The organism is Draconibacterium sediminis, assembly GCF_000949475.1.
GTDB lineage: Bacteria > Bacteroidota > Bacteroidia > Bacteroidales > Prolixibacteraceae > Draconibacterium > Draconibacterium sediminis.
On sequence record NZ_JRHC01000006.1, the window covers coordinates 173015 to 230685 of the forward strand.

Genomic DNA, 57671 nt, shown 5'->3' on the forward strand with positions numbered 1-57671 from the left:
AACAGGTTGGCATTTGCAAAGGCAGCCGGATCAGCTTGTCCTGTTGCTACACCTCTGTTATACATTGACTCCCATGAAAGAGCAATATATTCTTCAGGCGATTGAATTACCTGGTGACGAGCAATACCACTTACGTTTACACCGTATTTAACATCGGCTTCGATAATACTTTCGCCATCCATACCTTTTTTGGTTGTAATTAAGATTACACCGTTTGCTCCGCGCGAACCATAAATAGCAGTTGCAGTTGCATCTTTCAGAATGGTAGTTGACTCAATATCGTTAGGGTTAAGAGCATTTAACGATCCGGAGTAAGGCACACCATCCACAACATATAAAGGATCGCGGTTACCGTTAACAGAACCAAATCCCCTGATACGAATGGTGGCGGTTGAACCAGGTTGACCTGAAGTATTGATAACACTTACACCAGCTACCTCACCAGACAATGACTGAGAAACGTTTGAGATTGACTTACTCTTAATGTTCTCACTTGAAACCGTTTTGGCACTACCAACAAACGACTGACGTGTAGCAGTACCATAACCAACTACCACCACTTCATCTAAACCAACAAGGTCAGCATCCATTACCACGTCAATTGTTGAGCCAGTAATCTCAACTTCCTGCGTTTTCATTCCCACAAACGAGAAAATCAACGCAGTAGCATCAGTTGGAACGTCCAGCTGATATACCCCGTCAAGATTTGTAACTGTACCAATAGTGGTACCTTTAACACTTACTGAAACACCTGGTATCCCCATATCATCATCGACACTGGTTACAGTACCTGTGATACTTTTTACCTGTGCTTCAGCAACAAGCACGCCAAACAAGGCAATGCCCAATAGCATTAGCGCAATTTTTTTCATAGAATAAAAATTTATAAATATTAGTAAATAACTCACTCACCTTTAATACTCAGCAACAAATTAGATAAAAAAAAATGCATTTAACAAATTTTTACAAAAAAATGCACCTGAGTAAAAATGCCTCTATCTTTTACGTTTTTTGAACTAAGTATTTATTAATTAACTATTAACGACTTTTTTGTCTTTTAATAATCTTGTCAAAATTAACTAATAGTTGATAAAATTAAGTGACTTTTGTCAATTATAATAGTTCAAAACACATTTTTTGACAAAAAATATTAATGTTATTTAACAATTATTGAAAGAGAAAATCAAATTCGAAATTCTCCATGTTTTGAATCATTTATTTTTATTGAACTATGTGTTGACAAACTCACTAAGAATCTATATTACTTTTTTGAAGGATTTTCCTTTTTTCCCGTTTAGTCATTTCAATTCCTAAAATTGTCTCCGGATGATAAACTTTGTAAAGTTTTACAGCATTTAGGATTTCGGTTTTACCTTTATCGTTTACCACAAACTGAGGAATAACAAACGATAACTTTTTGGTAAATAACGAATCGTGGTAGATAAGCACTATCAATTCGCCGTTTTTATTGGCCAACTCCCCTATTTTTTGCCCGGCAAATACTTTTTGCCCAACTACAAGTTGTTCAGGATTGTACTTCACCCCATGGTAACAGATTAAAGTTCCGTCGGGTTGCAAAAAAGTAATACTGTTGGTCCATGTATGATACCAATAGCGCGATTCTCCGCTTCTTGATTCACCAACAACTTCGGCAACAACACCGTTTCTGCTGGCAAAAACAGCGTCCCCCGGTGCGGCTTTAAAACCTGTTGCAAACCACGAATCAGGTGTATCATTTCCCCAAAAACCATCTATGCTTTTTACATCGAAAAACGATACACTTTTACCTTCTTCTAAAGGAATTAAATAAGGAAAATCAAGATCTACATCAGCCGTTGGATTTGATCGAAAGGTTTCAATATCATAATTAAACCGCGGGATATCTGCATCCAAATCACGTTGAAGTGTAAAAAGGCTGTTAAATCCCGGTGCGACTTTCTTAATGTAAGGCAAGGGTTCGTTAAATGTGGTATTCTCCAGGTCGGCAAAGTTAATATGCAGGAACATAGGCACTTTAGCATTGTTCGTCGCCGTAAACATACAATCGCCAACCGAATTATAATTTGCCTGAACTTCAACATACTGAGCCTTTGTAATACCGGCAATCAATGTCAACGTTAAAAACAGAAGTAGTTTGCGAATCATAAATAGCGTGTTTTACGAATTATAAAAGTAAAAATTAAATTTAGTTTACCTTTGGCGCATGTATTCAAAAGAGGAATTGCGACAATTAAAAATTGATTTCTGGCAACTGTTTGACAAACGCTGCAGTGTACATCCGGAATTAAAATACAGGAAACGGAAATGGGTGCTGCACAAAACAAAAATCAAGGGGGTGGCACTACGTTTTGATGTCAGTCGCAAGGATGCAATGGTAATTCTCGAACTTGGCAACAAAAGTGAAAACAAAAGATTAAAAGCTTACGAATTTCTGGAAAGATACAAGCCGGTAATTGAAGACGGGTTTGAAGATGGGTTGCAATGGGAATTTTTCCATGAGCGCGAAGACAGTGGCGCCGAAGTGTGCCGGATCTTCGTTCGAATGGAAGGTGTTGATTTCCATCGCCAGAACCAATGGCCCGACATCTACAACTTTTTTATTGAAAACATGCTAAAACTGGAACGTAACTTCCTCGAGATAAGAGACCTTTTACAGGAGGAAGTAAAGTAGAGTAAAGCATGTAACGCCCGAACAGACAATTACTGACTGACTAGATAAACAGTTCGTTTAATGCTCCAAAATAATCTTCATCCCAGCCTTCCGAAATGTTATCAAAAGCTTCGTCAGGAATATTGGTGTGCCGCAATTCAATGCTTGTGCCCTTTTTATGCGGATGTAGTTTTATGGTCACCAGCGACTCCTCTTCTTCTTCACCAAAGAACCACTTCTGAACGATCTTTTTATCCTGCTCAAATTCCACATTCACCCCAGAAATACTACCGCCCCACAACGAAAATTCGGTGTTTGGCTCCAGTGGCATAACAGCTGTCTCACCCGTCCATATTTCAAGCATATTTTGGTTGGTTAAAGCATTGTAAACGTCTTTCGGATCGGCAGTCAATATATAGTAGCGTTTTAAATCTTTCATGAGCTAGTCTTTTTATCAAAAGTAACCTTTCTTTTCTTAACTGATTTATTGTGTCATCAAAAAAAGCAAGAAAAGCGTTTAGCGAATTCGGTGTGTGCGCATCACTTTCTTGTTGATTTTATACGAGAACCCAATGGTAAAGAACTCTTTTATCTGCAGTTTGGCTTCTTTTCGGCCGGTGTCGTTGCCATCAGCATCGAAAACCGGAAACTTCACATCGTCATCGTAAATAAAATGAAACATTAAACGCATATCAATGTACGAATTTAACTGCATTTTAAAGTTGTTTTCCCAGTTCAGGTCAAATTTTTTGAATGGGTCTTTGTAGTTAAAAAACATCTTGTATTTCGTCTCATACGAAATGTCTTCAGTTATTTTCGTTTTGTAGCCCAGATCGGCGTTTAAACCAGGCTCCCAAAACGCTTTTCTCCCCTCGCTAATACCAAAACTAGTCGGATTAACCAAGGCAGTATCCCGCACATAAACGTTTTTCATGGTTAAAGGCGACAAGAATAATGACAGTTTTTTGTTTGGCTTGTAGTCCAAACCTATTTTTAGATAGGTTGTTGATGGGGCAAGAAATGCAGAAAGTACATCAGGGTTTTTAGCTTTCGGGTATTTGTACCCCCTAAATATCTGCGTGTTAAAATTAAGCTCGGCACTGTAGTACCATTTTTTAAATGCACTTAAACCGTAACGCGATGTGATTTCAAACTTATCATCATTCTTTTGCAGCTCCGACTCATCGCCACCGGGCCTGATCCAACCGTTTCGGAATTCCGCAGAGTTTTCCCATTTAACTTTGCCGTCTTTGCGCGAATAATTTGCAAAACCTTTTAAAACCATGAGCGTTGCCAAAGCACTTTTTCCCCCTTTTTTCCAGTTTTCAAGATAGGTTTGAGTAAGTCCTATACTTCCGTCGCCACCAATATTCCAGGGGGTTTCAAGCTCGTAACTTTTCCCTACACCCCTAAATTTATTGTTGTTGGGCTTCAGGCTTTCAAAATCAAAATCTTTGGTTTGTTTTTCTTTAAATCTTGAGAAGGTAACGCCATCGTCGATCAACATCTGCACTGTACGTTTATCAGTATTTTTTACCATCACTGCCAACGAATCATTTTGCTCGTTTTTTAGCCAGATTCGCGAATAACGTTCGGAACCGTTTTGCAACAGTATATCCTCCTTTTCTCCATATAAATTTATTAACGACAAACGTGTGGTATCAATGTGGTCGGCATAATCCATCAACACATTTAAAACAGCTTTTATCGAATCGTTTACCTGTGCCACTACTTCATCGTTGTAAGCTTTTAAAACGAAGTAGTTATTCAGTTTAACCTCGTCTTTATAGCGTTTTATGCGATATTGCAGGTTTTCATTGTATTTTTCTGCCCGGTAAACACTAACTATTCTCGCAATGTAGTCGGCTTTAACCGAGTCGTTGTAAAATACTCGTTTCGCTTCAATATAATCCCTGCGGAGACTATCGCGTCGGATAAGTTCATTAAACATGTCGGGCGAATTTAAAACCGAGTCGGGAATCACTTCCGGAATATAAAGTTCTTCCGGAAAAGTATAAACCGAATCGGTAAAAAGGCGCATGCCTTCTCCTTCAGGTACTTGTCGTACTTCATTTTCGGCTTCGCGAATAATTGCAGGTGGTACGGTAATATCCTCGGGCTTAACGTTTGCTATGTAATCCGTTTCAATATTCTGAATTTCCTTCTGCTGCTCGGTATAAGACACAAAACCCGGAACACTCAGACTGTCCTCCACATTTTCGGGCAAACGCATCACATAATTTTCACCAATACGCTGTGTGTCATTCAGATTTTTAATGATCTCATCCAACGATTCGTCCTCGATAAAATGCAGTAGTGCATCAACATCGCTACCCACTTCTTTTTTAACAACATGCCAGTTGTTATTTTCAATAAAATAGCTTCTTAAAACCTCAATATTTTTGCGCAAAAGTTCCTCTTCAGTTACAGAGTTTTGCGCGAATAAAAGTTTTGAGAAGCCGGTAAATAATAGAATAAATAAAAAAACTTTCCCTTTCCCTGAGAACATATACACTGTTTTTAGCTTTCGGATTAAACGCAAAAATAATACCATTGTTATGTTGTCCTTTATTATAAATACCTAAACAATTAACACCTTTCTTTTAATTTACTCAACATCAAAACCTTAGTATTTTACCATGTTGAATAAGGATGCTCCGACAACCAGGCATTAAAATACCGATGATCGGTACTCACCTCATGAGTTACCCAGTTTGGCAGCTCAATTTCTTCATTCTCATTACTCAGTTCAACCTCTGCCAAAACAAGACCCGCATTCATATCTTCAAATACATCTATTTCCCATGTCATTCCATGTATCTGCTCCACGAAGCGCTTCTTCCGAACAGGATGATCATGGCACAATTGCATTAAAATTTCCGCTTCTTTTACCGGAATTTCATATTCCATTTCAATACGCGAAATTCCCTGTGTTTTGCCTTTAATCGTCAACCAAGCTTTATCTCCTTTTATGCGTACCCGCACCACCCGTTCCTTATCGGTTGACAAGTAGCCCTGAACAATAGGATTTCCCGAATCCTTTGGGCACCATAAATTAGTATCAACAAGAAATTTCCGCTCAATTTCAATCATGATATTAAGTTTAGTTGTTTTAACCCCGAATATACACCACGAAATTTTATTACAAACAAAAACTGCTTCAAAACAAAGCTCTTAATTTACAAGTACTTGTTTTATGGCATTTTTGCTCTCAATACAACCTCCGAACGCATAAGCCGGCTTAAATATATTGCAACGGCGAATTTATCACTATTTTTAATGCGGCGAACATTATTATTCTGAATATGATTACGAGAGACGAAGCGCTTGAAATGCTAAAATCGAATGTGCAGGCAGAAAACATGCTAAAACACAGCCTGGCATCGGAAGCAGTAATGCGTGCAATAGCGAAGCACCTTGAAAGAAATGAAGATGAATGGGGCATCGCAGGCTTGTTGCATGATATTGACGTGGAAATTACAAACGCCGATCCGCATACACATGGCCCCTACGCAGAAAAGCTGTTAAAAGGAAAAGTTACCGATGAAATGCTCGACGCCATTGTTATGCACAACGAGGTGGCAACCGGGAAAGACCGCTGCACCGAATTTCAGCATGCACTGGCAGCCGGCGAAACAATTACCGGTTTAATTACGGCTACAACTTTAGTTTATCCGGATAAAAAACTAGCCAGCGTAAAAACAAAATCGGTAACCAAACGAATGAAACAAAAAGCCTTTGCAGCATCGGTAAAACGCGAGAACATTCTGGAGTGTGAGAAAATTGGTATTCCGTTACCTGAGTTTGCCGATCTGGCAGTTAATGCAATGCGCTCGGTAAGTGATGATTTGGGATTATAGCAATAATACTTTTTAACAATAAATATTTCTACACTATCGTTTTTTTCATTTTCTTGCACATGAAAACAGAATTAAACCATGTATACCCAAAAATTCAATCTATTAACCGGCAGAAAACTGTCAGTTTGTTTAACCTTATTAGTAATTTTTACCCACTTTTTTGCCAACAGTCAGGTGCTCTCCGGACGAATTCTGGATGAACAAAAACAACCTGTGCCCTATGCAACTATTTATATTTCCGAATCGCGGCAAGGCACCACATCAAACACCAACGGAGATTTTAGTTTTAATTTACCAACTGGCACTTTTCACCTTACTGTACGATCGATGGGCTACGAAAAGCTGGAGAAAACAATTAGTCTGCAAACCGACAGTTTGTTTCTCCCAATTACCTTGCAAACTCAGAATTTTGAGCTCGCCGAGATAAAAGTGTTTCCCGGAGATGAAGACCCGGCCTATTTTATTATGCGGAAAGCCATTGCCAAAGCACCTTATTACCGCAAGAATATTAAACATTACGATGCTGACCTTTACATCAAAGCCAATTTTGCCTTTAGCAATATTCCGAACCTGATTAAAAAGCAGGAAGTGGAAGACGGCCGGAAATTCAAGGATTACTTTAAGGAGAATGTAACCTATGTTATGGAGTCGCAAAACCGGATTACCTACGATTATCCCAACCAGTATAACCAGCAGGTGATAAGTAAAAAAAGTTCGATAACGGGTTTTGACGAACCGCCGGTAATGGGCCTGATGACAGCCAGTTTTTACGATGAACGTCCCAACGAAGTGGTTTCTCCGCTTTCGGTTCTGGCGCTAAAACATTATAACTTTGTTTACGAGGGATTTATCACGTCTGGCGATTATGATGTGTTTAAAATACGCGTTACCCCCAAACGAAAAAGCGATGAACTGGTTGAAGGTTTTATTTATATCGTAGACCGGCTTTGGTGCATTTACAACCTCGATTTTAGTTCCAGCTTTGAGTTTTTTAACTACCGCATAAAACAACAATTCGAAAATCTGGACAACGAGAACTGGCTGCCGGTTTCGCACAATATTACAGGCGATTTTGGCATGCTGGGACTGCGGGGCAACTTTTATTATGGTGCATCGGTGAAGTACGATTCCATCGTAAACAACTATTCTAACATTCAGTACGAAAGCACTGAAATAGCTGCACAAACAACTGCAGATCAAGATGTGCGGGAACCCGGTGAAAAAGAAGAACAACTGGTTAGCGAACTAAATAGTTTGAATGCCAAAGAAGAACTAAGCGATGCAGATGTAAAAAAAGTAGCCCGCCTGAACCGTAAAATTTTAAAAGAACAATACAAGGACTCAACTATTGTGGCACCGGATTACGGCAGTTACCGAATTTCGGAAAATAAAGACTCGCTGCAAACAGCTATCGCCTGGGATACCGTTAGGAGCATCCCCCTAACGCAGGCCGAAATTGAAAGCTACCAAATGGCCGACTCGTTAAAACTGATGGAAAAAGCGGCTTCAACCGATTCAGTCTCTGATAATGAAAGTACCAAACGTTTTTTTAGCCGGCTATTGGCCGGAGCATATGATATATCAAAAGATTCGACAATTCGTGTTAGTTACGACGGACTGCTTTCGCCCGTGAATTTTGATTTTAACGCCGTCGACGGGTATAAATACCGCCAGGAATTTCGAATTCGCTTTTTGGTGGATTCCACAAAACGAATTTATCTTACACCTCAGCTGGGGTATGCGTTTAACCGCGAAGCCTTATTTGGCAGTTTGAACGCGCAGTTTGTAAATTTTCTGGCAAAAGGAAACCAGATAAGCCTGTACGCAGGAAAACAAAGCAGCGATTTTAAAAGTGGTCTCCTGGGAATTAGCCCGGTGGTAAACTCCTTAAGTTCGTGGTTTTTTGGCGAAAACTATACGCGATTTTACGAGAGCGAATTTGTGCACCTGAGTTTTTCTCAGCGTTTTAAAAAGAATTTCAGGTATTATGCCATTGTCAACATGGATCATTTTTACCCGCTGGAAAACAACATTTCGTTTCCGCTTTCGGATTATAAAGATTTTGAGCCAAACATCCCCGGAAACTTAACGGCTGATAATCCTACTCTTGCCGAACAAAAAAGTTTTAGTTACGGCCTTGGTTTAAATTTCCTCAAATCGCAACGCAAACCGTGGCTCGAAGAATCACCCTTTCTGTTTGTAAATGATTTTTATGAATTTAACCTGACCTACAAACAGGGCGTGCCTGATCTTTTTGATTCCGATTCAGAATTTCGCCGGGTTGATTTTTCCGTTCATCAGCAGGCCAATATTTCGCCAAGTTCAGGTATTGACTGGCAGATAAATGCCGGCCACTATTTTTCGAATGAGCAAATGCATTTTTCGCAATACAAACATTTTAGCACCGCTGAAATCCCGGTAATGATGCGGCCTTTTACGCACCGCTTTCAACTCATAAACGACTATGCTTTAAGCACTAACAAAAGTTACCTAAACGTAATGACGGAGTACAGGTCGGAATACCTGCTTCTAAGATACCTTTCAATTTTCAATAAAAGAACCTGGAGCGAAAGCCTTCATTTAAATTACCTTACTACGCCCGAATACAATAATTACTGGGAAGTTGGTTACAGTTTGAATAACCTGTTTTTTGCAGGCAACGTAGGCGTGTTTGCAGGTTTTAGCGAAAGTGATTTTGAAAGTGTTCAGGTAAAACTCAGCATCTCTGCTTTTGATTAACAGAAAGAAATAGTAGCTTTTTATTGAATAGAAAAGCTACTATTTCTTTATTCGGTTAATAGTCTGTTGTAAAAAGCTCCGGGAATTTTCCTTTAATTCCTTTTTCACGGTAAAAATCCTTCATGCGTTTGATGTCGTCCTGCGCATTGTCTGAAAGTTCAAAGGGCTCACCAACCGAAATTTCTTTTCGTCCCCAATCAAAATAGCCCAAATACACGGGAATACCAGTTTCTTTAGAAATAATATGAAAGCCGGCTTTCCAGCGTTTATTCAAACTTCGCGTTCCTTCAGGCGTTAATGCCAAATGAATACGTTCTCTTTTATTAATGAGTTGAATGGTTTGACGAATCACGTTAGCTCCTTTTGAGCGATCGATGGGCAAACCTCCCATTTTTCGAATAAAATATCCGATGGGCCAAAAGAAAAATTCCTTTTTTATAAGAATGTTGGCAACTGCACCTTTCGAAGTATAAAACAACCACGAAATAACAAAATCCCATGCGCTGGTATGTGGCACTCCGATAATGATACATTTATTTACCGGTGCCGGCTCTCCAACAACGGTCCAGCCCATCAATTTGAGCAAAAATCTACAAAATCCTTTCATTATATTGCTTGAATAGTTTTTAATTCAAAGTTAGTGGCTCCAACATACTTTTTTAAAAGTTCCTGAGCCTGATTTGTGGCAATTTCAATATCTACTGTGCGTTCGTAGGCTATAATTATCATTAAGAACCGTTTTGTCTGTTCGGTAACACAAGTCCTCACCGAATCACTTGTGGGCGTTCCAAAAGCACCTTTTGCATCTCTGAACACCGGCATAAATTCAATATTCAGTTCCCCCCGCCCAATTCCTTCATACGGTTCGTCTTTTTTGCCAATGCCAAAGTTAACAGCTCCGCCAATCCTGTCGGCATCATAACCACCAATTGAAAATCCGCTCGAAATGGAAACCAAATTCAGCTGATCGACCACATTATTGACCTGGTAAATTTCTCCACGCTTTAAAACCCGCCGAAGCAGTGCTTCAGCCGACAAACGGTAGCGAGCAGGATCTTTCCCACATTTTTTGTAAGCTCTTCGCGATGCAGCAACAGCTGGCATTTTGCTTATTTCTTCCACACGCAGACTTTTGTTTAGCTCTTCGATTTTCGATTGAATCTCGTCCCAAAGTTCGCTGTTTAGATTCTGAAATTGCACATCGCATTCAATGCACGACAAAACCACATCAGGTACTTTTTCGGCCAGTTCCTCGCTAATAGTTATGTTTTGCATGACTTTTATCAGTAATTATATTTTTTATTATTCGGTTTTACTCTTTTTAATTTTTTACAAAAGCCATACTTTTGTATAAAATGAATAAACCGAAATAATTGTACCATTTAAAAAGAATCGTTGCAAAGAAAAGAACTTTTGTTTTCGATGCCAACTGTTTCTAAAAATACAGTGTTCAATTCGCAACGAATAAGCATTAAAGCGAAATTTTTCAGAAATCATATAAAATGATTTTATTTAGTTAAACTGCACGAAAAGGGATATGTATTGTATCCCTTTTTTCTTTCGTATAATAGGTTGACTTTATGGTATACTTTTTGTATTTTGTAAGGAAAATATGATAGTATGAAAAGGATAATTTTGTTAAGTTTTCTGATTTTTTCAATCGTAGCTGTAAATGCACAAGAGAAAAAACTAACAAGAAAAGAGAAAAAAGCACAGCGCGAAGCAATGCTTACCGAACAAACAAAAAAACTTATTGAAGCCAATACCTGGCAATTTAATGCTACACAAATGCTTCCGTCAGGCGGCCGAACCCGTACATTAACTACTCCATATAATGTTGTATTAAAGGATGGTGAGGTAGATTCGTATCTTCCATATTTTGGCCGTGCTTATTCCGTTGACTACGGATCGACAGACTCGCCAATGATTTTTAAGGCACCTGTTGCCGATTATAATGTTGAGGATGCAAAGAAAGGTGGTTACACCGTTAAGTTTAGCGCAAAAAATAAAAACGACAACGTGGAATTTACTTTTTCAATAGGCGCAACCGGATCGGCAAGTTTAAAAGTAAACAGCACCAATCGTCAGTTTATTTCCTATAACGGCGACTTGGTTCCGATTGAAGAAAAAGAGAAAAAATAGTATTGAATTATGACTATTCACAGCCGGGATAATTAAATATTCCGGCTTTTTTATAGCTCAAAAGGTAGTTTCTTGCTCAATGTAATTTCCGAAGGCGATACTTTTGCCTGCATCGGAAAAATCTCAACACCGGCCGAGTGAGCCTGTTTTAACAAGCGGGCATACGCCGGATCGATTTCTTTGGCAGGGGCAAATAGCTGCACATCGCTGCGCTGAATAATATAAAGCATAACAGCGCGCATTCCCTGATTCTTAACATCGATTAGTGTCTTCAAATGTTTTTGCCCACGTGTGGTAACCGCATCCGGAAACAGGGCGTATTCATTCAGTTTCATCGAAACGTTTTTTACTTCCACAAAACATTTCTCTTGGTCATTCTCCGCATAAACATCAAAACGCGAATCGCCAAATTTGACTTCGCGCTTAACAGTCGTGTATCCGTCAAGTCCCGGGATTTCTCCGTTTAAAAGGGCTTCGTACGCCAACTTATTTGGGTTGCCGGTATTAATACCTACCCAGTCGCCGTTTATTTTGATCATTTCCCAGGTAAACTTTGTTTTACGTTTTGGGTCGTCAACCGGAGTTAAGTACACCTCTGCCCCATTTTCAAGGCAACTTTTCATCGACCCGGAATTGGTGCAATGCGCCACAACAATTTCACCTGTATCCAACTCAATATCAGCTAAAAATCGTTTATAACGTTTTATCAGCTTTCCATGAACCAGTTCTTTTTCAAATTTCAAAACGAGTATTTTCTTTAGAAATGGAGTTTACAATTGAGTTCGTGCAAAAGGAACGGCATCCTGCCCCGCAAATTCTTTATTCAGGTATTTGTAATAGCCGGTAATGGCAATCATGGCAGCATTATCCATGGTGTATTCAAACTTTGGAATAATCAGGTTCCAGCGGTGCTTTTTGGCATTGTCCTGCAAAGCATTGCGAAGCCCTGAATTAGCTGATACACCACCGGCAACCGTAATTTCGTTAACTCCTGTTTCACGGGCAGCACGTTTCAATTTGCTCAGCAGAATCTCAATAATGGTATGCTGCAACGACGCACAAAGATCGGCCAGGTTTTCTTCCACAAAGTTTTCATTCACTTTCAGGTTGTCGCGCAAAAAGTAAAGGAAGTTGGTTTTTAAACCACTAAAACTGTAGTCCAGGCCCGGAATCCGCGGACGCGAAAACTCAAAACGGTGCGGATCGCCATCCTTCGCCAAACGATCCACATGCGGACCTCCCGGATAAGGCAAGCCCATAACTTTTGCACATTTATCAAAAGCTTCGCCGGCCGCATCATCTATGGTTTGCCCAATCACTTCCATATCCAGATAATCGCGAACAAGAATAATTTGCGAATTACCACCGGAAACCAACAAACACAGAAACGGAAATTTCGGCGGGTTAAATTCTACTCCATTTTCTTTGATAAACAGAGCCAGCACATGTCCTTGCAGGTGGTTCACCTCTATCAACGGAATTTTCGATGCCAGCGAAAAACCCTTTGCAAACGAAGTACCTACCAGCAACGATCCCAACAAGCCCGGGCCACGGGTAAAAGCCACAGCCGAAATTTCTTCACGGTTAATTTCTGCACGCTTCATGGCCAGGTCAACCACCGGGATGATATTTTGCTGATGTGCACGCGAGGCCAACTCGGGTACTACCCCGCCATACTCTTCATGTACTTTCTGTGAAGCCACCACATTCGACAGTATTTCTCCATCGCGAATGATGGCAGCAGAAGTATCGTCGCACGACGATTCGATACCCATTATTATAATTCCTTTCTCAGCCATAAAAATCTTCCCTTTTTTACCTTATTAAAACACGATAAACGGTGCCGGGTTTATATCTTTGCACTTATTAAAAATAAATAGTTAACAAAACGCGCTATCCTTTTCATTTTTATTGATTGAAATGGATTATGTTCGTTCTAAATTTGCAAAACTATTAAAAAAGGCTGGAAAATACTCATTGTTTTGCTGGCAGCATTTATAATGTTGTTGGGTGGTGCTTTTGTGCTTATTCAAAACAGTTGGGTGCAAACACAGATCACTCGAAAAATAGCCAAAAATCTTTCGAAAGATTTACATACCAACATTACGATTGGCAAAGTTGATATCGGCTTTTTTAAACGCTTAACACTAAAAGATGTTTTAATTGAAGACCAGCATGGTGATACGCTGATTTACAGCGAGCAAATTAAAGCGCGGATTGATACCTTAAAAATTAAACACAAACAGGTTGTTTTAAAAGATCTTGATTTTGAAAATAACCGAATATACGTTGCGAAAGACACTGCCGATGTTTTCAATTTTGGTTTTCTGATAGAAGAATTTGGGGCCAATCCTGAAAAGGACACCCTAAATCCATGGACCTTTGCATGCAGTGCGTTTAATTTTAAGGACATGCAAATTAGGTATGTAGTAAACGAAAACGTAAGCCACCCGATTATAGATACTCGTAATTTAAACCTGAAAGTTTCTAACTTTTACTCATTCCGTGATTCGATTGCATTTCGGATTGAAGATTTAAGCGTTGATGCCGGCCCCAACTTACATTTAAAGCAGGCTGCTGCCAACATTACAAACGTAGGAAAAGTACTCACCGTTGAAAATTTTAACATGGTTAGTAACCATTCGTCGCTTACCAACACCAACATGCGTTTTCAGTTTTACAGCGCCAGAGACTCAATGAACCGTAGCTTCGACATGGACATTCAAATTGCCGACTCAGAAATTGGCATGCAGGAAATCGGAGCTCTTATTCCTTCGCTTAAAGGAATGCGCGAAAGAATAAAACTTTCGGGAATTATTTATGGCAGCCTTAACGACCTGAAGGGGAAGAACCTTTACCTGCAAACGGCTAATGAAACCAATGCCTTGCTCGACTTTTATGTGAACGATCTGCTTGATCCGGCCAATATGTACCTGTTTCTCGATTTAAAAAATTCAAATACAACGTTTGAGGATATCAGCAGTATACGCCTCCCCAATAGTGCGGCAAATAGTTACATTCGTTTTCCTGAAAGTTTTTACGAGGCTGGCCAACTGCGGTTTAAAGGTAACTTTAGTGGGTTCTTATCCGATTTTGTAACCTTCGGTACGCTCGAAAGCGAAATGGGCACATTAACAACCGATATATTGGTTATGCCCGAAAAAGAAGGACAGATTTATTATCGGGGAAATCTTTCAACGGTAAACTTCCATCTCGGAGAACTTTTTAAACTCGAACAGCTGGGAGAAATTACCTTACAAGGATCGGCCGACGGACAATTCAACAAAACCACCGAGGCTGTTTCGGGTATTTTTAAAGGTACTATCGACAGTATTGAATACAACAACTATAACTACCGGCATCTGTCGATTGATGGAATTTTGCGCGAAAAGATGTTTGATGGTTTGCTCGAAATTCAGGATCCGAACCTCGATTTCACCTTTATTGGAGAACTTGATTTAAATAATAAAATTCCGCGTTTCGATTTCAACATGAATCTGCGACACGCATACACCGGTAACCTGAACTTTACACAAAACTTTCCGGCAACAAACATGTCATTTCAGATGGAAGCCAACTTTACAGGTGATAGAATTGACAATATTGACGGGATGATCTCGGTGAAAGAAGGTTATTACAGCAACCGAAACGGCGAGGTAAACCTCCAAGGCATCGAATTTCGCGCCAATCAGGAAGATGGTAAGAATAAACTTCGAATCGAATCTGATTTTATGGATGCTGAAATTCTGGGCAGTTATAACTTCAAAAGCCTAAAAAACAATTTCTTCCAATTGGTAAACCACTATGTACCGGCTGCGCGAATACCGGTAGATTCATCAACAGCCAACTCCAATAATTTCGATTATAACATTAATGCAAAAGACATAAACCCGCTGGTAAAAATATTTGTACCGGGACTGGAATTTGAAGGGCCGTTTTTGTTGTACGGAAAAATAAATGCCCCCAGGAAAATTCTTAGTTTAAACGGCAGTATTCCGGGAATAAAATATAACGATAACTGGGCGCGCGATGTTTACATTGGTAACAACACCTTGAATGGCCTTTATAACTCCAAATTCAGAATTGGAGAATTGTACCAGCGCAATGGACTTATGCTGTATAATTTTACGGTTGACAGCAAGATAGCCAACAATGTGCTCGACAATGTAATATCGTGGAGTAATTTCGATGAACTAACCTACAGCGGTGCGATTCGAACGCAATCAAAATTTTCGTATTCCGACTCCACACAAATGCGCCACATCGATATTTACAGTCAACCATCGCAAATCTATGTCGCCGACACACTGTGGTCGGTAAATCCGTTTTATGCCAGCGTCGATTCAACTTCTATACAAGTAAAAGGGTTTAAAATTCAACATGCCAACCAGGTTTTCGCGATTGATGGCAGTGTTACCAGCAGAAAAGCAGATGTTGTTCGGCTTGAAATGGAAAACATTGACCTGACCTACCTGGATCAGTATTTCAACAAAAAGATTGATTTGGATGGAAAAATAAACGGATATTTTGGATTCTCACGCCTGTTTGACGAACCTGTAATTTTATCAGATTTAAAAATCGACAGTCTTTCGTACAAAAACGAATACATGGGAAATATATCCCTGTCCAGTAAGTGGAACCAGGCCAATTCTGCCATCGATTCGGAGTTAAAAGTAACCCGAAACAACAAAACAAACTTTCACGCTGCCGGCTCCTACACCCCTTCGGCAGGAGATTTGGATTTTGATATAGAAGTTGACAGTGCTTCGTTATTGATTTTGTCGGCTTTTATGCGCGAGAACTTTTCCAATTTCCAGGGCGTAGCATCAGGCAAAGTAAATCTTGGCGGAAATGTAAAAGGTATCCTTCTAAATGGTGCGCTTTATGGCTCTAATGCCGGTGTTACCATCGATGCGACAAAGGTTCCGTATCATTTTTCCGATTCGGTTTATTTTAAGGATAGAAGCATAATTTTCGATAATATCACGGTTTTCGACGACCAGAACAATTTTGCCATTTTTGATGGGGAAATTACGCAGCAGAACTTTCAGAACATGACTTACAATCTGAATTTTCAGTCGAATAAAATAAAAGCACTAAATACCACTCAAAAAGACAATGAACAGTTTTATGGTGTGGTAATGGCCAACGGAGGTATCGAAATTGAAGGACAGGCAACCCGTGTTAATCTAACTTGTTTCGGAACCACTTTACCCGGCACTGATATTAAAATATCGATGGAAAGCCAGAGTGAGCTTAAACAATACGATTTCTTGGAATTTGTAAAACCGGATGAAGAAAAGGAAGAATCGGGATTTTTCACCAACAGATCGAACCGAGATGCCGGAGGTTTTAACTTAAGTATTACCGTTGAAGCCACTCCCGATGCTCAGGTTCAGCTCATCTACAATTCGCAGATCGGAGATGTTATTCATGCCAAAGGCGAAGGAATTTTGCTTTTTGAAATGGACAATGAAGGCAACATGAGTCTTTCAGGAAATTATAATCCAACCGAAGGCGACTACCTGTTCACCCTGCAAAATGTAATGAACAAACGCTTTTCAATTGAACCGGGAGGCTCAATACTTTGGTCGGGCGATCCATACAATGCTGTTGTCGATCTGCAGGCTATATACAAACTAAAAGCTTCGTTGTACGACCTGCTAAGTGCCTACCAAAACACTTCGCAAACCAATCGTGTACAGGTTGAATGTGTTATTAATCTTCAGGACGAACTGATTAATCCAACCATTGGATTCGACATCAATTTCCCGAATATTGAAGAACCACTGCGAGAAGAGTTGCAACAATTCTTTAAAACCGAGGAGGAAATGAACAAACAAATCCTTTCGTTAATCGTTCTCGGAAAATTTTACACGCCCGAATATCTGCGTGGTACTTTCGAAGCGCAAAATCCAAATATGATCGGTACCACCGCCAGCGAGGTATTCTCGAACCAACTAAGTAACTGGCTTTCGCAAATCGATGAAGACTGGGATATTGGTATTAATTACCGCCCCGGCAACCAGGTTACCAACGATGAAATTGAGCTGGCACTAAGTACCCAGATTTTTAACGACCGGGTTACATTGAACGGAAATATTGGAAATAATACGAACCAATACGGAAGCAATAACAATAGTAGCCAAATTGTTGGCGACTTTGAAATGAGTGTAAAACTTGTGCGTAGCGGAAAAATCCTGTTCAAAGTGTACAACCGCTCGAATAACAACCTGATTTACGACACCGCTCCTTATACGCAGGGAATTGGTTTGTCGTTTAAAGAGGAATACAATTCAATTGATGAGTTGATTGTAAAATTTGGCAAACTCTTTAAAAAGAAAGAGAACTAGTGTTCACTTTTTCCGGCAAATAAAAAGACTTGTTTTATAATATAAATCATAAAAAAAACTGACCAATTTTCTTTGCAGATATATTACTTAAGATAATTTTGCAGTTCTTAAAAGCTAAAACTTATACCTAAAATAATTTACTATGTTTATATTAATGGTTGTTGTATTTGTTCTGGGCTATGTTGCCATAGCGCTTGAGCATCCTCTTAAAGTCGATAAAGCAGCATCGGCTTTAATTATTGGCACATTATGCTGGGTTGTTTATGTTCTCGGTGCCGAAGGCATTTTGCACCTTGGCTTCAGTCCCACCTGGGAGGCATTCCTCGCAGCTCATCCCGATTCGCACGGATTACATGCTGCGCATGAGTTTATTGTTGAATCGGAAATCATCCATCATTTAGGCGAAATCAGTGAAATTTTGTTCTTCCTGCTTGGTGCAATGACCATTGTTGAAGTGGTTGATCAGCACGAAGGATTTAAGATTATTACCGACAAAATAAAAACCACCAATAAAGTAAAACTACTTTGGATTTTAAGTTTACTTACGTTCTTTATGTCGGCATTGCTCGATAACCTTACTACAACAATCGTTCTTGTAGCATTGCTTCGTAAACTGATCGACGACAAACAAACCCGATGGTTTTTTGCCAGTATGGTAGTTTTGGCTGCCAATGCCGGTGGTGCATGGTCGCCAATTGGCGATGTTACCACAATTATGTTGTGGATTGGCGGACAGGTAACAGCCGGTAACATCATTGTAAATGTTATTCTGCCAAGTTTGGTGTGCATGGTAGTTCCGTTGGCCATTCTTTCGGTTACCATGAAGGGAAATGTTCAACGTCCGGCAATCGACGAAGATGAAGTAGAATACAGTACCGAAAAAGAACGAATTCTGTTCCTGGTTTTGGGCGTATGCGGCTTGTTATTCGTTCCGGTATTTAAAACCCTTACCCACTTGCCTCCATATATGGGAATGTTACTTTCGTTAGGTATTTTGTGGGTTGTGGGCGAAGTTGTGCACAAAGACAAACCAAAAGAAATTAAAGATAAACTAAAAGTTACTGCCGTAATTCAGCGTGTTGATGTTCCAACCGTGTTGTTTTTCCTCGGAATCCTTTCAGCAGTTGCGGCTTTGCAATCAGCAGGTCACTTAAATATCCTGGCCACATACCTTGACGATAAACTGGGGAACATTTACCTGATCGACCTTGCCATTGGTGTGCTGTCGTCGGTGGTTGACAACGTTCCGTTGGTTGCTGGTGCCATGGGTATGTACCCGATTGCCGATGCAGGGGCCGCTGGTTACCAGGCTGCCTTTGTTCAGGACGGAGCCTTTTGGGAATTCCTGGCCTACACAGCCGGTACCGGTGGCAGTATGTTAATTATTGGCTCGGCTGCAGGTGTTGCCGCAATGGGATTGGAAAAGATCGATTTTATCTGGTACCTGAAAAAAATCAGCTGGCTGGCGTTAATTGGCTACCTGTCAGGTGCTGCAGTATACTTTGTGATGTTTGGTCTGTAAACTATCAAAAAACAGTTGTTCATAACTCTGTAAGATACAACTGACAGAGCAAACAAAACGGTTAAAATATTACTTATTTTAGCGAGGTATAATATTTAAGGTTATACCTCGTTTTTTTATTTTAAGAATTGTAAATAATAATTGGATAAACATGTTTAACATATTAATGATTCAGACTGATCTTCCACAAGAGTTGGAAGCTATAGCGACCGAGCCGGAAGGCATTTCAACAAAATTTATAGATCTTGCTATGAAGGGTGGATGGATTATGATTCCGATTTTATTTTTGTCGGTAGTAGCCGTTTACATCTTTTTCGACCGCTATTTTGCCATAAAAAAAGCCGGTAGATTTGATTCAAGTTTGCTTGAAAAAGTAAAAGTTTATATCACTTCAGGAAAAATAGATTCTGCGGTGGCACTGTGCCGCAGCAACCCAAATCCGGCATCGCGTATGTTGGAAAAAGGAATCAGCCGAATTGGCCGGCCGTTAACCGACGTAAATGCAGCCATCGAAAACGTGGGTAACCTCGAGATTTCGAAACTGGAAAAAGGACTTCCGGTGCTGGCATCGGTAGCCGGTGGAGCTCCGATGATCGGATTTCTTGGCACGGTTATGGGAATGATTCAGGCATTTTACGATATGTCGAACGCCGGAAACAATATTGACGTTACACTGCTTTCAACCGGTATTTACCAGGCAATGGTAACTACAGTTGCCGGATTGATTGTAGGTATCATTGCCTACTTCGCCTACAATATTCTTGTATCGAATGTGGAGAAAGTGGTTTTTAAAATGGAAGCTACCACTTCTGAATTTATGGATCTGTTAAACGAACCGGCATAACCTGTAGTAAATGGCACTAAAAAAGAGAAATAAAGTAAACGCTTCATTTAGCATGTCGTCGATGACCGACATCGTATTTCTGTTGCTTATTTTCTTTATGGTTACCTCTACCCTGATTGCGCCAAATGCTTTAAAATTGTTGCTTCCGCAAAGTAACAATCAAACAGCTGCCAAGCCGATCACAACCATATCGATTACATCCGATTTGAAATACTATATCAACGACGATAACAAGCTGCAAAGTGTAAAATTTGGCGAGATAGAGCCGTTTCTTACCAATAAGTTTGGTTCGGGTAACGACGATATTTTTATTTCGTTACATGCCGATCAATCTGTTCCGGTTAACGAAGTGGTAAAAATAATGAACATTGCACGCCGAAATAAGTATAAAATGATACTGGCAACATCGGCTGAATAGACGAAAGAATGATAGAAAGAGAGGAATATAGCGAAAAGAAAAAGGGGCTTGTCGGAACGATTGTATTTCATACAATTGTACTGATATTATTGCTTGTACTTGGCTTTTTCACGCCACTTCCTCTGCCTGGAGAAGAAGGAATTCTGGTTAATTTCGGAAATTCAGAAAATGGATTGGGCGACCGCGAACCAAGTCCGGCACGCCGACAACAACAAACCCCTCCTCCACCTCCACAAACGGCGCAAAAACAATCAACGCCCCCACCGGCCAAACAAACACCTCCGCCTCCGGTGAAAACTTCAGAACCGGAACCCGCCGAGGAAGTTGCAATGACGCAGGACTACGAAAAAACAGTAGCCATTGAAGCGGCCGAGAAAAAGAAAAAAGAGGAAGAGCGCAAACGTCAGCAAGAGCTGGATGAAAAACGACGTAAAGAACAGGAAGAAATAGACCGCAAAAACGCTGAAGAAACAGAACGAAAGCGTTTGGCTGAAATTGAGCGCAAAAAACAGGAAGAAATAGAACGCCAACAACGCGAAGAGGCAGAAAGAATTGCCCGCGAGGAAGCCGAACGCAAAGCACATGAAGAAGCTGAGCGCCAACGTAAGCTGGAAGAACAACGAAAAATTTCAGAGATAAACTCCAGAACTCAGGGAGCTTTTGCCAACAGTGGCTCCGGAAGCGGCGGCACCGGCAACAGCGACGGAAAAAGCCAGGGAGCAACATGGCCCGGTGGAAATCAGGGCAAAACAACCGGCGATCCGAATGCAACAAATTATGGCGACGGTGGCAGTGGCGCCGGAAACCAGGGATCGGGAGCTGGTATTTCATTCGATCTTGGCGGACGTTCAGCAATTTCCTTACCTAAACCTGAATATCCGGGCAACGATGCCGGAATTGTGGTGGTAAAAGTTATCGTTGACAAAAACGGAAGAGTTACTTCGGCCGAGCCGGGAGCACGTGGTACAACCATTGCCAATAAAGCATTTTGGGACGAAGCCAAACAGGCAGCATTAAAAGCCAAATTTAATGTCGATCAAAATGCAGCTGCATTCCAGCAGGGAACTATTTCGTACCGTTTCAGACTTGATTAGGACTAAGTCTCGAGCTAAGAGTGCCTAGTTACCAGCATCGAGAATCCAATATCCAGTATCAAGGATCAAGCATCCGGAATCCAGTAACCATCATCAATCTTTGCTGACAATTATCTGTTTTTTAATCCATTAAAATTGTGTTCTTTTGCGAAAAATTTCAGTACAATGGCATTTCTGACAAAAGACAAAATTTTCAGTAAAAAGTGGATCCAGGACAATCTGCTTTTAGTTTCGGGCTCCTTTATTTTAGCCGCCGCTTTTGTATTTTTTGTTACACCACATAAAATCGTTCCGGGTGGCGTTTATGGTATCGCCATTGTTGTGCACTACCTAACCGAAGGCGTTTTCTCCTTTTGGCCCGACGGAATTCCGGTGGGTACCTTTGCGCTGATGATTGATATTCCACTGATTATTGCCGGAATTAAAATTCTTGGTCCCCGCTTTGGCATAAAAACGATTACGGGATCGGTGTTAACCGCTGTTTTTACCGACCTGTTAACCATGTTGCGCCCGGATGCCAAGTTACCTCTAGTGGATGATATACTTTTATCGTGCCTTTTTGGCGGCGTATTAATGGGATTTGGACTTGGCTTGATTTTTAAGTCGCGTGCTACCTCCGGCGGATCGGATATTATTGCCATGATCATCGCTAAATACACCCACCTACAGATTGGCCGATTGATGATCTATGTTGATTCGGTGATCGTATTTTTTGGTTTGCTCGCATTCCGCGACTGGGCTATCCCACTCTATTCGCTAATTGTAATTTACATTTGCGGAAAACTGATCGATACCGCACTTGAAGGCGCCAATTACAACAAAGCACTTCTGATTGTTTCGCGGAAACATGCAGAAATAAAAGAAAAGTTATTGGTTGATTTAGAGCGTGGAGGAACGTATCTGAATGGCGAAGGTATGTTTACCGGCGAGCAAAAAAAGATTATTTATACCGTTGTGAGTCGCCGCGAAGTTGCCATCCTTCAGGAATTTATCAGTAAAATCGATCCTGATGCATTTATTACGGTTATGGATACCAAAGAGATACTCGGTGAAGGGTTCCAGAGCTTAAATCAAAAAGTTAACAATTAGAGTATTTTCAACACTAATCTCCCACTCCTTTTTCAAAATCATAATCAAAAAGGTTTTGACGCATTAAGTTTTGCGAACAATTGCTACAGTTCATTTTCTTTTTATCTTTGGTGGCTTCATAACAATTCTACAAAAAATGATTATAGTTTTTGTTGCCTACCTGGTTATTTTAATTGGTATTGTAGCGTATTCGGCACGTCGTTCAAAAACGAACAACGACTTTGTTCTTGGTGGTAAAAAAATCTCCGGTTTTTCACTGGCTTTATCAGAACGTGCAACGGGCGAATCGGCCTGGTTACTTTTAGGTTTAACAGGTCATGCCTACGCAGAAGGAATGGCATCGTTGTGGGTGGCCTTAGGATGTGTAAGCGGTATTCTGTTTTTATGGATATTTCTGGCCGAACCACTGCAAAAACTTACTGATAAAACAGGTGCTTTAACGGTTCCAAGTTTGTTCTCAGCCAAATTTAAAGGTACCCAACGTAGTTTCGGAATTCTCTCATCCCTAATTATTATATTCTTTTTTGTACTGTACATTGCAGCCCAATTCAGTGGTGCTGGTAAAATATTCAACGATACCTTTAAAATCGATCCTTTCTGGGGGATGGTTATTGGCTCAGCTCTGGTAACTTTATATACCATGTTGGGTGGATTTATAACCGTTGTTGCCACCGATGCTTTTCAGGCAGTTCTGATGGTGGTTACCTGTGTTGTGCTGCCCATTATCGCACTCGGTATTGCAGCAGCGAACAATATTCACGTGGCCGAAGCCATTTCGCAGGCGAATTATCTTGTACCTCGAAACATTGATTCGGTAAAACAAGCCACCGGCGGTTTGCTTGTTTTAAACGGATTAAGCTGGGCATTTGGTTATACAGGCCAGCCACAATTGCTTACACGTATGATGGCCATGCGTAGCCAGAAAGAAACCCAGCAAAGCCGGGTGCTGGCAATTATCTGGACACTTTTAGCTTATGTTGGCGCTTTTATGATCGGGATTATTGGTTACCAGTTGGTACAAAATGGCATTTTAGGAGATGCAGCGGCTTCGGTAGCCGCCGATTCGGAAAAAATTATGCCCATAATGGTGATGACACTTCTGAATCCGATTCTGGCCGGAATATTGTTGTCGGGAGCCGTTTCAGCAATGATGTCAACAGCATCTTCGCAACTAATGGTCGTATCATCGTCGATGACCGAGGATTTCTATCTGCACATTACCAAAAAGCAGATTGAAGAAAGGCGAATGCTGTTTCTGAATAAAATACTTACGCTTGCCGTGGGACTGGTAGGTTTTGTTTTGGCCATCACTATGGAAGATACGGTTTACGGACTGGTTTCATACGCATGGAGCGGAATTGGAGCTTCATTTGGGCCCGCGATTGTTTTACTCATTTTCTGGAAGAAACTTTCGAGAGCCGGCGTTTTTGCCAGTTTAATTACCGGTACGCTATCGGCGGTAATATGGAAAACCTGGCTGGTTGATGCTACTGGAATATCAGAACGTCTGGCCAGTTATCTGCTGGCATTTTCAATGGCTGTTTTGTTTAGTTTTATTTTCCCTGAAAAAGAAAAATGGTCGGAGCCAAAAGGAATTTAACAATCTTAACGATTTTTAATTTTGACGCAGTAAAAATAGACCTTATTCATTTTGTCTGGCTGAATATTCTGTTATCTTCGTGGCACGCTGAAAGTATGTAGTAAATGGATTTTTGGGGAAAGACAATTTGGATTACAGGAGCATCGTCGGGTATTGGCAAAGCGGTGGCAATTGAGTTATCGTCGAACAACGTAACGCTAATTCTTTCAGGCAGAAAAGAAGAGGCTTTAAAAGACACCGAAAAACTCTGCATAAAAAACGGTTGCCAAACCGTTATTCTTCCTTTCGATTTAGGTAACGAAGAATCGATTGAAGAAGCTGCTCAGTTCATCAAAGAAAACAATATCAAAATTGATGCGCTATACCAGTTTGGCGGAATAAGCCAACGTTCGTTTGTTGCCGAAACTCCGATTAGTGTTGATCGTAAAATTTTCGAAGTAAATTATTTTGGAACAATTGCCCTAACCAAAAAGGTTTTACCGCAAATGATTAAAAATGGAGGCGGACAAATTGCGGTTACCTCCAGTATAGTTGGTAAATTTGGATTTCCATACCGGTCGTCGTATTCGGCATCGAAACAAGCCTTACACGGTTTTTTCGAAAGTTTAAGAGCCGAGAATGCAAAAAACAACATTGCCGTTTCGGTTATCATTCCCGGACGAATAAAAACAAATATTTCGGTGAATGCGATCAATAAAGACGGTAAAACACACGCACAAATGGATGCCGGCCAGGACAAAGGCATGTCGGCTGAAAAATGCGCAAAAGTGATTTGCAAAAAACTGAAAAAAGAGAAAAAAGAAATATTGGTAGGTGGTTCAGAAGTTATTATGGTACACATCAGGCGTTTTTTGCCGCGTTTGTATTATTACATGGCTTCACGCGTAAAACCATTGTAAACATATAAGTATACAGTAGAAATGAAAGCACAAATAAACGGAATCCAGCAGTTAGGAGTTGGTGTTGAAGATCTTCAGGAAGCATGGAAATGGTATCGCGAACATTTCTCGATGGATATTCGAATGTTTGAAGATGAAGCCACAGCAGAGTTGATGCTGGCACATACAGCAGGAAAAACACGCGACAGAAGAGCTGTTTTGGCGCTTAATATGCAAGGTGGCGGAGGTTTTGAGATATGGCAACATACCGGGAAAAAACCTGAACCGATAAATTTTGAAATTCAACTGGGCGACTTGGGCATTAACATCGGAAAAATTAAAACCGAAAATGTACAAGCCGTTTACGATAAATTCAGTGCTTCGGAACTGAACCTGCTCACTCCTATTTCAAAAGATCCGGCCGGAAACGACCACTTCTTTATGAAAGACATTTACGGAAACATGTGGGAAATAAAAAACCAGGAAGGTGTTTTCCGTAAAAAAGAAAAGTCGTTGAGTGGCGGTGTGCTGGGAACAATTATTGGTGTGAAAGACATGGACACCAGCCTGAAAGTGTACCAGGAAATTCTGCAATACGACGAAATTGTATACGATGAAACCGGCGTTTTTGAAGATTACAAAGGTATTCCGGGGGGCGATAAGAAATTCCGTCGAGTTTTACTTCGGCATTCCGATGTAAAACAAGGCGCTTTTAGTCCGTTTTTCGGGCAATCGGTTATTGAGTTGGTGCAGGCTTTTGATTACGAACCAAAAGACATTTACGAAGGAAGAATTTGGGGTGATCCGGGTTTTATCCACCTTTGTTTTGATATAAACGGAATGGACCAATTCCGCGAAAAAGCAAAAGCTATTGGTTATCCGTTTACCGTTGACAGTGCAAAGGCGATGGAATCATTCGATATGGGCGAAGCGGCCGGAAATTTTGCTTATATACAAGCACCGGAAGGAACGTTGATCGAGTTTGTGGAAACCCATAAAATACCAATCGTTAAAAAAATTGGCTGGTATATCGACCTGAGAAAAAGAGGTTACCACCCGCTCCCGAAATGGATTATGAATATGTTCCGTTTTATGCGGGTTAAAGACAAGAAGTAAAAAATAATCCTATAAAAAAGAGGAGATGCATACTGTATCTCCTCTTTTTTTATGCACATTATTCCTTATTCAACTGAGAACTTGTAGATAGTAGCAGACTTTAAAGTCTCACCTGGTTTTAACAATGTGGTTGGGAAATTAGGTTGATTTGGACTGTCAGGAAAATGTTGGGTTTCCAAACAAAAACCGGTTCTTTTTGTATAAGCTTTTCCAGCTTTTCCTGTTTCAGTGCCTTTTAAATGGTTGCCTGTATACAACTGCACACCGGGTTCAGTTGTTCTCACTTCCATATATCGGCCACTTTCAGGCTCGTAAGCACTTGCAGCAAAAGCAAGTTCACCTTCGGCTTTATTAATTATATAGTTAAAATCGTAACCACTTCCATACTTCAACATAGGATGGTCATTGTCAATTCTTTCACCAATTTTATGCGGAGTAGTAAAGTCCAGAGCTGTTCCTTTGATGTCAGCAATTTCACCAGTAGGAATCATTGCCGAACTAGCTACCGGAGTTGATTTGTCAGCATTAATTACAAGAATATGGTCAAGAATATCACCGTTTCCTTCACCCCGCAAATTAAAATAACTGTGGTTTGTTAAATTAAAATGACATGCTTTATCTGTTGTAACTTCATAGTCAATCTTCAACTCGTTTTCATCGGTTAAAGTATAGGTAACCTGCACTTCTTTATTTCCCGGAAAGCCAAATTCTCCATCAGCACTTTCCAGGCTAAAAACAACTGAGTTATCATTTTCCTTGTAAACCCAAACTTTTCGGTACCAACTATCCGGCCCGGAATGTAAACAAGCTTCTCCATTGTTTACCGGAAAATTATACGTTTCGCCGTCGATTGTAAAACTGGCATTGGCAATTCTATTTGCAAAAGGCCCAACTACAGCCCCATGACTTGCACCATATTCCTGGTACTCTTCAATCGATTTAAATCCTAAAAGCACATCAGCGAACATCCCGGTTCTGTCCTGTACATAAATCGAAACAATTTTGGCTCCGTAGTTGGTCAGTGCAACCGTCATTCCGCTTTTATTTTTTAAAATAAAAAGTTGGGTTGTTTTCCCGTCTATCACGCTCTCAAAATCTGATTTTGAAAAAGGCATTTCTATTTCTTTTTCCTGTTTACCTGAACAAGATATAAATAATAGAATCAGTATAAAAAGGCTTAGGTTTTTCATTCTTTTATAGATTATTAAATTAGGCTTATAAAAATAATAAATATACATTTCAATTATAAACTATTAGAAGTTAAATTATAAGTAAAAGCCCAGAAACAGGTTTAAAAAATCAGGTATGATTCATTCACGAAAACTCGCAAAAGTCATTGTGGATATCGAATTTGTAGCTTTCATTTGCACAAGATAATTTAGCTAATGGAATCGATAAAAGAAATCTATAAAATAGGCCACGGCCCTTCAAGCAGTCATACAATGGGGCCGAAAAAAGCTGCTGAAAGGTTTTTGGCAGAAAACAAAAATGCAGATCATTTTGAGGTAACCTTGTTCGGTAGTTTGGCCGCCACCGGAAAAGGACACCTCACCGATTTTGCCATCGAACAAAGTTTTGGCAGCCGTCGGTTACAAATTAACTGGGAGCCGAAAACCTTTATAAAAAGGCATCCAAATGCGATGTGCTTCAAAGCTTTCGACAAAGCAAATAACCTTTTGAAAGAATGGACTTGCTACAGCATAGGTGGAGGTGCAATTATCGATGATTATACGGAAACAGAAACCGTTGATGTGTACGAACACACCACGATGGCAGAAATACTGAACTGGTGTAACCGCAACGGAAAAAGCTTTTGGGAATACGTGGCCGAGTTTGAAGAACCCGATATTTGGGATTACCTGGAAGAAGTGTGGCACGTAATGTTCGACAGTATTAAACGTGGATTAAAAACAGATGGCGTTTTGCCCGGAGGATTAAAACTTCCGCGAAAAGCACAGAGTTTTAACACCAAGGGACGCAATTTTGCTACACCATTTAAACGACGTTCGCAATTGTTTTCTTACGCACTGGCAGTAATGGAAGAAAATGCTTCGGGAGGTAAGATAGTTGCAGCTCCAACCTGTGGAGCAAGTGGCGTTATGCCTGCAATTCTAAAGTATTTCCAAAAAATTCATAATACCGATAAAAAAGGCATTATCAGGGCATTAGCTACTGCGGGGCTCATCGGGAACCTGGTAAAAACAAATGCATCGATTTCAGGAGCAGAAGTAGGTTGTCAGGGAGAAGTGGGAACGGCCTGTGCAATGGCATCGGGAGCTGCTACACAAATGATGGGTGGTACCATCTATCAGATCGAATATTCAGCTGAAATGGGCCTCGAGCATCATTTGGGATTAACCTGCGACCCGGTAGCCGGGCTGGTACAAATTCCTTGTATCGAGCGAAATGCATTTGCTGCCGAACGGGCTGTTTCACACAATAATTATGCATTACTAACGGATGGCCGTCACCGCATCAGTTTTGATGAAGTGGTGGAAACCATGTATAAAACAGGGATAGATTTGCAAAGTAAATACCGTGAAACATCGGAAGGCGGACTGGCCATTTTTGATGCTTTGCCAAACTGCTGATTTATCGGTTGGGATAGTTTTCAATGGGGAGTTCAATCTCAACCACATCGCCTTGTTTCCATTTTTTTGCAATTACACAGTAACTGCCCGGCTGCGTGAAATATTTTACATTTTTTACGATTACACTCGTTCCTTCGGCCCACTCCGGTATGCGAATGTACAACTCGATGTATTGCCGTTCCGTCATCCCGAAATGTAAACGTACACTTCCTGATTCAGGATATGTTGTTTCCTGCCGTATAGTAACATCACCACCTAGCGAGTGCTGATAATTAATTTCTGCCGGTTTAAACAGGTTTACGTAAATATGATCAACACTTCGGGTAAACACAAAAGGCTGTATATAGTCCTCCGTTGTTTTATTTCGGGCAATCTCCTCCAGTTCCTTAGCATATTTTGCATCAGCAGTTAGTTCAAGCAACAATCCATTTATTTCAATCCAGGCGGGTAATTCCGTGCTATCACAAATGGTTTCGTTTTTATTGGTATAAAACTGATCGTATTTTGCTTTAAAAACCTGTAAATCAAAGGCTGAATCTTGCGCATCAAACTGTGTTACAAAAGTAAAAAGTCCTTCGAAAGGCCCGTAATTCCAACTATCTTTCTGTGTTACAGATGTATTATCGACAGAAATACGCTCCGATTTTTTTTCTGGAAACTGATCTTTATACGTGCACGAAAAAAGCACAATAAACAGGAGAAGAGAATAAAGCTTAGGATTCATTTGTAGTAACTTTTGAGCTTATTAACAGTACTAAATTGGAAGTGTTCAATTTAATAGCGAATAAAAGTTTATTAAAAATTAATTTGTTTTATAAGAATTAATTTCCATAACTTTGTCAAATTCAAATAAAAGAGAACTAAAAATGAATATCTCAATAAATATTACCGTCACCGATTGCCGACCGTTCTAAGGTTGGCCACATGAGATTATTCAATTAGTTTATTCATTTATTTCCATATTTTTATCATGTTACGCAAAAGAGTAAGTGTTTTGTCTTTACAAAAACTAAAAGACATTGATTTAAAAGAGCTCTGGATCGATGTAAAAGAAGCAATTGGCGGTACAGAGCGCGATTTCACTAAAAGCAGCCTGGGTAAAGCCATTTTTATTTTGGCTGTTCCTATGGTGCTGGAGATGATCATGGAATCGGTTTTTGCCGTAGTCGACATCTTTTTTGTTTCGAAACTTGGCGCTGATGCAGTGGCAACGGTAGGACTCACCGAATCGGTAATGACCATTGTTTACGCTGTTGGAATGGGACTTAGTGTGGCAACGACGGCTCTTGTTTCGCGAAGAATTGGCGAGAAAAACAACAAACAAGCCGGGGTTGTGGCTTTTCAGGCGATGATGGTTGGTCTGATATTTTCAGTTTGTATTGCCATTCCCGGTGTTCTGTTTGCCGGTGAATTTTTAAAGCTAATGGGTGCAACTGACTCCATGGCTGCCGAAGGCTACCTCTTCCCTGCCATTATGTTTGGCGGAAATGTGGTAATTATGCTGTTGTTTATTATTAACGCAGTATTTCGCAGTTCGGGCGATGCAGCCATTTCAATGCGTGTAATGTGGCTGGCCAATATTATAAATATTATTCTCGATCCATTATTGATTTTTGGAATTGGTCCTTTTCCTGAACTTGGACTTGCAGGTGCTGCAATTGCCACTACAACAGGGCGCGGTTTGGCAGTATTATACCAGTTTTACCTTTTGTTTGGCGGGCGTCACCGAATCCGACTGTACTGGCACAGTTTAAAAATACAGTTTAACGTTATGCTGAAACTGGTGAAAATATCCGGTGGTGGCATTTTGCAAAACCTGATTGCAACTTCAAGCTGGATTTTGCTTGTTCGTATTATTGCCGTTTCGGGTCCTGAAGCGCTGGCAGGTTATACCATCGCCATTCGTATAATCATTTTTGCGCTGCTTCCTGCATGGGGACTTAGCAATGCTGCATCAACGCTGGTTGGGCAAAACCTTGGAGCCAATCAGCCCGAACGTGCAGAACGATCGGTGTGGATTACCGGCTATGTAAATATGATCTTCATGGGAGTTATGGGTATAATACTGGCTGTTTTCCCCGAGTTCTGGATAAAACTGTTTATCGGCGAAACCGCAGTTGTTGACAATGGAACACAGGCGCTGCGTGTTATCAGTTTTGGGTTCTTGTTTTACGCGCTGGGAATGGTGCTGATGCAAGGTTTTAACGGAAGTGGCGACACGATTACACCTTCAAAGATCAATTTTATGAGCTTTTGGTTGTTCGAGATACCATTGGCCTATTTTCTGGCAATTGTGCTGAATATGGGCTTGTTTGGAGCTAGTATGTCGATTGTAATCGCCGAAACGTTTCTGGCAATCACAGCGCTGTATTTGTTCCGAAAAGGCAAATGGAAACAACGAAAAGTGTAAATTTATCTCTTAAGACTTTTTATCATGAAACAACAACTTCCTGTTTCGATTGAAAATTATTCAAAAGAGAATAATATCTCAACCGCTGAATTGGCGCGGGTTATAACAGTACACAAAGAACGTTACATTATTCAAAGCGGCACATCGGTTTTAAAAGCTGAGATAACCGGAAATATCCGGTTTGCAGCCCAATCTGCTGCCGACTTCCCCACTGTTGGCGATTGGGTGCGTTTTATGCCAATGGACGATGAGAATGCCATCATTCTTGAAGTACTTCCCCGTTTTTCGAAACTCGAACGCCAGGCGGTTGGCAAATACGGCGATATACAGCTTATTGCTGCAAATGTTGATGTAGCATTTATTGTACAAGCCGTTGGGCACGATTTTAATCCGAACCGTTTGGAAAGATACCTGGCTGTTTGTTATGCCGGGAATATCCAACCGGTTTTGGTACTCTCAAAAACTGATTTGGTAGAAGAAAGTGAATGTGAACAGCTAATTGAAGAGGTAAAAAAGCGGATTAAGAATAGTAAAATAATTGCCCTGAGCAACGCAACAAAAGAGGGTTTGGATATTCTGAGAAATGAACTGGAAGCTTTTAAAACCTATTGTTTTCTTGGCTCTTCAGGTGTTGGGAAATCAACAATCATAAATAATCTGCTCAACAAAGAAGTACTCGAAACCCGATCGATAAGCGAAAGCACCAGCAAAGGCCGGCATACAACCAGTCATCGCGAGTTGTTTGTGCTGGAGAACGACAGTATTGTGATCGACACACCGGGAATGCGCGAACTGGGAGTAACTGACTCAGCCGACGCTCTGGAAATGACCTTTGATGCGATTTCTGACTTGACTTCCGATTGTAAATTCAGCGATTGCAGCCACATTAACGAAACCGGCTGCGCAGTTTTAGCTGCAGTTGAAAGCGGTGAGTTAAGCGAAGATGCCTACGAAAACTATTTAAAACTAAAGCGCGAACAAGAACATTTTAGCAGCACGGTTTACGAAAAACGACAGCGCGACAAAGAGTTTGGAAAAATGATTAAATCGGTGCTGAAAGAGAAAAAGCGTTCAAAACCACAGTAGCTAATGAACAATAAGTCCATCTTATTCATTGTTAAACTGAAACCAAAACTTATTTATCGATGAAAAAATTTGCAATTGAAATTAAATGGGCCATTTTATTTGCCGTCGTTTTGCTGGTATGGATGTATGGGGAAAGACTAGCAGGACTTCATGATGAGAACATTGAAAAACACGCCATTGTCACCAACTTCTTCGCGCTTGTGGCTATTGCTGTCTATGTGGTTGCATTACTGGATAAACGCAAGAATGATTTCAATGGCAAAATGAACTGGATACAGGGGTTCATTAGTGGATTGATCATCACTTTGGGAGTTACAATTCTCACTCCCCTCACCCAATACCTTACCGTTGAAGTGATCACTCCTCATTATTTTGAAAATATGATTCGTTATGCGGTTGAAAACGGCTTGCAAACACAGGAAGAGGCGGAAGGCTATTTCAACCTGCAAAGTTATATGATACAAAGTATTATTGCTACCCCGCTGATGGGATTGGTTACCTCGGCAATTGTTGCCATTTTCACCCGGAAAAAATAATGGATAATGCCACAAGCAAAAACAGTTGACGAATATATTCTGAATGCACGGTCACGACAGGGTATTTTAATGGTCCTGCATGATTTGCTAATAGCTACAGAACTTTCGGGAACCATAAAATGGGGAGCTCCGTGTTATACGATTAACGGTAAAAATGTTGTCGGTCTCGGAGTTTTTAAAGAACACGTGGCGATTTGGTTCTTTCAGGGTGCGCTGTTAAAAGACGAAGCAAAAGTGCTTATTAATGCACAAAACGATAAAACCAAAGCATTAAGGCAGTGGCGTTTTGTAACTGCCGATGACATTGATGCAGAAATGCTAATTGCTTACGTACAAGAAGCTATTTTCAACGAAAAGCAAAATAAAAGAGTTAAAATCAACCGAAATAAGAAGTTAATTATTCCACCCGAATTGGAAGAGGCCTTTAATCAGGATAATCATTTAAAGCTTTCATTTCAGGAATTTACGCCGGGCAAACAACGCGAATTTGCTGATTATATCGCACATGCCAAACAGGAGAAAACCAGAAAATCGAGATTGCAAAAAATTATCCCGATGATTAATAATAACATCGGGTTAAACGATAAATACCGCAATTGTTAATGGTTAATGAGAATTGTTTTTAATTTCATACTATCTAAATTTGATTAAATGAAATTACAGTTTTCCCTAATATTTTTATTTATGGCCAGTCTGCTTTCGGCGCAATCGTCAAAACTCAATTTCGATGAAAAGAAAGCCGAATACCTTTATCATTTTGCGTACGAGTGTATCGACCAGGAATACCCGAATAAAACCGGGCATGTTTTGGGCGACGACAGTTACCTTCAGCCTCCGCGTGTAATGCACCCGGCATTTTATGGCTGTTTCGACTGGCATTCATCAGTGCATGGCCACTGGACTTTGGTGAAAATTCTAACTGAATTCCCGGATTTTAAGTACCGCGATGAGATCATTAAAAAGCTAAAGAAAAACATTACTGAAGAAAACATATTGCAGGAAGTTGCCTATTTCGACGATGAACACAACGCCACCTATGAACGGACTTATGGTTGGGCCTGGTTGTTAAAACTCGACGAAGCTTTGCGCGAATGGGATGATCCGGTAGCACTGGAATTGCAGGCGAACCTGTCGCCATTGGTTGATCTGCTGTCGGATAAATTTGGCGAATTTCTCGATAAACTGATTTACCCCATACGAATTGGCGAACACAGCAACATTGCCTTTGGGATGTCGTTTGCTTACGATTGGGCAAAAAAATACGATACGACACTGGCCGTTCAAATTGAACGGAAAGCAAAGGAATATTACGCTGCCGATTGTGATTGTCCGCTTACCTGGGAACCGGGTGGTTTCGATTTTCTATCGCCTTGCCTGCAGGAAGCATCGATAATGTTAAAAGTATTACCTGAAAAAGAATTTAAAATATGGCTAAAAACGTTCCTTCCAAAATTTGAAAAACATCCTGAAAAGTACCTCGAAATTGCTGTAGTTACCGACCGAAGCGACGGTAAACTCGCCCACCTCGATGGACTAAATTTCAGTCGTGCCTGGTGCTTGTACGAAATGGGATACGCCTTAAATAACCAGCAATTGATTGATTTTGCCGATGCCCATTTTAATTACAGTTACGAAAAAATGGATTCGGGCGAGTATGCCGGGGCACATTGGCTGGCATCGTTTGCTACCTATGCATTAATAAAAAGTCATATTAAGTAAATATGAAGCTCAATCATCGTAGAATGAATCGTAAAAAGTTTTGCTGCCTGTTGCTATTTCTATGCAGCGTAGTTTTATCATCCGCCCAAAAACATCAGTTGCGTTTTGAAAAAATTGATGTACAACACTACAAGTTTGAAATCCATTTAAACGATACCACAAACCAAATTGAAGGTATAGCTACCATTTCAATTAAATTTTTGCAAACCAGTAACGATATCACACTCGATTTGGTGGATAACTCCGGCGAGAGTGGTATGCTTGTCCATTCAGTAAAAAAGAATGGCAATGAACTTGACTTTAAGCAAGCACACAACAAGCTTGTAATTCTTTTGCCGAAACAAGCACAGGCGGGCGACGTAATCGATTTCACCATTAACTATTCCGGCGTTCCTGCCGATGGTTTGATTATATCCGAGAATCGCTACGGAGATCGTACATTTTTTGGCGATAACTGGCCCGATCGCGCCCAAAACTGGCTTCCGTGTGTCGATCATCCTTCTGATAAAGCTACTTTAGAATTCCTGGTTTATGCTCCGGCACATTACGAGGTGATCTCAAACGGAAAGCTTGTGGAGAAAAAACAATTGGAAAATTCAGTGGAATTCACCCATTGGAAGGAAGATGTGCCGTTGGCGAGCAAACTGATGGTAATTGGAGCGGCCGATTTTGCTGTTGGAAACGAGCAGGAATTTCAGGGAATTCCGGTCAGTTCGTGGGTATTTGAAGAAAACAAAACAAAAGGATTTGAGAATTACCAGTACGGAACAAAAGCCCTGGAGTACTTTTCGGAACTGATTGGCCCCTACCCGTATGAAAAACTGGCGCACGTACAATCAAAAACACGTTACGGCGGAATGGAAAATGCCAGTTGTATTTTTTACCACGAAAATTCAGCCATAAGCGACCGCATTCCGGAACAACTGTTTGCCCACGAAGTGGCTCACCAGTGGTTTGGAAATTCGGTTACCGAGCAAAACTGGCACCATGTGTGGCTAAGCGAAGGATTTGCCACCTATCTCACTCATCTTTATGTGCAGCACTTTTATGGCGACGAACAATTTAAAGATGGACTGAAATACGATCGTGAGCGCGTTATTGCTTTCTCAAAACAAAAATATGTTCCGGTAATCGATACAACAGTACAGGAATATATTCGTCTACTAAATGCCAATTCGTACGAAAAAGCCGCCTGGTTTTTACACATGCTGCGAAATAAATTAGGCGATGACACTTTCTTCGCAGGATTACAGAAATATTATAATGATTTCAGAAATAAAACTGCGCTTACTAAAGATTTTCAATCGGTGATGGAATCTGTTTCAGATAAAAATCTGGATCGCTTTTTTAACCAATGGCTCCGTAGTGCCGGGCATCCTGTTATTAAAGTTTCATGGGGAGCTGAAACCTCCGGGAAAGAAATTGACAGGCAACTAATTTGGGTTCAACAAAAGGGAAAGCAACTTTTCAGTTTCCCGCTGGAAATAAATATTGTGTATGAAGATGGTTCTGTGGATCTGCTAACCGTAATGATTGACACAACAAAACAGCGGCAACAATTTGAAGCAAAAACAACTTCCGGGGTTAAAGATATTTACATTGACCCGAATGTGAAGCTGTTATTTGAACTGGCCCAATAAAGGGGATCTATTTAATTCTTAAACCAAAAAGCGGGGCATAAAAAAAGTCCTGACGAAACCGTCAGGACTTACAATGTATTTCACCTAAATAATAAAGTCTTTATTTTACTTTTTCTACGATTGCTTTGAACGCCTCAGGTTGGTTCATAGCCAAATCGGCTAAAACTTTCCTGTTAATTTCAATGTCGTTCTTTTTCAACAATCCCATGAATTGTGAATACGACATTCCTTCCAATCGCGCTGCAGCGTTAATACGCTGAATCCACAATGCACGGAATGTTCTTTTTTTCGCTTTTCTATCGCGGTATGCAAACTGTTGACCTTTTTCCCAGGTATTTTTTGCAACCGTCCAAACGTTACTACGCGAACCGAAATAACCTCTAGTTTTTTTCAGTAATTTTTTTCTTCGGGCGCGTGATGCTACATGATTTACACTTCTTGGCATACTTTTTACTTTTTTGATAATCGGCGCTCTCCGTCAACCAACGGAAATACTTAAAAGCACAATTATCTGGTTTTTAACTTTTTTTACCTCTCTCAATCAAAAGGTTTAATAAAGATAAGTCCGTCAACCGACGGATTACTTCATGCACAATAAAAGTTTAACGTTGCTTTCGTTTGTCTTATCGATTGTTGTCCAATAAGTCAAATTACGCTTACGTTTTGTACTTTTTTTAGTCAAAATATGACTTTTGTAGGCGTGCTTCCTTTTAATTTTACCACTTCCGGTTAATCTAAAACGTTTTTTAGCACCGGAGTTCGTTTTCATTTTTGGCATAATTCCTACTAATTAAAATGTTATCAAAGAACTTTATTATATATGGTTTAACACCAAAAAACAAGCTTCGTTAACCGAAACCTATTTCTTTTTAGGTGAAATAAACATTGTCATTCGCTTTCCTTCCAATTTTGGCAATTGCTCAACGGTTCCCCATTCTTCCAGTTCTGTTGCCAATCTCAGCAATAGAATCTCGCCCTGATCTTTAAATAAGATCGAACGTCCTTTAAAGAATACAAACGCTTTAACTTTTGCTCCGTCCTGAAGGAATTTTTCAGCATGTTTCAGTTTAAACTGGAAGTCATGCTCATCAGTTTGCGGACCAAAACGTATTTCTTTTACCACAACTTTTGTGGTTTTTGCTTTCATCTCCTTTTGTTTCTTTTTCTGCTGATAAAGAAACTTCGAATAATCAATAATTTTACAAACCGGTGGATCGGCTTTTGGCGAAATTTCTACCAAATCCAATTCCATCTCGTCTGCTAATTTTAGTGCATCACGTAAGGGGTAAACACCTTGTTCTTCGATGTTATCTCCCACTAAACGTACTTGTGGCACCCTGATCTTGTGATTTATCCGGTGTTGCGGTTCCTGCTCTTTACGTGGCTGGAATTTTCTTCTCGGACCTCTTCTTTTAATAGCTATAATGCGTTCCTCCTTAAGTTAGTTATACAATCCTGATAATTGATCTCTTACTTCTTTATTTATAAATTCAGCGAATTCCTGTATGGCCATCGTTCCTTTGTCGCCTTCGCCTTGTCGGCGCACAGCAATGGAATCCGACTCTGCTTCTTTTTCTCCAACTATCAGCAGGTAAGGAATTCGTTTTAATTCGTTGTCGCGTATCTTCCTACCAATCTTTTCGTTACGATCGTCAACGACGGTGCGAATATCGGAAATATTTAGAAGATTTGAAACTTTTTTAGCATAATCGTTATACTTTTCACTGATAGGTAATACTACCACTTGCTCGGGTGTAAGCCACAATGGGAACTTACCGGCGGTGTGCTCAATCAACACAGCCACAAATCGTTCCATCGACCCGAACGGTGCGCGGTGAATCATTACCGGGCGGTGACGGTTATCATCAGAGCCAATGTATTCCAGTTCAAAACGTTCGGGCAGGTTGTAATCCACCTGAACAGTTCCCAGCTGCCAGCTTCGTCCTAATGCATCCTTGATCATAAAATCAAGTTTTGGACCATAAAATGCAGCCTCGCCAAGCTCAGTTACGGTATTTAAGCCTTTTTCTTCACAAGCTTCTATAATGGCCTGCTCTGCTTTGTCCCAGTTTTCAGGCGATCCGATATACTTCTCCGGTTTATTCGGGTCGCGCAACGAAATCTGTGCAGTATAATTTTCAAAACTCAAAGCTTTGAAAATGATAAAGATAATATCGATTACCTTCTTGAATTCTTCTTTTACCTGGTCGGGGCGGCAGAAAAGGTGAGCGTCGTCCTGGGTAAAACCACGAACACGTGTCAACCCGTGCAACTCACCACTCATTTCGTAGCGGTAAACTGTTCCGAATTCTGCCATTCGAACCGGCAGATCTTTGTACGAACGCGGCCAGGCTTTGTAAATCTCGCAGTGGTGCGGACAGTTCATCGGTTTCAACAGGTACTCCTCTCCTTCTGCAGGAGTGGTGATCGGCTGAAACGAATCTTTTCCGTACTTTTCATAGTGACCGGAAGTTTTATACAACTTCACATCGCCAATATGTGGTGTCATCACCTGCTCGTAACCGTATTTCTTTTGTACTTTTTTCAGGAAATTCTCCAGCTGCTCGCGCAACTGTGCTCCTTTTGGCAACCACAACGGCAAACCTTGTCCTACCGATTCAGAAAAGGTAAACAATTGCATTTCTTTACCGATTTTCCGGTGGTCGCGTTTTTTTGCTTCCTCCACCATTACAAGGTATTCCTCAAGCATTTTTGCTTTTGGGAAAGTAACACCGTAAACACGGGTAAGCATTTTATTCTTTTCGTCGCCACGCCAGTAAGCACCTGCAATTGCAGTTAATTTTATGGCTTTAATATAGCCGGTGTTTGGCAAGTGTGGGCCACGGCATAAATCAGTAAAATTTCCCTGGTTGTACAAGGTAATCGTTCCGTCTTCCAATTCGCTAATCAACTCCTGCTTTAGCTCATCGTTCTTTTCAGTGAACTTGGCCAATGCATCTTCTTTCGAAATATCAGAACGAACTATATCGTTTTTCTGACGTGCCAGTTCAAGCATTTTTTGCTCGATTTTTTGCAGGTCTTTTTCCGAAAGCACTTTTCCTTCAGGAAGATCGATATCGTAATAAAATCCTGTGTCAACAGTTGGACCAATACCAAATTTGGTACCCGGATAATAAGCTTCAATAGCTTCAGCCATTAAGTGAGCTGATGAGTGCCAGAATGTCTCTTTTCCTTCTCTGTCGTTCCACGTGTGCAGTTTAATGTTGGCATCGTGGTCAATTTTCCGCGATAAATCCCAAACTTCGCCGTCAACCGAAATCGACAGCACATCCTTTGCCAGACGGTTCGAGATCGATTTGGCAATCTCTAAACCACTAACAGGCTCCGCAAACTCGCGCACACTGTTGTCAGGAAGTGTAATTTTTATCATTTTACTGTTACTATTTTTTTGCTTCAATATTGCTATTGAAATCTATCTGTTATTCTAAATGTTGTAATTCAAATACAGTCAGAAGTTTTCGGTTTTAAAATCTTCTGCTGCAAAGCTAAATTACTTTCGAGCGGCAAAGATAATCAATACATTGATACTAGAAAGCATCGGGTGCCTGCATATTAGGCAATTGTAACGTTTTTTCAACACTGGGCTGTTAAATGCCAGATTCACTAAAAGTTGCCAAGCAATTCCGAGTGCATTTCACAATTGGAAGCAACTTTCAATTTAAAGCTTTTCTATTCAGATTGTATTTAAATTAATACTAAATACGCATTTGCAATTATATTTTAATGCATTTCTTGGCATTTTATTGATTTCTTTGTAGGAGACAGCAATAAAAATCAATAGATATTAATTTTTTGAAGTATGGGGTTTAAAGATCCGAAAGATTGTCATTCTCTGGAAGAACTTAGAAATGAGATTGACAAAATTGATGAACATATCATTTTACTCTTTGCCGAGCGACATAAATATGTGGAAGCCGTTGTTCGATTTAAAAACGATAAAGATGCAATTATAGCGCAGGAAAGAAAAGATGCGGTAATTCAGCAGCGCAGAGATTGGGCAGAATCGAAAGGATTAAACGCCGACGTTTTTGAGCAGATATATACCCTTTTGGTAGAGAGCAACATTAAGCACGAAATGAACTTATTAAAAAACAAAAATAACAGTAATGTATAAAGCAGACATAAAAGTAATGGACTGTACAGTTCGCGATGGCGGGCTGATGAACAAATGGCAATTTAGCGACGATTTTGTACGTGGCGTATACAAAGGCTGTGTTGAAGCCGGTGTTGATTACATGGAAATTGGCTACAAAAGCAGCGAATCGGCTTTTTCGAGAGATGAAGTTGGTCCATGGAAATTTTGCGACGACAAAGATCTGCGTCGTGTTGTTGGCGATAACGATACCAAGCTAAAACTTTCGGCAATGGCCGATATTGGCCGTATTGCTCCGGAAGATATTCCGCCGGCAAACGAAAGCCTGATTGATATGATGCGTGTTGCCTGCTACTGTCACCAGGTTGATAAAGCCATTTGGCTGGCCGAACATTGTATGGACAAAGGTTACGAAGTTACCATTAACCTGATGGCCGTTTCGAAAGTAAACGAATCGGATTTGGATGAAGCCCTGGCCACCCTTGCAAAATCGCGGGTACCCATTATTTATGTGGTAGACAGCTTTGGCAGTTTGTATTGCGAAAGCATTGAGAAGCTGGTAAAAAAATACGCTGCTGCCCTGCCCGGAAAAGAATTGGGAATTCATGCGCACAACAACATGCAACTGGCCATGTCGAACACCGTAACATCGTTGATTAACGGCGTTACCATGCTTGATGCCACTTTGCTGGGAATGGGACGCGGAGCCGGAAACTGCCCCATTGAAATTCTTATCGCATTTCTGAAAAACCCAAAATACCGGCTTCTTCCGTTGCTGGAAGCCATTCAAACGCAGGTAAAACCTTGGCAGGAAAAAATCGACTGGGGTTACCACATCCCATATTTAATTACCGGAGCCTTAAACGAACATCCACGAAGCGCTATGCAATGGATGGATTCGGAAAAGAAAGATGACTTTGTTGCTTTTATGAAAGAAATGCACGACTACGAGCTTTTAGAATAGAAATAGATTTGGATTAAAGCGAAAAAGGATGCATCCGTAACTGACAGCTACGAGGATCGCATCCTTTTTTTATGCTCCAGGTCTCAATTATTGCAACATTCTGCATGTTTTTTTATTGCGGGGCGCCACCCTAAGAAAATTTCCTATCGTTTAAATTCTGATATTCTTTAAATGTCATTCATCATTCGATGAACATTTTTCTATTTTTGTTCACCATACAAAAGAAATGACATGAAGAAACTGTTTATTTTATTGGTCACATTTTTAACCGTTTTTACGGTACAGGCGCAACAGCCACAAAAAATTACGTTAGAAGATATTTTAGTAAAAGGAACTTTTCGGGCACAGTCGGTTTACGGCTTGCGTTCGATGAACGACGGAATCCATTACACCACATTGGAGCAACAAACCCAGATTGTAAAGTACAGCTACCAAACCGGTGAAGAAGTTGAAGTTCTTTTTGATATTACCAAAGTTAAGGATGCCCCTATTTCTTCGTTTTCGGCCTACGAATTTAGTGATGACGAAACAAAAATATTGCTGACAACCGAGCGTAAATCGATTTACCGACATTCGTATACAGCTGAGTTCTATGTATGGAATTCAGTGACCGAAGAACTAACACAACTTTCAGACAAAGGAGCACAGCAACTGGCAACTTTTTCGCCCGATGGTAACTACGTGGCCTATGTGCGCGACAACAATATTTTCATTAAAAACTTACGTTTTGGCAGCACACATCAGGCCACTACTGATGGAAAATTTAACGAGATTATAAACGGTGCTCCCGACTGGGTTTACGAAGAGGAATTTGGTTTTAATAAAGCATTTTGGTGGTCGCCCGACAGCAAATTTCTGGCTTACATTCGTTTTGACGAAACGGAAGTGCCTGAATTTTCAATGCCCATGTACGCCGGAGCCTCTCCAACGATAAGCGACAATAAAGTATATCCGGGAGAATACACTTTTAAATACCCAAAAGCCGGTGAAGCCAACTCGAAGGTAGAAGTTTATTCGTACGAAGTGAAAACAAAAATTGCTATTAAAGTTGATATTGGCGAAAAGACAGACATTTATGTTCCGCGTTTAAAATGGACTCCGGATGATAATGAACTGGTTGTAATGCGTTTAAATCGCCATCAAAACCAAATGGATATTTTATACGCTAATCCATATACCGGCGACTCACGCAATTTCCTGACAGAGAAAAACGACCGCTACATCGCTGAAAATTTTCTTGATGCATTCACTTATCTTGAGGATGGAAGTTTTGCAGTACAAAGCGAACGCGATGGCTGGTCGCACTTGTACCTGTACGACAAACAAGGTTTTGAAATTGCCCAGCTCACCGAAGGCGAATTTGACGTAACCGACTTTTATGGCTACGATGCCGACAAAGAACTTTATTATTATCAGGCCGCTGCCGAATCGCCTTTGCGCCGCGAGGTTTATTACGTTAGCCAGGATAAAGAGGAAAAAGGAAAACTGTCGACACTGGAAGGAACAAACAGTGCGGTATTCAGTACCAACTTCAAATACTACATCAATTATTACAGCAGTGCAAAAGTGCCAAATTACATTACTTTGCACGACAATAAAAAGGGCGAACAAATCCGCTTTCTGCAAGACAATACCGTATTAAAAAATACTGTTAAGAGTTTGCAAATTCCGCAAAAGGAGTTTTTCACGTTTACCACATCTGAGGGAATTGAACTGAATGGCTGGATGCTAAAACCCAACGATTTTGATGCTTCGAAAAGATACCCGGTTTTTATGACACAGTACAGCGGCCCGAATTCTCAAAGCGTTAGAGACTCGTGGGGAGGTATTAGCTGGAATGAATACCTGGCACAGGAAGGTTTTCTGGTGGTTTGCGTTGATGGACGCGGTACTGGTGCCCGTGGCGAAGATTTCAGGAAAGTGACTTATATGCAATTGGGAAAATACGAATCGGACGACCAGGTGGAAGCAGCAAAATACCTCACCACCCTGCCTTATGTTGATGCTGAAAACATTTCTATTTTCGGGTGGAGTTACGGTGGTTTTATGACTCTGTTAACGCTTGAAAAAGGTGGCGATCTGTTTAAAGCCGGTATTGCGGTTGCTCCGGTAACCAGCTGGCGATTTTACGACACGGTTTACACCGAACGTTTTATGCGCACGCCTGAAGAAAACCCGGAAGGTTACGACGATAATTCGCCGCTTTCTCATGCAGGAGATATAAAAGGGAATTTATTGATTGTTCACGGAACGGCCGACGATAACGTGCATGCACAAAATACTTATGAAATGACCGAAAAAATGGTACAGGCGGGCGTGCAGTTCGAAATGGCGATGTACACCAACCGCAACCACGGAATACGGGGCGGAAATACAAGTATGCATTTATACACCAAAATGGTGAATTTCCTGAAGGCTAATTTGATGGAGAAATAAAAAGAGAATGCTATAAAAAAGAAATGGCTGCTAATTGATTAGCAGCCATTTTTTTTACTTCATATAGTTTTTATAGTATTCAGTCTTGTCTTCGTCTCCAAACCGGGCGTATATATTGGCCAGGTAACCCGCGTATTCTTTTCCGGGATTCAGCTTCCACAGTTTGTTTAAATAAGGTAAAGCTTTCTTAAAATCGGCAGTTACCAAATCCAGTTCTTTTAAAAGCGTGTTATAGTTTTTGCGGGTTTTGTTCGCGTTGTATTTCGCCATTTCGCGTTCGTAGCGTTTTTGCCCGGCCCAGTAGTATTTTTTGGCGTTCCATTCCAAAGCATCCAGATGGTCGGGATTTTTATCCAGCAATACTTCAGCCAAACTATCGCAAACAGCTTCGTTTTCCAGTGCTTTATTCACCTCAAAGTAATTATCAAGGTTCTCCTCTTTATTTTTCGAAGTACCATCCAATGTTTCCCACACTGCCAAAGCTTTGTCGTTTGCATCAATTTCGGTATAAATAGCCAGTAAACGTGTATTAACTTCGCTATTATCGCTCCCGAAATTTTCGGTGATGTACTCCAGTGCCGATAATTCTTTCGATAAATTATCCTGTTGTTTGTATATAGCGGCCAGTGTTTGGTACATTCCTACATCAGCATAATTTTTATAACGCGCCTGATCGAACCAACTTATCGCCTGTGCAGAGTTGCCGGCTTTAAATGCCGTTTTTGCCGCCTGAGCGAAATCTGCCCCAGCTACCTCCTCAATTTCTGTTGTTTCGAAATAACTCGTCCAGGCAGTCAGTGCCTGCGAATAATTTCCTGTTGCTTCAAAATTTGTTGCTTCAGTTTTTGGGGTGATCAATACTTTTGGTGCTCCGCACGATGCCAGAAAAAGCGCCATCACGGCTACCCATAATAATTTCTTTTTAGCCATAGTCTTATAATTTCGAAGGCCAAAACTAAATAAATTATCGGGAAACACCTTTTATGAGCAGGCCTGGCTAAGAATCGTTAACCAGATTTAATTAAAAGCTGTCTGACTGACAGGAAAATCTGCTTAATCATCTTCCTTTGCCTCAATATTTTTGTTGATGTTTTGAAGGATTTCATCCTGCAGCACCGGATTGGTCAGCAGGTAATCGTGCCCCAGTCCCGACATATCGTGAATGGTGATGATATCCTTTATATCCATTACATTTATGTAATCGGGTAATTTTTCAGGCGATTTCGGCCCCTTATTCCCCATCCTGTTTTTTAAATGTGCCACACTCGACAATTTTAACAGAATATCTTTTGAGTTGACATAAACATCAACGGTATCAGCCAATTGATTCAGTTCGTAAAATGCATTTCCTTCTTCAAAAGCATCACGCGGCGCCACACTTCCCACAAACGAAATGCGCGTATAAGTTTTAACAAACGGAATATCCTGCTTTTTCCTGTTCAGTACATATTGTCTGAAAAGTTCGTTACCAATCGACGAGAAAAGAATCGAGATCGTTAAATCTTTCGGATGAGTTTTAAAGTATTCATCATCACTAATAAACTCATCCAGCATGTGTTGAAAAATGGCAAAATCGCTGGCTCCGTTTTTCGATTTTCTTACAGCGCGGTAATAGCGGTAAGCTTTATCCTCAGTACCCCACGCAAAAACCGTAATTGATGCTTTATGAAACAATGAATCGCCATAATTAGCCTTTAGCCGACGCATATAACTATGAACCTGTTTATTGAACGACTTTCCGTATCCTCCAACAATAAAATAAAAGTTTTTGATGCCCCGCTCCAGACGTTGATATTCATAAAGCTGATAGAAGAAATTATGATCAACTTTTCCCTGCGGATACTTATCAGACATATTAATCACCCTGAAATTTACACCAATGGAATCGGTATCGAAATTATAATGGCAGAAATAAAGTGTGTTGGTTTTGTCGGTAAAACTATTCTTAAAATTGAAACTACCATCTTTGTTATATGCAATAGGCCGGTTGGTAAAAAACGGTACTTTTTGAGGTTGCCAGTCAGGGTGTTCATTAAAGTAGGTAATTTCAAGCTGTGCTTTTGCCGAATGGTGCAAAAAAACGATAGCAATAAGAAATAAAAAGTGTTTAAAATTGATGTGCATAATCGAAGATTTCTATTTGTATTGGTAAGTTAAGAAAAACCAAAGAATAATCCGAGTAGCATACACAATTTACTCATTCATAATACCATATATAAGTTCGCTGATGAGTTTGCCACGTGTAAGCACCATCATGTGCGAACCATCTTCCACCAGATAATCGTACTGAACAAAGCGCGGAGGTAGCGTTTTATCAATATCGCCGTGAATATGCACGATTTTATTGCTGTAGCTTTCGCGTTTCCATGTAAGGATCATCGTTGTGGTTCGCTTCAAAAACAGGGGATCCTTATTTCGCAACATACTTTTAAAAGTTGCTTTGTCTTTGTTCCTGTCGGGTTCAACAAGAGGTTGCAGAATACGGGCACCTGTTTTAATTGCGATTCCCGGAACCACCCAATATACTGGCACTATCTTTTGAAAACGATAGCGTCCCGGAAATTCCTTCCTGCTTTTTGCACTCGAAATAACGATTACTTTTTCGGGATGCAGAAAATCGGCCATTTCTGTTGCCAGCATACCTCCCAGCGACACTCCTATTATTGAAAAAGTTTGGGTGGTATCAATTTGTTTGGCCAGTTCTCTTGCAAACCGCTCCATATCCCAATCTTTTTCAGGCGTGAAATATTCGATATTTTTTACTTGAAATGCCGTGTCGATATCTAAATTTTTGAACAGACGAGCATCTGCTCCCTGACCGGGGATTAGATAAACGGTATGTTTTTGTGCCAGGACTGCAGAGCATACAACTGCAAGTAAAAAATATAAAATCACACTCCTTTTTATGTGCCCGTTTAACGTCATTCGAATTTAAATTCTACCGTCCAAAAGTATTGAAAAACTCATCGGTATCTTTTATTTCCTGCAATCCCAAAATCCAGCAAACTTCCGACAAGTCGGAAAAATCAAGCCCACCAGCTGCAACTGCTTCATTGTTGTATCGCCCGTCTTTACCGTTGTACCTCAAACCAATTTCAACAGCCAGTTGCCACAACTTTAAAAGCTCGGCATCTTTTACTTTAATTTTCCAATCGCTGTAGCCCGGAGTTCTAAAACCCGGAGTTCCGTTACCTACTGCATTTCCATCAGGAATTTTATGGTAATTACTGTTCGCTTTCGCATAAGCCAGGCTTTCTGGTGATGTAACCTCTTCATTCCAATTACTGTGTTGCACAATATGAATTCGTTCGGTAGTATTAATTTCAGGCGTATGTTTTTGAATGGCTTTTATAAGCACTGCCGAAAAATCAGATTGTCCGGCCTCTGCAATCCAAACATTTCCTCCTTCTTGCAGACATTGAAGTAATACCTCTTTCATTTGCTCAATCGCTTTTGTCCGGTTGGCATGTGCATCGGCCCACTTATCTTTAAATGCCTGCTGAAAAAGCTCGTTTGGAGGCAGATACAACCCCTTCTGAATCCCATATGTTCCGGCAACTGCAAAGTAGTTGACTTTTTTAAACTCAGGGCTGGAAAGCAAGGTTTTAAAAGCAGCAGCCGAGTGAATATCGTCTACATCGGTTTTGCAGTCGAACTGCATTACCAGCAAGTCTTTTTCGGCATTAAACCGTTTTTCTTTTTTCGTTTCATTAGCGCATGAAAAACAATAAGTTGAAAGGAGTAGCAAAATAAAAATACAAGACTGTTTCATAATTTGGATTTCTCGTTGGTTATTTGGATTTTTGATAAAGCTACTCAATTAATAAAAATCAATAGTGCTTTTTGAACAAAAAAAGCAGCAGTCCATTATTGTTAAAACATATTATGCTGTTTAAACACCTCAATAAACTGGATGGAAGAAATAAACACGATATACCTTTTTGGAGTAAAAATTGACGAGCCGGTTGTAACCCTCACCGACTTGCTTGTTTCGGTATTGTGTTTCATATTCGCCTACAAAATCCACAATAACAACCGGTCTGAAAAAGTATTTACCTATTTCAAACTTTATTTTCTGATTATGGGAATAGCTACAGCTTTGGGTGGTCTGATCGGTCATGCTTTTTTGTATCATTTTAACTTCTACTGGAAGTTACCGGGCTGGATAACCAGTATGTTTTCAATAATGTTTGTTGAACGGGCAGCAATTGAACACACCCGGATTCAATTATCAAAACAGATCGTTAAGATTCTGAGTATACTTAATATCGTTGAGTTTCTAACCTTTCTAACCTTAACCATTGTTACGCTCAACTTCTTTTATGTTGAATTTCATTCGGGCTACGGATTAATGTTTGTTGTGCTTTCGCTGGAAGGATTTTTATACGTAAAAACACGCAATAAAGCCAGTAAATTCATGCTTATCGGAGTTGCTTTTGCGGCTGTTGCGGCTTTATTTTTTATGAACAACATTTCCATACACCAGTGGTTTAATTACATTTCGGCAAGCCATGTTCTAATGGCTGTTGCTGCCTGGTTTTTCTATATCGGAGCCAGCAAAATCAACATGAAAACAAGCCCAAAATAACTTACACCTCTTAAAAAATCAATTTTAGTTGTAACACTTTTTAATTACTGCAGTCTTATTGAAAAATTGTTTCTATGAAAATTGCTGCCATCCTATGCTTATTGTTGTTTTTTTATGCAACATCGGCACAGGAAAAAAGAACCTATAAAGCCAGTACCGCTGATGAGATGGACATTTCTGTCAACGGCGTTTTTGACGAACCGGAATGGCAAAATGCCAATTGGGAAAACGACTTTATTCAACATGAACCCAACGAAGGAGAAGAGCCGACCCGGCAAACAGAATATGCCATTTTATACGATGCCAACAACCTTTATGTGGCTATACGATCGTTCGATGATCCGGACAGTATTTCCATGCGCATGACCCGACGAGATGAGACAGATGGCGATCTTGCCGGCGTTTATATCGACTCGTATTTTGACAAACGAACCTCATTTGCATTTATAGTATCGGCAGCAGGAGTACGTTCGGATATGGTAAGTACCAATGATGGCGATAACGAAGACGATACCTGGGACCCGATTTGGTATGCAAAAACATCAATAACTAAAAACGGATGGAACGCAGAAATGAGGATTCCCCTCACCCAATTGCGGTTTGATGAAAACGACGAACAGATTTGGGGACTGAATGTATTGCGCTATATTTTCAGGGAAGACGAACTTTCGTCGTGGCAACCCATGAAACGCGAAACGGCTGGTTTTACCTCGCAGTTTGGTATTTTACGGGGAATTGAAAATATAAAACCACAAAACTCGCTGAATGTAACTCCGTATATGGTTGCCCGTACTGAACGTTTTGAAAAGGAGCCTGAAAATCCATTTCTGAAATCGGGAAAATCAAATGGTTTTGATGCCGGTTTAGATGCCAAAATCGGTCTCACCAACTACCTGACGATGGATTTAACGATCAACCCCGACTTTGGGCAGGTTGAAGCCGACCCGTCGCAGGTAAACCTAAGTACTTACGAAACCTTCTTCAGAGAGAAGCGACCGTTTTTTATCGAGGGTAACAATATCCTGTCGTACAAACTTGCTTTTGGCGATGGCGATCAATCGGCCAATAACCTGTTTTACTCGCGCCGTATCGGACGACGCCCCAATCATTCTCCCGATCTGGCAAATGATGAATATGCCGACACACCTGATTTTACACGTATACTGGGTGCAGCCAAAATAACCGGAAAAACAAAAAGCGGTTGGTCGATCGGGGTAATTGAAAGTGTAACTGCTGAAGAAGAAGCTGAAATAAAAGGCATTTCGGGCAACAAAACCGAGGTGGTTGAGCCCTTAACCAATTATTTTGTAGGCAGAGTTCAAAAGGATTTTGACGAGGGCAATACTTATATAGGCGGAATGCTTACCGCCGTTAACAGAAATATAAATGATGAGCATCTCGATTTTCTGCATAAAAGCGCCTACACGGGCGGTGTTGATTTTGTACACAAATGGCACAACAAAGATTGGTTTGTAGACGGTGGAGTATATTTTAGCCGTGTTGAAGGTAGCGAAGAAGCGATTCTTAACACGCAAACTTCCTATTCGCGAACTTATCAACGCCCTGATGCCGATTATGTAACACTCGATTCATCAAGAACTTCACTTTCGGGCACCGGTGGAAAATTCAATATCGGTAAAACCGGTGGGAAGTTGAAGTTTGTCGGAATATTTAGCTGGAAATCGCCGGGACTGGAAATTAATGATATTGGTTACACACCCGAGGTTGACGAGATTATGCAAGCCTTTTGGGTAGGATATCGATGGTACGAGCCCTTCTCTATTTTCAGAAGTATGGGCCTTAACTTTAACCAGTGGACTGGTTATGATTTTGGCGGCAATTTATTGGGTGCCGGCGGTAATATTAACGGGCACACCCAGTTTAATAATTTTTGGCGGGCCTTTTCAAGTATAAATTTTAACGGCGAGCAGCTTTCGCATTCGGCACTACGTGGCGGCCCGGCGATGAAAACTCCCGGAAATCACAGTTTTTATGCCGGTTTATTTTCCAACCCACAGAAGAAATTCACATACGGAGCCGATGGAGGAATGAACTGGAGTAACGAAAAAGGTTACTACTCGAGAAAAAGCTTTGAGGTAGAATTTGGATACCGCCCCGTTAAGGCCATGCAAATTGAAATTAGTCCGGAATTCGGCGTAAGCGACAATCAGCTTCAGTATATTACGCAGCAAGACCACATGAACGACAAACGTTACATAATGGGAACCATTCAGCAAAAAACGTTCAGTACATCGATTCGGATAAATTATAATGTAACGCCTGATTTGACCGTGCAATTTTGGGGACAGCCTTTTATTGCAACGGGAGACTACGATGCGTTTAAATACATAACTGATAGTAAAGCAGATGATATAAACGACCGGTTTGCATTGTACTCGGGTGAGCAGATTACTTACGACACCGAGAACAGTGTATACCACATTGATGAAACCTTAAATGGCCAAACCGATTATAGTTTTGACAATCCCGATTTTAATGTAAAAGAGTTCTTATCAAACCTGGTAGTTCGCTGGGAGTATCGTCCCGGCTCGATGATTTACCTGGTATGGTCTCAAAACCGTGGCTGTTATGACAACAGGGGGAACTTTGATTTTGGTAACGACTTATCTGATCTCTTTGATGAGAAACCTCATAATGTCTTCCTGGTAAAATTTTCGTACCGAATTGGAAGATAGCTTACTATGCGAAGGGTAATTAACCTGAGTTCGTTTCTAAAATATTTTCACAGAAAGTCATAATTACGTCAGATTTGTATTTAGAATTAAGAAGTAATAACGGGTTATTTCGAGAAATTCTAAATGTAAAGATGGCGTGAGAAGGACTTTCCTTCGGGCTTTGCTCTTTTTGCAATAAACTCCCTCCATTTTTCTTGTATTATCCCAATAGTTCTGCGAAAACTGGAGGGAGTTTCTAATCAAAAATAGCTAAAGCTGTGTATTATTTTAGAATCGAATTCAGGTTAAAAAAGGCGCAGCTAATAACTGCGCCTTTTATTTTACCAATCGGGGTTTATATTTGATTATTTTAACTACATATGCGCAATTGGATCTGCGTCGCCATCAGGATCGCCGGATACATATCCATCGGTTGACAGATGTCCGTCGGTTGCCAGCAACAATCCACAAACATGTGGTGCAGCCATTGATGTTCCGCTCATGGTTGCAAAACCACCACTTTTGTAACAAGAAAGAATGCTTACTCCGGGAGCGCAGTAATCAACATGTTCACCATAATTTGAAAAATAAGCCCAGTAGTCATTGCTATCCATTGCCGAAATGGTATAGATATTAACTCCTTCAGTTCTTGCCGGCGAATGGTTTTCGGCATCATCTGATTCATTTCCGGCAGCAAGTGCCACGTATATACCTTGTGCGCCAAGATTGGCAACAGCCAGGTCGATGGGTTCATAAACACCACCGCCTAAACTCATATTTGCTGCATCACCGGGATCGGCATTTGCAGCAACATAATCAACTCCGGCAATAATTACCGAATAAGCTCCGGAACCTTTTCTATCCAGAACTTTAACCGGAACAACGGTTGCGCCTGCTGCTACACCAACAACTCCAATTTCGTTGTCGATTGCTGCAACTATACCTGCACAATGAGATCCGTGTCCATTATCATCTTCCGGCGTTGTAGTTCTGGTGATAAATGTAGCACCCAGCGTTTGATCAACATTCAGGTCAGGGTGATCCATATCGATACCGGTATCAATTATCCATGCTTTATTAGACCCGGTGTATGTTGTTCCACCACCAACTCTTGTAATTCCATAAGGAACTGTTTCGGCAGGAGGATCGGAAGGAAGAGTTCCCGGTTTAGCCAAGGTTACCATTTTATCAGCGTAAACACCGGCAACACCATCAGCAGATTTTAAGGCCTTGGCTTCCTTTTCAGAAATATTTACAACTAAACCCTCAATAGCCTGGCTGTACACCATTTTGGGCTCACCCAAATTGATGTGAGCAGCGTTGCTTATTTTTAGCGCTTTTGTTGCTACTGCACGATCTGCTTCAGCTTTACTTTTATAAGCAGATTTTAAATTAGAGGATTCGAGCAATACAATATATTGCCCGGGGATCACCACTTCAGAATGAGTTATAAACTCCACCTGGTCGGGGTTTGTTACAGAAATCTCATCCGTTTTTTCACAAGAAACAATTACAATGGCCAGTGCCATTACAATTAAAACTAAATACTTTTTCATGATTAATAAAGGTTTTAACAATTAAACAGCGATTGGTTTTATTGTAATTTATAACATAATTTCATTATTTCCTATAGTAGCCTCTTCTCTAATTCAACTATATGTTCATTATTTAAACAAATCGCCAGCAAAATCAACACTTTTATTGCAGATCATATTTCTCTATTAAAAATCGTTTTTTAATAGAAGAGCAAAAAAAAAGGTCTGCTAATCAGATGTTAGCAGACCTTTTTCGATGTTGGATAATTTTTACCCTATTCAATAAAAGTGTTCTTTCCTTTCAATTCAATTGTTTTTGAAATACCATTTTTCCCTTTTCCTTCGGGCTGACTTCCCCCAACAAAAAGTGTAAAATCTCCGGGTTCGATTACCCGCTTATCATTGGAGCCAATAATGGAAAACTGACGAGGTTCAAGTACAAACTTCACCGTTTTTGTTTCACCCGGTTTTAACGCAATTCGCTGAAAACCCTCTAACTGATATTTCGGTCGTGGTGTTGATGCGACCATGTCTTTTAGGTAGATCTGAACAACCTCTTCGCCTGCTGCATCTCCGATATTGGTTACTTTGGCACTAATTTCAATGGTATCGCCAATTTTGGCCTGCTTTGCCAGTTTTACATCTGAATAAGTAAAAGAAGTATAACTCAATCCGTAGCCAAAAGGATATAACGGTTCACCATTGAAGTACTTGTAAGTGCGGTTCTTCATATCATATTCTTCAAACGGTGGTAGTTGATCAACCGATTTATAGTAGGTAACCGGCAAACGTCCGGCCGGATTATAATCGCCCATCAACACATCGGCAACAGCGTTTCCGCCCTCCTGCCCCGGATAACCTGCTGTAATAATTGCTTCCAGGTTTTCGTCGGCCCAGTTAACAGCCAATGCACTTCCGTTTAGTAAAACAAGAATTACCGGTTTACCGGTTGCTTCAATGGCTTTCATCAATTCGCGTTGTGTTGCCGGAAGTTTTAAATGTGTACGATCGCCGCCTTCAAAACCATCTACTTTCAATTCCATTTCTTCGCCTTCGAGGCGTTGCGAAAGGCCAAGTACCAAAACAACAGCATCAGCTTTTTGAGCTACTTCAACGGCTTCCTGTTTTAAGTTTTGGTTTGGCATGGCCCACAACAGTTTGGCATCTCCTTCGCCATGAAAGTTGGCGTATTCATAAACAAATTTATACTTTTTACCAGCCTCCATTTTTACAGCCTTTTCGTGATGAAAGGCATGGTGCTCGGATTTATGACTTAGTAACTTTTCTCCTTCAAGCCAAATATCGAGTTTTGGCATTCCCCAACATCCAATCCGGTACTCACCACTCACCGGAGGAACAATGTAGCCTGTCCAACGCACACTAAAATTATCGTCATTCATCTCAGGTGTCGGCGCATCAGCTTCCCAGTAAAAATTTATATTTCCATCAATTCGGGTAAACATTGGTTCGCCTTCCAGTTCTGCATTATTAAAATACTCTCCTATTACACCTTGTGTACCATCTTCGGTTTGCAAAAACTCTGCAGGAATCGCATTAAGGTTACTAACTCCTTTGGCCAAATGACTTCCTTCGGCATAAAGTATTTTGGTGTTCGGCAATTTATTTTGTAATCCTTTTAACACGGTTACCGGATTTTTGGCAATACCATTGTAGTTTCCAACCAGCGACTCCCAGTTATCAGCATTTGGGCCAATAACAGCAAGTGTTTTAATGTCTTTTGAAAGCGGTAATGTTTTATCCTGGTTTTTCAGTAAAACAATACTTTTTCGTGCTGCTTCCAGTGCCAGCTCATTATTCTCTTTCGATGTATTCACCGAAAATGGAATTTGTGCGTAAGGCACGTCTTCATTCGGATCGAACATTCCCAGCTTAAAACGGGCCGTAAACAAGCGCTTTACGGCAATATCAATTTCATCTTCCGTGATCAAACCGCGCTCAACAGCCTCGATAAGATGACGGTATGAATTTCCACAATTCAAATCGGTACCGGCTTTAACAGCCACAGCCGCTGCTTCTGCGGCATCTTCCGAGAAATCCTGAAAAGTAAAAAAATCGGAAATAGCCCAACAGTCAGACACAATGTAACCATCAAATCCCCAGTCGTTGCGTAAAATGCCAATTAGTTCATCGCTGGCACAACACGGAACTCCGCGGAACTGGTTGTACGCGCCCATTACCGAATACGCTCCTCCGTCTTTCACCAACATGCGAAATGCCGGCAAATAAGTCTCGCGTAAATCGCGTTCGCTTACCAGCGCATTAAATTCGTGACGCAAAGGTTCCGGCCCTGAGTGTACTGCATAATGTTTTGCGGTAGCCACTACTTTCAGGTATTTCGGATCATCGCCCTGAAGCCCTTTTACAAACCGGGTTCCCAAAATTCCGGTGAGATACGGATCTTCACCATAAGTTTCGTGTCCACGTCCCCAACGCGGATCGCGGAAGATGTTGATATTAGGTGACCAAAAAGTAAGTCCCTGGTAAATGCCCCTTTTGTCGCGACGAACAAACTCATGATGTTTTGCACGTGCTTCGTCTGAAATAGCCACTGCTACCCGGTTTAACAAATCGGCGTCCCACGAGGCAGCAATACTTATCGACTGCGGATAAACCGTTGCGTAACCGGCCCTTGCCACTCCGTGTAAACACTCGTTCCACCAGTTGTATTCCGGTACTTGCAAGCGGTCAACCGCTTTTGAAGTGTACTCCAACTGATCAACTTTTTCCTGCAGGGTCATTTGCGACACCAGTAATTCAACACGCTCCTCCATTGGAAGCGCCGGATCTAAAAAGTCGAGATTTTCATTTTGTGCAAATACTGCAAAAGCACAAAAAATTAGAATTAGGTTTAAAATTGATTTTTTCATCTGTTTATAATTGTTCTATTTTTTAGTTGGCAACAGACATAACACGCATGCACTTTTTTATTCCTTGTGGTTTAAATTTTATTGCGTGCTCGTTTTATTTCATAAATTACTATTCTGTTCTATTCTGCAAAAGATTACAAATATACGACTAATTGAGGGATTTGCTTTCCAAAAAAAGACACTTCTGTTTTAATGACGGGTAAATTTTCCATTTCTTTCACTTTCATTTGATTGCTTACCTTTGCTATTTCAAAAACAATAGAAAAATATGGATTTTACAGCATACAAAACGTTACGAAAGATTATTGACGAATTATCGGAAAAACTGGAAACGCAACACAAAAAACATATGAAATGTAAAGCAGGCTGCGATCTGTGTTGTATGGATTACAGCATTTTTCCGGTAGAATTTTATAGCATTGTTAAAGCGCTAAAAGATCGTAAGGATAAACCTATCTTTAATACCGAGAAAGATGAATCAAGTTGTATTTTTCTAAATAACCACCAATGCGAAATTTATGACAACCGACCGATTATTTGCAGAACACACGGTCTTCCGTTGTTATATATGAATGAAGAAAATGGATGGGAATTATCGGCTTGCGAACTTAACTTTACGGAATTTGACATGGAAGAATTTTCGGAAGAGAACACCTTTCCGCAAGATAAATTTAACAGCAAACTCTATTTGTTGAATAAAGAGTTTATTGCTAAAAATCAATTATCCAACTACTCGGAGCTTGATTTAATTCCAATAAAAGAATTGGCAAAACACATTTAAAATCTTAGACTATGAAACGTAATTTAGTACTCGTATTTTTAATCCTGCTTTGCAGTGTAGCAATGGCAACAAACAACAAACCAATGGAGGAAAATAAAAACAAACTGGCGGTGCTGTGGACCAGCGGCGATCCGGACGTGGCCGAAAAAATGGCTTTTATGTACACCTACAATGCCAAAAAACAAGGTTGGTTCGACGAGGTGGTTCTGATTATTTGGGGACCATCGGCAAAACTGGCTGCCGAAAATAAAATGATACAGGATTACATTAAAAAGATGCAGGAAGCAGGCGTAAAAATCGAAGCGTGTTTATACTGCGCCAAGATGTACGAAGTTGACGAAAAATTAGCCGAAATGGGTGTTGATGTTAAAGGAATGGGCGTTCCGTTATCCGACTACTTAAAAGAAGGCTGGAAAACTTTAAGCCTCTAAAAAGAAATAAAAAAAGCATCCGCCATCAGACGGATGCTTTATATACTATCATTTTATTGCTAGTATTCATCTTCGTTAAAAAAGAAATCATCCTTACTTGGATAATCCGGCCAAATATCCTCAATACTTTCGTACATCTCACCTTCATCCTCAATCTCCTGCAAGTTTTCAATTACTTCAAGCGGAGCACCCGAACGTATTGCATAATCAATTAACTCGTCTTTTGTTGCCGGCCAAGGTGCATCTTCTAACTTCGATGCTAATTCCAGAGTCCAATACATGTGTCTACAGTTTTTATGTGGTTAAACTCGATTTTTTACTTTGGCGCGAATATAACAAAAAATAAATACGAAAAAACTTTCCTGAAAAAAAAATATCAATACTGCCAGGTTGTTTCGTCAATTCCTTTATCATGAGCGAGTTTTCGGGCCAATACAAACAGATAATCCGAAAGCCGGTTAATATACTTTATTAGTTCGGACTGAACAGGTGTTTGTTCTGAGAATTCAACGATTCGGCGCTCTGCCCTTCGGCATATAGTTCGTGCCATATGGCACTGAGCTGCTGACAGTTCCCCTCCCGGTAGGATAAAATTCCGCAGTTCGGGCAACGTTTCGTGGTACGAATCAATTGCTTTCTCCAACACCTCAATATCTTCATTTTTAACAATGAGTTGCGCGGTGTACTCCTGCCCTTTTTCATCCGAAGCCAGGCGCGAACCAATGTTGAAAAGTTTATGTTGAATTTTTAGCAGTAAATCTTTCACTGCCGGATCAATATCGAATGATCGGATGACACCGATACACGCATTTAATTCATCAACCGTTCCGTAACTCTCTAAACGCAGATCGTATTTTTTAACACGGCTGCCACCAACAAGTCCGGTTGTACCGTCGTCGCCGGTTTTTGTATATATTTTAAAATCTCCTGACATGTTAATTCTTTTGTAATTGAAGAACATAAAAAATCCCG

The 57671-nt window shown here is 40.5% G+C and carries 50 protein-coding genes (1 of these 50 cut by a window edge); 27 read left to right on the forward strand and 23 right to left on the reverse strand.

The features are described from left to right. Positions 1-872: the beginning of a SusC/RagA family TonB-linked outer membrane protein gene (locus LH29_RS19655; RefSeq protein WP_045032989.1), read on the reverse strand. The gene continues 2332 nt to the left of window position 1, outside the view; the window shows 872 of its 3204 coding nt (coding positions 1-872); the start codon lies at positions 870-872; the stop codon falls past the left edge of the window. 376 nt (positions 873-1248) lie between these two features. Continuing rightward, positions 1249-2145, reverse strand: coding sequence for a M23 family metallopeptidase (locus LH29_RS19660; RefSeq protein WP_045032990.1), 897 nt, complete (start codon positions 2143-2145; stop codon positions 1249-1251). A gap of 58 nt (positions 2146-2203) precedes the next feature. Between LH29_RS19660 and LH29_RS19665 the strand changes: the two genes are divergently transcribed. Next, positions 2204-2671 carry a DUF4268 domain-containing protein gene (locus LH29_RS19665; RefSeq protein WP_045032991.1) on the forward strand — a complete coding sequence of 156 codons (468 nt, stop codon included), beginning with the start codon at positions 2204-2206 and terminating at the stop codon, positions 2669-2671. Positions 2672-2711: 40 nt separating this feature from the next. On the opposite strand, the gene LH29_RS19670 is transcribed toward LH29_RS19665, so the two are convergent. From LH29_RS19670 to LH29_RS19680, 3 genes are all read right to left on the reverse strand, one after another. Then, positions 2712-3089 carry an SRPBCC domain-containing protein gene (locus LH29_RS19670; RefSeq protein WP_045032992.1) on the reverse strand — a complete coding sequence of 126 codons (378 nt, stop codon included), beginning with the start codon at positions 3087-3089 and terminating at the stop codon, positions 2712-2714. A 78-nt stretch (positions 3090-3167) separates the two neighbouring features. Continuing rightward, positions 3168-5159, reverse strand: coding sequence for a DUF3078 domain-containing protein (locus tag LH29_RS19675; RefSeq protein ID WP_198152521.1), 1992 nt, complete (start codon positions 5157-5159; stop codon positions 3168-3170). A gap of 125 nt (positions 5160-5284) precedes the next feature. Continuing rightward, positions 5285-5743 carry a CYTH domain-containing protein gene (locus LH29_RS19680; RefSeq protein ID WP_045032995.1) on the reverse strand — a complete coding sequence of 153 codons (459 nt, stop codon included), beginning with the start codon at positions 5741-5743 and terminating at the stop codon, positions 5285-5287. A gap of 206 nt (positions 5744-5949) precedes the next feature. Here LH29_RS19680 and LH29_RS19685 point away from each other — a divergent pair, with 206 nt between their 5' ends. Then, positions 5950-6510 carry an HD domain-containing protein gene (locus LH29_RS19685; RefSeq protein ID WP_262485571.1) on the forward strand — a complete coding sequence of 187 codons (561 nt, stop codon included), beginning with the start codon at positions 5950-5952 and terminating at the stop codon, positions 6508-6510. A gap of 78 nt (positions 6511-6588) precedes the next feature. Continuing rightward, positions 6589-9249, forward strand: coding sequence for a DUF5686 and carboxypeptidase regulatory-like domain-containing protein (locus LH29_RS19690; protein ID WP_045032998.1), 2661 nt, complete (start codon positions 6589-6591; stop codon positions 9247-9249). 55 nt (positions 9250-9304) lie between these two features. Here the strand turns inward: LH29_RS19690 and LH29_RS19695 are convergent, their stop codons facing one another. After that, positions 9305-9823 carry a 1-acyl-sn-glycerol-3-phosphate acyltransferase gene (locus LH29_RS19695; protein ID WP_232302867.1) on the reverse strand — a complete coding sequence of 173 codons (519 nt, stop codon included), beginning with the start codon at positions 9821-9823 and terminating at the stop codon, positions 9305-9307. A gap of 32 nt (positions 9824-9855) precedes the next feature. Further along, positions 9856-10524, reverse strand: coding sequence for a B3/B4 domain-containing protein (locus tag LH29_RS19700; protein WP_045033002.1), 669 nt, complete (start codon positions 10522-10524; stop codon positions 9856-9858). A 345-nt stretch (positions 10525-10869) separates the two neighbouring features. Between LH29_RS19700 and LH29_RS19705 the strand changes: the two genes are divergently transcribed. Then, positions 10870-11391 (forward strand): DUF4251 domain-containing protein, encoded by a 522-nt coding sequence (locus tag LH29_RS19705; protein ID WP_045033004.1) that lies wholly within the window; start codon positions 10870-10872, stop codon positions 11389-11391. Positions 11392-11441: 50 nt separating this feature from the next. Here the strand turns inward: LH29_RS19705 and sfsA are convergent, their stop codons facing one another. Next, positions 11442-12134, reverse strand: coding sequence for a DNA/RNA nuclease SfsA (gene sfsA / locus LH29_RS19710; protein ID WP_045033005.1), 693 nt, complete (start codon positions 12132-12134; stop codon positions 11442-11444). A 27-nt stretch (positions 12135-12161) separates the two neighbouring features. After that, on the reverse strand, positions 12162-13190 hold the full coding sequence (gene tsaD, locus LH29_RS19715; protein WP_045033006.1) for a tRNA (adenosine(37)-N6)-threonylcarbamoyltransferase complex transferase subunit TsaD: 1029 nt from the start codon (positions 13188-13190) through the stop codon (positions 12162-12164). Between the two features lie 183 nt (positions 13191-13373). Between tsaD and LH29_RS19720 the strand changes: the two genes are divergently transcribed. The 9 genes from LH29_RS19720 to LH29_RS19760 all read left to right on the forward strand — a co-directional run bounded on the left by LH29_RS19720 (position 13374) and on the right by LH29_RS19760 (position 26305). Further along, complete coding sequence (locus LH29_RS19720) at positions 13374-17744, forward strand: translocation/assembly module TamB domain-containing protein (RefSeq protein ID WP_157493770.1); 4371 nt, start codon at positions 13374-13376, stop codon at positions 17742-17744. Between the two features lie 142 nt (positions 17745-17886). Next, a complete protein-coding gene (gene nhaD, locus LH29_RS19725; protein WP_045033008.1) occupies positions 17887-19266 on the forward strand; it encodes a sodium:proton antiporter NhaD in 1380 nt (459 codons plus the stop codon). 151 nt (positions 19267-19417) lie between these two features. Then, positions 19418-20110: a MotA/TolQ/ExbB proton channel family protein gene (locus LH29_RS19730; protein ID WP_082063869.1), complete on the forward strand. Its 693-nt coding sequence runs from the start codon at positions 19418-19420 to the stop codon at positions 20108-20110. 10 nt (positions 20111-20120) lie between these two features. Further along, a complete protein-coding gene (locus LH29_RS19735; protein ID WP_045033010.1) occupies positions 20121-20528 on the forward strand; it encodes an ExbD/TolR family protein in 408 nt (135 codons plus the stop codon). A gap of 8 nt (positions 20529-20536) precedes the next feature. Next, positions 20537-21622 (forward strand): cell envelope integrity protein TolA, encoded by a 1086-nt coding sequence (tolA, locus tag LH29_RS19740; RefSeq protein ID WP_045033011.1) that lies wholly within the window; start codon positions 20537-20539, stop codon positions 21620-21622. 165 nt (positions 21623-21787) lie between these two features. Beyond that, on the forward strand, positions 21788-22711 hold the full coding sequence (locus tag LH29_RS19745; RefSeq protein WP_045033012.1) for a YitT family protein: 924 nt from the start codon (positions 21788-21790) through the stop codon (positions 22709-22711). A gap of 136 nt (positions 22712-22847) precedes the next feature. Continuing rightward, positions 22848-24311: a sodium/proline symporter gene (locus tag LH29_RS19750; RefSeq protein WP_045033013.1), complete on the forward strand. Its 1464-nt coding sequence runs from the start codon at positions 22848-22850 to the stop codon at positions 24309-24311. Between the two features lie 104 nt (positions 24312-24415). Further along, positions 24416-25210 (forward strand): SDR family NAD(P)-dependent oxidoreductase, encoded by a 795-nt coding sequence (locus tag LH29_RS19755; RefSeq protein WP_045033015.1) that lies wholly within the window; start codon positions 24416-24418, stop codon positions 25208-25210. A 21-nt stretch (positions 25211-25231) separates the two neighbouring features. Further along, positions 25232-26305 (forward strand): VOC family protein, encoded by a 1074-nt coding sequence (locus tag LH29_RS19760; protein WP_045033016.1) that lies wholly within the window; start codon positions 25232-25234, stop codon positions 26303-26305. A gap of 65 nt (positions 26306-26370) precedes the next feature. On the opposite strand, the gene LH29_RS19765 is transcribed toward LH29_RS19760, so the two are convergent. Beyond that, positions 26371-27495, reverse strand: a complete 1125-nt coding sequence (locus tag LH29_RS19765) for an aldose epimerase family protein (RefSeq protein WP_045033017.1) — start codon at positions 27493-27495, stop codon at positions 26371-26373. A gap of 195 nt (positions 27496-27690) precedes the next feature. On the opposite strand from LH29_RS19765, the gene LH29_RS19770 reads away from it, so the two are divergent. Next, positions 27691-28896, forward strand: a complete 1206-nt coding sequence (locus LH29_RS19770) for an L-serine ammonia-lyase (RefSeq protein WP_045033018.1) — start codon at positions 27691-27693, stop codon at positions 28894-28896. 1 nt (position 28897) lies between these two features. Here LH29_RS19770 and LH29_RS19775 read toward each other — a convergent pair whose 3' ends face one another. Further along, positions 28898-29620 carry a beta-L-arabinofuranosidase domain-containing protein gene (locus tag LH29_RS19775; protein WP_045033019.1) on the reverse strand — a complete coding sequence of 241 codons (723 nt, stop codon included), beginning with the start codon at positions 29618-29620 and terminating at the stop codon, positions 28898-28900. 246 nt (positions 29621-29866) lie between these two features. Here LH29_RS19775 and LH29_RS19780 point away from each other — a divergent pair, with 246 nt between their 5' ends. The 6 genes from LH29_RS19780 to LH29_RS19805 are packed head-to-tail and all read left to right on the forward strand — an operon-like array spanning position 29867 to position 36287. Next, positions 29867-31306, forward strand: coding sequence for an MATE family efflux transporter (locus LH29_RS19780; protein ID WP_052671112.1), 1440 nt, complete (start codon positions 29867-29869; stop codon positions 31304-31306). Between the two features lie 24 nt (positions 31307-31330). After that, a complete protein-coding gene (rsgA, locus tag LH29_RS19785) occupies positions 31331-32392 on the forward strand; it encodes a ribosome small subunit-dependent GTPase A (RefSeq protein ID WP_045033021.1) in 1062 nt (353 codons plus the stop codon). A 59-nt stretch (positions 32393-32451) separates the two neighbouring features. Then, the gene (locus LH29_RS19790; protein WP_045033022.1) at positions 32452-32928 is read left to right on the forward strand and encodes a DUF4199 domain-containing protein; all 477 of its coding nucleotides are present in this window, start codon (positions 32452-32454) and stop codon (positions 32926-32928) included. Positions 32929-32934: 6 nt separating this feature from the next. Then, on the forward strand, positions 32935-33531 hold the full coding sequence (locus LH29_RS19795) for a YdeI/OmpD-associated family protein (protein WP_045033023.1): 597 nt from the start codon (positions 32935-32937) through the stop codon (positions 33529-33531). A gap of 48 nt (positions 33532-33579) precedes the next feature. Then, complete coding sequence (locus tag LH29_RS19800; protein WP_045033025.1) at positions 33580-34647, forward strand: DUF2891 domain-containing protein; 1068 nt, start codon at positions 33580-33582, stop codon at positions 34645-34647. Positions 34648-34670: 23 nt separating this feature from the next. Further along, a complete protein-coding gene (locus tag LH29_RS19805; protein ID WP_045033026.1) occupies positions 34671-36287 on the forward strand; it encodes a M1 family metallopeptidase in 1617 nt (538 codons plus the stop codon). Positions 36288-36387: 100 nt separating this feature from the next. Here LH29_RS19805 and rplT read toward each other — a convergent pair whose 3' ends face one another. The 4 genes from rplT to thrS form a co-directional block, all read right to left on the reverse strand. Next, positions 36388-36732, reverse strand: coding sequence for a 50S ribosomal protein L20 (gene rplT, locus LH29_RS19810; protein WP_045033027.1), 345 nt, complete (start codon positions 36730-36732; stop codon positions 36388-36390). 135 nt (positions 36733-36867) lie between these two features. Continuing rightward, entirely contained in the window at positions 36868-37065 is a 198-nt protein-coding gene (rpmI, locus tag LH29_RS19815; RefSeq protein ID WP_038562273.1) for a 50S ribosomal protein L35, read from the reverse strand. Between the two features lie 81 nt (positions 37066-37146). Next, positions 37147-37713 (reverse strand): translation initiation factor IF-3, encoded by a 567-nt coding sequence (gene infC, locus LH29_RS19820; RefSeq protein WP_316932499.1) that lies wholly within the window; start codon positions 37711-37713, stop codon positions 37147-37149. Between the two features lie 15 nt (positions 37714-37728). Continuing rightward, on the reverse strand, positions 37729-39678 hold the full coding sequence (gene thrS, locus LH29_RS19825; RefSeq protein ID WP_045033030.1) for a threonine--tRNA ligase: 1950 nt from the start codon (positions 39676-39678) through the stop codon (positions 37729-37731). Positions 39679-40107: 429 nt separating this feature from the next. Between thrS and LH29_RS19830 the strand changes: the two genes are divergently transcribed. From LH29_RS19830 to LH29_RS19840, 3 genes are all read left to right on the forward strand, one after another. Then, positions 40108-40422: a chorismate mutase gene (locus tag LH29_RS19830; protein WP_045033031.1), complete on the forward strand. Its 315-nt coding sequence runs from the start codon at positions 40108-40110 to the stop codon at positions 40420-40422. Continuing rightward, the gene (locus tag LH29_RS19835; protein WP_045033032.1) at positions 40415-41365 is read left to right on the forward strand and encodes an aldolase catalytic domain-containing protein; all 951 of its coding nucleotides are present in this window, start codon (positions 40415-40417) and stop codon (positions 41363-41365) included. The genes LH29_RS19830 and LH29_RS19835 overlap by 8 nt, the downstream gene beginning before the upstream one ends. 231 nt (positions 41366-41596) lie before the next feature. Then, on the forward strand, positions 41597-43801 hold the full coding sequence (locus tag LH29_RS19840; protein WP_045033033.1) for a S9 family peptidase: 2205 nt from the start codon (positions 41597-41599) through the stop codon (positions 43799-43801). Between the two features lie 54 nt (positions 43802-43855). On the opposite strand, the gene LH29_RS19845 is transcribed toward LH29_RS19840, so the two are convergent. From LH29_RS19845 to LH29_RS19860, 4 genes are all read right to left on the reverse strand, one after another. Next, positions 43856-44731 (reverse strand): tetratricopeptide repeat protein, encoded by an 876-nt coding sequence (locus tag LH29_RS19845; protein WP_045033035.1) that lies wholly within the window; start codon positions 44729-44731, stop codon positions 43856-43858. Positions 44732-44854: 123 nt separating this feature from the next. After that, positions 44855-45925 (reverse strand): alpha/beta hydrolase, encoded by a 1071-nt coding sequence (locus LH29_RS19850; protein WP_045033036.1) that lies wholly within the window; start codon positions 45923-45925, stop codon positions 44855-44857. Positions 45926-45994: 69 nt separating this feature from the next. Then, the gene (locus LH29_RS19855; protein WP_198152522.1) at positions 45995-46696 is read right to left on the reverse strand and encodes an alpha/beta fold hydrolase; all 702 of its coding nucleotides are present in this window, start codon (positions 46694-46696) and stop codon (positions 45995-45997) included. 43 nt (positions 46697-46739) lie between these two features. Beyond that, positions 46740-47573 (reverse strand): hypothetical protein, encoded by an 834-nt coding sequence (locus LH29_RS19860; RefSeq protein WP_045033218.1) that lies wholly within the window; start codon positions 47571-47573, stop codon positions 46740-46742. 141 nt (positions 47574-47714) lie between these two features. On the opposite strand from LH29_RS19860, the gene LH29_RS19865 reads away from it, so the two are divergent. Together LH29_RS19865 and LH29_RS19870 are read left to right on the forward strand one after the other, a co-directional pair. Beyond that, positions 47715-48389 (forward strand): DUF6962 family protein, encoded by a 675-nt coding sequence (locus LH29_RS19865; protein WP_045033038.1) that lies wholly within the window; start codon positions 47715-47717, stop codon positions 48387-48389. 74 nt (positions 48390-48463) lie between these two features. Further along, entirely contained in the window at positions 48464-51085 is a 2622-nt protein-coding gene (locus LH29_RS19870; protein ID WP_045033039.1) for a DUF5916 domain-containing protein, read from the forward strand. A gap of 353 nt (positions 51086-51438) precedes the next feature. Here LH29_RS19870 and LH29_RS19875 read toward each other — a convergent pair whose 3' ends face one another. Together LH29_RS19875 and LH29_RS19880 are read right to left on the reverse strand one after the other, a co-directional pair. Further along, positions 51439-52620, reverse strand: a complete 1182-nt coding sequence (locus tag LH29_RS19875; protein WP_045033040.1) for a S8 family serine peptidase — start codon at positions 52618-52620, stop codon at positions 51439-51441. A 254-nt stretch (positions 52621-52874) separates the two neighbouring features. Further along, the gene (locus LH29_RS19880) at positions 52875-55487 is read right to left on the reverse strand and encodes a glycoside hydrolase family 3 C-terminal domain-containing protein (RefSeq protein WP_045033041.1); all 2613 of its coding nucleotides are present in this window, start codon (positions 55485-55487) and stop codon (positions 52875-52877) included. 268 nt (positions 55488-55755) lie between these two features. Here LH29_RS19880 and LH29_RS24100 point away from each other — a divergent pair, with 268 nt between their 5' ends. Both LH29_RS24100 and LH29_RS19890 read left to right on the forward strand, forming a co-directional pair. Further along, positions 55756-56268 (forward strand): YkgJ family cysteine cluster protein, encoded by a 513-nt coding sequence (locus LH29_RS24100; RefSeq protein WP_052671115.1) that lies wholly within the window; start codon positions 55756-55758, stop codon positions 56266-56268. A gap of 11 nt (positions 56269-56279) precedes the next feature. Beyond that, complete coding sequence (locus tag LH29_RS19890) at positions 56280-56699, forward strand: DsrE family protein (protein WP_232302869.1); 420 nt, start codon at positions 56280-56282, stop codon at positions 56697-56699. A 59-nt stretch (positions 56700-56758) separates the two neighbouring features. Here LH29_RS19890 and LH29_RS19895 read toward each other — a convergent pair whose 3' ends face one another. Both LH29_RS19895 and LH29_RS19900 read right to left on the reverse strand, forming a co-directional pair. Beyond that, positions 56759-56980 carry a DUF2795 domain-containing protein gene (locus tag LH29_RS19895; protein ID WP_038562297.1) on the reverse strand — a complete coding sequence of 74 codons (222 nt, stop codon included), beginning with the start codon at positions 56978-56980 and terminating at the stop codon, positions 56759-56761. A 95-nt stretch (positions 56981-57075) separates the two neighbouring features. Continuing rightward, positions 57076-57633, reverse strand: a complete 558-nt coding sequence (locus tag LH29_RS19900) for a cob(I)yrinic acid a,c-diamide adenosyltransferase (RefSeq protein ID WP_045033221.1) — start codon at positions 57631-57633, stop codon at positions 57076-57078. Positions 57634-57671 lie beyond the last annotated feature (38 nt).

Bases quoted from the DNA above. Each gene is read 5' to 3' on its own strand.
- LH29_RS19660 (WP_045032990.1), bottom strand. From the start codon at position 2,145: ATGATTCGCAAACTACTTCTGTTTTTAACGTTGACATTGATTGCCGGT.
- LH29_RS19665 (WP_045032991.1), top strand. From the start codon at position 2,204: ATGTATTCAAAAGAGGAATTGCGACAATTAAAAATTGATTTCTGGCAA.
- LH29_RS19670 (WP_045032992.1), bottom strand. From the start codon at position 3,089: ATGAAAGATTTAAAACGCTACTATATATTGACTGCCGATCCGAAAGAC.
- LH29_RS19675 (WP_198152521.1), bottom strand. From the start codon at position 5,159: ATGTTCTCAGGGAAAGGGAAAGTTTTTTTATTTATTCTATTATTTACC.
- LH29_RS19680 (WP_045032995.1), bottom strand. From the start codon at position 5,743: ATGATTGAAATTGAGCGGAAATTTCTTGTTGATACTAATTTATGGTGC.
- LH29_RS19690 (WP_045032998.1), top strand. From the start codon at position 6,589: ATGTATACCCAAAAATTCAATCTATTAACCGGCAGAAAACTGTCAGTT.
- LH29_RS19695 (WP_232302867.1), bottom strand. From the start codon at position 9,823: ATGGGCTGGACCGTTGTTGGAGAGCCGGCACCGGTAAATAAATGTATC.
- LH29_RS19700 (WP_045033002.1), bottom strand. From the start codon at position 10,524: ATGCAAAACATAACTATTAGCGAGGAACTGGCCGAAAAAGTACCTGAT.
- LH29_RS19705 (WP_045033004.1), top strand. From the start codon at position 10,870: ATGAAAAGGATAATTTTGTTAAGTTTTCTGATTTTTTCAATCGTAGCT.
- tsaD (WP_045033006.1), bottom strand. From the start codon at position 13,190: ATGGCTGAGAAAGGAATTATAATAATGGGTATCGAATCGTCGTGCGAC.
- nhaD (WP_045033008.1), top strand. From the start codon at position 17,887: ATGTTTATATTAATGGTTGTTGTATTTGTTCTGGGCTATGTTGCCATA.
- LH29_RS19730 (WP_082063869.1), top strand. From the start codon at position 19,418: ATGTTTAACATATTAATGATTCAGACTGATCTTCCACAAGAGTTGGAA.
- LH29_RS19735 (WP_045033010.1), top strand. From the start codon at position 20,121: ATGGCACTAAAAAAGAGAAATAAAGTAAACGCTTCATTTAGCATGTCG.
- tolA (WP_045033011.1), top strand. From the start codon at position 20,537: ATGATAGAAAGAGAGGAATATAGCGAAAAGAAAAAGGGGCTTGTCGGA.
- LH29_RS19745 (WP_045033012.1), top strand. From the start codon at position 21,788: ATGGCATTTCTGACAAAAGACAAAATTTTCAGTAAAAAGTGGATCCAG.
- LH29_RS19750 (WP_045033013.1), top strand. From the start codon at position 22,848: ATGATTATAGTTTTTGTTGCCTACCTGGTTATTTTAATTGGTATTGTA.
- LH29_RS19755 (WP_045033015.1), top strand. From the start codon at position 24,416: ATGGATTTTTGGGGAAAGACAATTTGGATTACAGGAGCATCGTCGGGT.
- LH29_RS19760 (WP_045033016.1), top strand. From the start codon at position 25,232: ATGAAAGCACAAATAAACGGAATCCAGCAGTTAGGAGTTGGTGTTGAA.
- LH29_RS19765 (WP_045033017.1), bottom strand. From the start codon at position 27,495: ATGAAAAACCTAAGCCTTTTTATACTGATTCTATTATTTATATCTTGT.
- LH29_RS19770 (WP_045033018.1), top strand. From the start codon at position 27,691: ATGGAATCGATAAAAGAAATCTATAAAATAGGCCACGGCCCTTCAAGC.
- LH29_RS19775 (WP_045033019.1), bottom strand. From the start codon at position 29,620: ATGAATCCTAAGCTTTATTCTCTTCTCCTGTTTATTGTGCTTTTTTCG.
- LH29_RS19780 (WP_052671112.1), top strand. From the start codon at position 29,867: ATGTTACGCAAAAGAGTAAGTGTTTTGTCTTTACAAAAACTAAAAGAC.
- rsgA (WP_045033021.1), top strand. From the start codon at position 31,331: ATGAAACAACAACTTCCTGTTTCGATTGAAAATTATTCAAAAGAGAAT.
- LH29_RS19790 (WP_045033022.1), top strand. From the start codon at position 32,452: ATGAAAAAATTTGCAATTGAAATTAAATGGGCCATTTTATTTGCCGTC.
- LH29_RS19795 (WP_045033023.1), top strand. From the start codon at position 32,935: ATGCCACAAGCAAAAACAGTTGACGAATATATTCTGAATGCACGGTCA.
- LH29_RS19800 (WP_045033025.1), top strand. From the start codon at position 33,580: ATGAAATTACAGTTTTCCCTAATATTTTTATTTATGGCCAGTCTGCTT.
- LH29_RS19805 (WP_045033026.1), top strand. From the start codon at position 34,671: ATGAATCGTAAAAAGTTTTGCTGCCTGTTGCTATTTCTATGCAGCGTA.
- rplT (WP_045033027.1), bottom strand. From the start codon at position 36,732: ATGCCAAGAAGTGTAAATCATGTAGCATCACGCGCCCGAAGAAAAAAA.
- rpmI (WP_038562273.1), bottom strand. From the start codon at position 37,065: ATGCCAAAAATGAAAACGAACTCCGGTGCTAAAAAACGTTTTAGATTA.
- thrS (WP_045033030.1), bottom strand. From the start codon at position 39,678: ATGATAAAAATTACACTTCCTGACAACAGTGTGCGCGAGTTTGCGGAG.
- LH29_RS19830 (WP_045033031.1), top strand. From the start codon at position 40,108: ATGGGGTTTAAAGATCCGAAAGATTGTCATTCTCTGGAAGAACTTAGA.
- LH29_RS19835 (WP_045033032.1), top strand. From the start codon at position 40,415: ATGTATAAAGCAGACATAAAAGTAATGGACTGTACAGTTCGCGATGGC.
- LH29_RS19840 (WP_045033033.1), top strand. From the start codon at position 41,597: ATGAAGAAACTGTTTATTTTATTGGTCACATTTTTAACCGTTTTTACG.
- LH29_RS19845 (WP_045033035.1), bottom strand. From the start codon at position 44,731: ATGGCTAAAAAGAAATTATTATGGGTAGCCGTGATGGCGCTTTTTCTG.
- LH29_RS19850 (WP_045033036.1), bottom strand. From the start codon at position 45,925: ATGCACATCAATTTTAAACACTTTTTATTTCTTATTGCTATCGTTTTT.
- LH29_RS19860 (WP_045033218.1), bottom strand. From the start codon at position 47,573: ATGAAACAGTCTTGTATTTTTATTTTGCTACTCCTTTCAACTTATTGT.
- LH29_RS19865 (WP_045033038.1), top strand. From the start codon at position 47,715: ATGGAAGAAATAAACACGATATACCTTTTTGGAGTAAAAATTGACGAG.
- LH29_RS19870 (WP_045033039.1), top strand. From the start codon at position 48,464: ATGAAAATTGCTGCCATCCTATGCTTATTGTTGTTTTTTTATGCAACA.
- LH29_RS19875 (WP_045033040.1), bottom strand. From the start codon at position 52,620: ATGAAAAAGTATTTAGTTTTAATTGTAATGGCACTGGCCATTGTAATT.
- LH29_RS19880 (WP_045033041.1), bottom strand. From the start codon at position 55,487: ATGAAAAAATCAATTTTAAACCTAATTCTAATTTTTTGTGCTTTTGCA.
- LH29_RS24100 (WP_052671115.1), top strand. From the start codon at position 55,756: ATGGATTTTACAGCATACAAAACGTTACGAAAGATTATTGACGAATTA.
- LH29_RS19890 (WP_232302869.1), top strand. From the start codon at position 56,280: ATGAAACGTAATTTAGTACTCGTATTTTTAATCCTGCTTTGCAGTGTA.
- LH29_RS19895 (WP_038562297.1), bottom strand. From the start codon at position 56,980: ATGTATTGGACTCTGGAATTAGCATCGAAGTTAGAAGATGCACCTTGG.
- LH29_RS19900 (WP_045033221.1), bottom strand. From the start codon at position 57,633: ATGTCAGGAGATTTTAAAATATATACAAAAACCGGCGACGACGGTACA.